Annotated in this window: 59 protein-coding genes and 2 tRNA genes (1 of these 61 only partly in view); 28 read left to right on the top strand and 33 right to left on the bottom strand. The window is 62.4% G+C overall.

The window, feature by feature from the left end; genetic code table 11:
- From VGO12_RS10130 to VGO12_RS10120, 3 genes are all read left to right on the top strand, one after another.
- A protein-coding gene (locus VGO12_RS10130; RefSeq protein WP_327512615.1) for a DUF418 domain-containing protein crosses the window boundary here: on the top strand, positions 1-517 show its 3' end. Its footprint begins 671 nt before the window's first position; the window shows 517 of its 1,188 coding nt (coding positions 672-1,188); the start codon falls outside the window, past its left edge; the stop codon is at positions 515-517.
- A 144-nt stretch (positions 518-661) separates the two neighbouring features.
- Positions 662-931 (top strand): metalloregulator ArsR/SmtB family transcription factor, encoded by a 270-nt coding sequence (locus tag VGO12_RS10125; protein ID WP_327512614.1) that lies wholly within the window; start codon positions 662-664, stop codon positions 929-931.
- Complete coding sequence (locus VGO12_RS10120) at positions 928-1,590, top strand: SdpI family protein (RefSeq protein WP_327512613.1); 663 nt, start codon at positions 928-930, stop codon at positions 1,588-1,590. The genes VGO12_RS10125 and VGO12_RS10120 overlap by 4 nt, the downstream gene beginning before the upstream one ends.
- A 21-nt stretch (positions 1,591-1,611) precedes the next feature.
- Here VGO12_RS10120 and VGO12_RS10115 read toward each other — a convergent pair whose 3' ends face one another.
- A complete protein-coding gene (locus VGO12_RS10115) occupies positions 1,612-2,397 on the bottom strand; it encodes an alpha/beta hydrolase (RefSeq protein WP_327512612.1) in 786 nt (261 codons plus the stop codon).
- A gap of 134 nt (positions 2,398-2,531) precedes the next feature.
- Here VGO12_RS10115 and VGO12_RS10110 point away from each other — a divergent pair, with 134 nt between their 5' ends.
- Both VGO12_RS10110 and VGO12_RS10105 read left to right on the top strand, forming a co-directional pair.
- Positions 2,532-3,494 carry a GlxA family transcriptional regulator gene (locus VGO12_RS10110; RefSeq protein WP_327512611.1) on the top strand — a complete coding sequence of 321 codons (963 nt, stop codon included), beginning with the start codon at positions 2,532-2,534 and terminating at the stop codon, positions 3,492-3,494.
- 79 nt (positions 3,495-3,573) lie between these two features.
- A complete protein-coding gene (locus VGO12_RS10105; RefSeq protein WP_327512610.1) occupies positions 3,574-4,335 on the top strand; it encodes a DJ-1/PfpI family protein in 762 nt (253 codons plus the stop codon).
- A 72-nt stretch (positions 4,336-4,407) separates the two neighbouring features.
- Here the strand turns inward: VGO12_RS10105 and VGO12_RS10100 are convergent, their stop codons facing one another.
- The 6 genes from VGO12_RS10100 to VGO12_RS10075 form a co-directional block, all read right to left on the bottom strand.
- Positions 4,408-6,045 (bottom strand): CTP synthase, encoded by a 1,638-nt coding sequence (locus VGO12_RS10100; protein WP_327512609.1) that lies wholly within the window; start codon positions 6,043-6,045, stop codon positions 4,408-4,410.
- A gap of 138 nt (positions 6,046-6,183) precedes the next feature.
- Positions 6,184-6,684 (bottom strand): preprotein translocase subunit SecG, encoded by a 501-nt coding sequence (secG, locus tag VGO12_RS10095; RefSeq protein WP_327512608.1) that lies wholly within the window; start codon positions 6,682-6,684, stop codon positions 6,184-6,186.
- Positions 6,685-6,815: 131 nt separating this feature from the next.
- Positions 6,816-7,586 (bottom strand): triose-phosphate isomerase, encoded by a 771-nt coding sequence (tpiA, locus tag VGO12_RS10090; RefSeq protein ID WP_327512607.1) that lies wholly within the window; start codon positions 7,584-7,586, stop codon positions 6,816-6,818.
- A gap of 144 nt (positions 7,587-7,730) precedes the next feature.
- A complete protein-coding gene (locus VGO12_RS10085) occupies positions 7,731-8,579 on the bottom strand; it encodes a class I SAM-dependent methyltransferase (RefSeq protein ID WP_327512606.1) in 849 nt (282 codons plus the stop codon).
- A 59-nt stretch (positions 8,580-8,638) separates the two neighbouring features.
- A complete protein-coding gene (locus VGO12_RS10080; RefSeq protein ID WP_327512605.1) occupies positions 8,639-9,124 on the bottom strand; it encodes a GNAT family N-acetyltransferase in 486 nt (161 codons plus the stop codon).
- A 196-nt stretch (positions 9,125-9,320) separates the two neighbouring features.
- Positions 9,321-9,800, bottom strand: a complete 480-nt coding sequence (locus tag VGO12_RS10075) for a hypothetical protein (RefSeq protein WP_327512604.1) — start codon at positions 9,798-9,800, stop codon at positions 9,321-9,323.
- Positions 9,801-9,992: 192 nt separating this feature from the next.
- Here VGO12_RS10075 and VGO12_RS10070 point away from each other — a divergent pair, with 192 nt between their 5' ends.
- Positions 9,993-10,613, top strand: a complete 621-nt coding sequence (locus VGO12_RS10070; protein WP_327512603.1) for a cytochrome b — start codon at positions 9,993-9,995, stop codon at positions 10,611-10,613.
- Positions 10,610-11,212, top strand: a complete 603-nt coding sequence (locus VGO12_RS10065) for a YceI family protein (protein ID WP_327512601.1) — start codon at positions 10,610-10,612, stop codon at positions 11,210-11,212. The genes VGO12_RS10070 and VGO12_RS10065 overlap by 4 nt, the downstream gene beginning before the upstream one ends.
- A 38-nt stretch (positions 11,213-11,250) precedes the next feature.
- Here the strand turns inward: VGO12_RS10065 and VGO12_RS10060 are convergent, their stop codons facing one another.
- From VGO12_RS10060 to VGO12_RS10035, 6 genes are all read right to left on the bottom strand, one after another.
- Positions 11,251-12,606, bottom strand: coding sequence for an aspartate aminotransferase family protein (locus VGO12_RS10060; RefSeq protein WP_414650704.1), 1,356 nt, complete (start codon positions 12,604-12,606; stop codon positions 11,251-11,253).
- 107 nt (positions 12,607-12,713) lie between these two features.
- Entirely contained in the window at positions 12,714-13,724 is a 1,011-nt protein-coding gene (locus VGO12_RS10055; protein ID WP_327512599.1) for an NAD(P)-dependent oxidoreductase, read from the bottom strand.
- Positions 13,721-14,161 (bottom strand): transporter, encoded by a 441-nt coding sequence (locus VGO12_RS10050; protein ID WP_327512598.1) that lies wholly within the window; start codon positions 14,159-14,161, stop codon positions 13,721-13,723. The genes VGO12_RS10055 and VGO12_RS10050 overlap by 4 nt, the downstream gene beginning before the upstream one ends.
- 93 nt (positions 14,162-14,254) lie before the next feature.
- Positions 14,255-15,577, bottom strand: a complete 1,323-nt coding sequence (locus VGO12_RS10045; protein ID WP_327512597.1) for an FAD-binding oxidoreductase — start codon at positions 15,575-15,577, stop codon at positions 14,255-14,257.
- Positions 15,574-17,016 carry a UbiA family prenyltransferase gene (locus VGO12_RS10040; protein WP_327512596.1) on the bottom strand — a complete coding sequence of 481 codons (1,443 nt, stop codon included), beginning with the start codon at positions 17,014-17,016 and terminating at the stop codon, positions 15,574-15,576. The genes VGO12_RS10045 and VGO12_RS10040 overlap by 4 nt, the downstream gene beginning before the upstream one ends.
- A gap of 127 nt (positions 17,017-17,143) precedes the next feature.
- Complete coding sequence (locus VGO12_RS10035; protein WP_327512595.1) at positions 17,144-18,010, bottom strand: alpha/beta hydrolase; 867 nt, start codon at positions 18,008-18,010, stop codon at positions 17,144-17,146.
- A 288-nt stretch (positions 18,011-18,298) separates the two neighbouring features.
- Between VGO12_RS10035 and parE the strand changes: the two genes are divergently transcribed.
- A complete protein-coding gene (gene parE / locus VGO12_RS10030; RefSeq protein ID WP_327512594.1) occupies positions 18,299-20,359 on the top strand; it encodes a DNA topoisomerase IV subunit B in 2,061 nt (686 codons plus the stop codon).
- A 118-nt stretch (positions 20,360-20,477) separates the two neighbouring features.
- On the opposite strand, the gene VGO12_RS10025 is transcribed toward parE, so the two are convergent.
- Entirely contained in the window at positions 20,478-20,948 is a 471-nt protein-coding gene (locus VGO12_RS10025; protein ID WP_327512593.1) for a GNAT family N-acetyltransferase, read from the bottom strand.
- A 229-nt stretch (positions 20,949-21,177) separates the two neighbouring features.
- Between VGO12_RS10025 and VGO12_RS10020 the strand changes: the two genes are divergently transcribed.
- Positions 21,178-21,585, top strand: coding sequence for a hypothetical protein (locus VGO12_RS10020; protein WP_327512592.1), 408 nt, complete (start codon positions 21,178-21,180; stop codon positions 21,583-21,585).
- A 4-nt stretch (positions 21,586-21,589) separates the two neighbouring features.
- Here the strand turns inward: VGO12_RS10020 and VGO12_RS10015 are convergent, their stop codons facing one another.
- Together VGO12_RS10015 and VGO12_RS10010 are read right to left on the bottom strand one after the other, a co-directional pair.
- On the bottom strand, positions 21,590-22,504 hold the full coding sequence (locus VGO12_RS10015) for an NAD-dependent epimerase/dehydratase family protein (RefSeq protein ID WP_327512591.1): 915 nt from the start codon (positions 22,502-22,504) through the stop codon (positions 21,590-21,592).
- Positions 22,505-22,721: 217 nt separating this feature from the next.
- On the bottom strand, positions 22,722-23,861 hold the full coding sequence (locus VGO12_RS10010; RefSeq protein WP_327512590.1) for a DUF2336 domain-containing protein: 1,140 nt from the start codon (positions 23,859-23,861) through the stop codon (positions 22,722-22,724).
- Between the two features lie 75 nt (positions 23,862-23,936).
- Here VGO12_RS10010 and VGO12_RS10005 point away from each other — a divergent pair, with 75 nt between their 5' ends.
- Positions 23,937-24,635 carry an aldolase gene (locus tag VGO12_RS10005; protein ID WP_327512589.1) on the top strand — a complete coding sequence of 233 codons (699 nt, stop codon included), beginning with the start codon at positions 23,937-23,939 and terminating at the stop codon, positions 24,633-24,635.
- Positions 24,636-24,654: 19 nt separating this feature from the next.
- On the opposite strand, the gene VGO12_RS10000 is transcribed toward VGO12_RS10005, so the two are convergent.
- Positions 24,655-25,257: a flavin reductase family protein gene (locus VGO12_RS10000; protein ID WP_327512588.1), complete on the bottom strand. Its 603-nt coding sequence runs from the start codon at positions 25,255-25,257 to the stop codon at positions 24,655-24,657.
- A complete protein-coding gene (locus tag VGO12_RS09995) occupies positions 25,257-25,841 on the bottom strand; it encodes a nitroreductase (RefSeq protein ID WP_327512587.1) in 585 nt (194 codons plus the stop codon). The genes VGO12_RS10000 and VGO12_RS09995 overlap by 1 nt, the downstream gene beginning before the upstream one ends.
- A 100-nt stretch (positions 25,842-25,941) precedes the next feature.
- On the opposite strand from VGO12_RS09995, the gene VGO12_RS09990 reads away from it, so the two are divergent.
- Positions 25,942-26,952: a hypothetical protein gene (locus tag VGO12_RS09990; protein WP_327512586.1), complete on the top strand. Its 1,011-nt coding sequence runs from the start codon at positions 25,942-25,944 to the stop codon at positions 26,950-26,952.
- Between the two features lie 34 nt (positions 26,953-26,986).
- Here VGO12_RS09990 and VGO12_RS09985 read toward each other — a convergent pair whose 3' ends face one another.
- The 6 genes from VGO12_RS09985 to VGO12_RS09960 form a co-directional block, all read right to left on the bottom strand.
- Positions 26,987-27,826 carry a lysophospholipid acyltransferase family protein gene (locus VGO12_RS09985; RefSeq protein ID WP_327512585.1) on the bottom strand — a complete coding sequence of 280 codons (840 nt, stop codon included), beginning with the start codon at positions 27,824-27,826 and terminating at the stop codon, positions 26,987-26,989.
- 79 nt (positions 27,827-27,905) lie between these two features.
- Entirely contained in the window at positions 27,906-29,888 is a 1,983-nt protein-coding gene (gene thrS / locus VGO12_RS09980) for a threonine--tRNA ligase (protein ID WP_327512584.1), read from the bottom strand.
- Between the two features lie 227 nt (positions 29,889-30,115).
- Positions 30,116-30,655, bottom strand: coding sequence for a DUF1697 domain-containing protein (locus tag VGO12_RS09975; RefSeq protein WP_327512583.1), 540 nt, complete (start codon positions 30,653-30,655; stop codon positions 30,116-30,118).
- Positions 30,656-30,680: 25 nt separating this feature from the next.
- Positions 30,681-31,109 carry a DUF2267 domain-containing protein gene (locus VGO12_RS09970; protein ID WP_327512629.1) on the bottom strand — a complete coding sequence of 143 codons (429 nt, stop codon included), beginning with the start codon at positions 31,107-31,109 and terminating at the stop codon, positions 30,681-30,683.
- Positions 31,106-31,492: a membrane protein insertion efficiency factor YidD gene (yidD, locus tag VGO12_RS09965; RefSeq protein WP_327512582.1), complete on the bottom strand. Its 387-nt coding sequence runs from the start codon at positions 31,490-31,492 to the stop codon at positions 31,106-31,108. The genes VGO12_RS09970 and yidD overlap by 4 nt, the downstream gene beginning before the upstream one ends.
- Before the next feature lies 1 nt (position 31,493).
- Positions 31,494-31,940: an iron-sulfur cluster assembly scaffold protein gene (locus VGO12_RS09960; protein ID WP_327512581.1), complete on the bottom strand. Its 447-nt coding sequence runs from the start codon at positions 31,938-31,940 to the stop codon at positions 31,494-31,496.
- 340 nt (positions 31,941-32,280) lie between these two features.
- Between VGO12_RS09960 and folE the strand changes: the two genes are divergently transcribed.
- From folE to VGO12_RS09945, 3 genes are all read left to right on the top strand, one after another.
- Complete coding sequence (gene folE / locus VGO12_RS09955) at positions 32,281-32,898, top strand: GTP cyclohydrolase I FolE (protein WP_327512580.1); 618 nt, start codon at positions 32,281-32,283, stop codon at positions 32,896-32,898.
- Between the two features lie 24 nt (positions 32,899-32,922).
- Entirely contained in the window at positions 32,923-33,375 is a 453-nt protein-coding gene (gene hisI / locus VGO12_RS09950) for a phosphoribosyl-AMP cyclohydrolase (RefSeq protein ID WP_327512579.1), read from the top strand.
- A gap of 397 nt (positions 33,376-33,772) precedes the next feature.
- Entirely contained in the window at positions 33,773-34,732 is a 960-nt protein-coding gene (locus VGO12_RS09945; protein WP_327512578.1) for a patatin-like phospholipase family protein, read from the top strand.
- A 249-nt stretch (positions 34,733-34,981) separates the two neighbouring features.
- On the opposite strand, the gene VGO12_RS09940 is transcribed toward VGO12_RS09945, so the two are convergent.
- Both VGO12_RS09940 and VGO12_RS09935 read right to left on the bottom strand, forming a co-directional pair.
- A complete protein-coding gene (locus VGO12_RS09940; protein ID WP_327512577.1) occupies positions 34,982-35,410 on the bottom strand; it encodes a CBS domain-containing protein in 429 nt (142 codons plus the stop codon).
- 265 nt (positions 35,411-35,675) lie between these two features.
- A complete protein-coding gene (locus tag VGO12_RS09935) occupies positions 35,676-36,407 on the bottom strand; it encodes a rhomboid family intramembrane serine protease (protein ID WP_327512576.1) in 732 nt (243 codons plus the stop codon).
- Positions 36,408-36,768: 361 nt separating this feature from the next.
- Between VGO12_RS09935 and VGO12_RS09930 the strand changes: the two genes are divergently transcribed.
- The 6 genes from VGO12_RS09930 (at position 36,769) to VGO12_RS09905 (ending at position 42,492) form a co-directional block, all read left to right on the top strand.
- Positions 36,769-37,398 carry a PAS domain-containing protein gene (locus VGO12_RS09930; protein ID WP_327512575.1) on the top strand — a complete coding sequence of 210 codons (630 nt, stop codon included), beginning with the start codon at positions 36,769-36,771 and terminating at the stop codon, positions 37,396-37,398.
- Between the two features lie 106 nt (positions 37,399-37,504).
- The gene (locus VGO12_RS09925) at positions 37,505-38,113 is read left to right on the top strand and encodes a PilZ domain-containing protein (protein ID WP_327512574.1); all 609 of its coding nucleotides are present in this window, start codon (positions 37,505-37,507) and stop codon (positions 38,111-38,113) included.
- Between the two features lie 702 nt (positions 38,114-38,815).
- Positions 38,816-39,424: a transglutaminase-like cysteine peptidase gene (locus tag VGO12_RS09920; protein ID WP_414650703.1), complete on the top strand. Its 609-nt coding sequence runs from the start codon at positions 38,816-38,818 to the stop codon at positions 39,422-39,424.
- 271 nt (positions 39,425-39,695) lie between these two features.
- Positions 39,696-40,430, top strand: a complete 735-nt coding sequence (locus VGO12_RS09915; protein WP_327512573.1) for a hypothetical protein — start codon at positions 39,696-39,698, stop codon at positions 40,428-40,430.
- A 262-nt stretch (positions 40,431-40,692) separates the two neighbouring features.
- Positions 40,693-42,144, top strand: coding sequence for a D-alanyl-D-alanine carboxypeptidase (locus VGO12_RS09910; protein WP_327512572.1), 1,452 nt, complete (start codon positions 40,693-40,695; stop codon positions 42,142-42,144).
- 78 nt (positions 42,145-42,222) lie between these two features.
- Entirely contained in the window at positions 42,223-42,492 is a 270-nt protein-coding gene (locus tag VGO12_RS09905; RefSeq protein WP_327512571.1) for a hypothetical protein, read from the top strand.
- A gap of 151 nt (positions 42,493-42,643) precedes the next feature.
- Here VGO12_RS09905 and VGO12_RS09900 read toward each other — a convergent pair whose 3' ends face one another.
- Positions 42,644-43,081: a DUF1489 family protein gene (locus VGO12_RS09900; RefSeq protein WP_327512570.1), complete on the bottom strand. Its 438-nt coding sequence runs from the start codon at positions 43,079-43,081 to the stop codon at positions 42,644-42,646.
- A 111-nt stretch (positions 43,082-43,192) separates the two neighbouring features.
- Positions 43,193-44,593 (bottom strand): L-serine ammonia-lyase, encoded by a 1,401-nt coding sequence (locus VGO12_RS09895; protein ID WP_327512569.1) that lies wholly within the window; start codon positions 44,591-44,593, stop codon positions 43,193-43,195.
- Positions 44,594-45,325: 732 nt separating this feature from the next.
- On the opposite strand from VGO12_RS09895, the gene VGO12_RS09890 reads away from it, so the two are divergent.
- The 3 genes from VGO12_RS09890 to VGO12_RS09880 all read left to right on the top strand — a co-directional run bounded on the left by VGO12_RS09890 (position 45,326) and on the right by VGO12_RS09880 (position 47,633).
- A complete protein-coding gene (locus VGO12_RS09890; RefSeq protein ID WP_327512568.1) occupies positions 45,326-46,018 on the top strand; it encodes a DUF599 domain-containing protein in 693 nt (230 codons plus the stop codon).
- A 130-nt stretch (positions 46,019-46,148) separates the two neighbouring features.
- Positions 46,149-47,156, top strand: coding sequence for a DUF1624 domain-containing protein (locus tag VGO12_RS09885; protein WP_414650702.1), 1,008 nt, complete (start codon positions 46,149-46,151; stop codon positions 47,154-47,156).
- Positions 47,157-47,159: 3 nt separating this feature from the next.
- Entirely contained in the window at positions 47,160-47,633 is a 474-nt protein-coding gene (locus tag VGO12_RS09880) for an isoprenylcysteine carboxylmethyltransferase family protein (RefSeq protein ID WP_327512567.1), read from the top strand.
- Between the two features lie 79 nt (positions 47,634-47,712).
- Here VGO12_RS09880 and VGO12_RS09875 read toward each other — a convergent pair whose 3' ends face one another.
- Positions 47,713-48,099 carry a MerR family DNA-binding transcriptional regulator gene (locus VGO12_RS09875; protein ID WP_327512566.1) on the bottom strand — a complete coding sequence of 129 codons (387 nt, stop codon included), beginning with the start codon at positions 48,097-48,099 and terminating at the stop codon, positions 47,713-47,715.
- 71 nt (positions 48,100-48,170) lie between these two features.
- The gene (gene mgtE / locus VGO12_RS09870; RefSeq protein WP_327512565.1) at positions 48,171-49,592 is read right to left on the bottom strand and encodes a magnesium transporter; all 1,422 of its coding nucleotides are present in this window, start codon (positions 49,590-49,592) and stop codon (positions 48,171-48,173) included.
- 392 nt (positions 49,593-49,984) lie between these two features.
- On the opposite strand from mgtE, the gene VGO12_RS09865 reads away from it, so the two are divergent.
- The gene (locus VGO12_RS09865; RefSeq protein ID WP_327512564.1) at positions 49,985-50,491 is read left to right on the top strand and encodes a peptide deformylase; all 507 of its coding nucleotides are present in this window, start codon (positions 49,985-49,987) and stop codon (positions 50,489-50,491) included.
- A 53-nt stretch (positions 50,492-50,544) separates the two neighbouring features.
- Complete coding sequence (locus VGO12_RS09860; RefSeq protein WP_327512563.1) at positions 50,545-50,814, top strand: hypothetical protein; 270 nt, start codon at positions 50,545-50,547, stop codon at positions 50,812-50,814.
- A 153-nt stretch (positions 50,815-50,967) separates the two neighbouring features.
- Here the strand turns inward: VGO12_RS09860 and VGO12_RS09855 are convergent.
- Together VGO12_RS09855 and VGO12_RS09850 are read right to left on the bottom strand one after the other, a co-directional pair.
- Positions 50,968-51,052, bottom strand: a tRNA-Leu gene (locus VGO12_RS09855).
- Between the two features lie 391 nt (positions 51,053-51,443).
- Positions 51,444-51,528, bottom strand: a tRNA-Leu gene (locus VGO12_RS09850).
- 194 nt (positions 51,529-51,722) lie between these two features.
- Here VGO12_RS09850 and lipB point away from each other — a divergent pair.
- Positions 51,723-52,442, top strand: coding sequence for a lipoyl(octanoyl) transferase LipB (gene lipB / locus VGO12_RS09845; protein WP_327512562.1), 720 nt, complete (start codon positions 51,723-51,725; stop codon positions 52,440-52,442).
- Between the two features lie 6 nt (positions 52,443-52,448).
- Here the strand turns inward: lipB and VGO12_RS09840 are convergent, their stop codons facing one another.
- Positions 52,449-53,387, bottom strand: a complete 939-nt coding sequence (locus VGO12_RS09840; RefSeq protein ID WP_327512561.1) for a DMT family transporter — start codon at positions 53,385-53,387, stop codon at positions 52,449-52,451.
- A 245-nt stretch (positions 53,388-53,632) separates the two neighbouring features.
- Between VGO12_RS09840 and VGO12_RS09835 the strand changes: the two genes are divergently transcribed.
- Together VGO12_RS09835 and VGO12_RS09830 are read left to right on the top strand one after the other, a co-directional pair.
- Positions 53,633-54,031 (top strand): helix-turn-helix domain-containing protein, encoded by a 399-nt coding sequence (locus VGO12_RS09835; protein WP_327512560.1) that lies wholly within the window; start codon positions 53,633-53,635, stop codon positions 54,029-54,031.
- A 68-nt stretch (positions 54,032-54,099) separates the two neighbouring features.
- Positions 54,100-54,864: alcohol dehydrogenase catalytic domain-containing protein (locus VGO12_RS09830; RefSeq protein ID WP_327512559.1), on the top strand; the 765-nt coding region annotated here is incomplete at its 3' end.

Here is a 54,864-nt window from a genome sequence, read left to right as displayed (position 1 = left end):
GCGTCAGGAGTTGCTGGCCCGTCCAGAGGAAAACCGGCAGCTGTTCAAGCGGCTCGTGCGCGCCGGCCTGTGGGTCGGCCTGCCCGGCGCCATGGTCTACGCCTCTACCAGCTTCCTATGGGCCGATTCGCCGATCGCGATACTCGGGCTTGCCGTCGGGCTGATTACCGGACCGTTCCTCACCGGCGCCTATGTCGGGGGCATGATGCTGTCCTTTGGGACAAAAGCTGGCCGGCGTCTTCGCGACCTGCTGGCACCGGCCGGCCGCATGGCGCTTTCCAACTATCTGATGCAGTCGCTGATGTCGGCGCTGATCTTCCACGGCTACGGCCTTGGCCTGATCGGGCAGGTGTCGCCGCTTTCGACCGTCGCGATCGCGCTTGCCATCCTTGCGGCTCAGCTCTCAGTCAGCCGCTGGTGGATGGCGCGCTTCGCCTATGGGCCACTCGAATGGCTGTTGCGCCTGATCACCATCTGGCGTGCGCCGCAATGGCGCAGGACGGCAGAAGCGCCCTAAGGCCCCGGTCGCCAACCCGCACGTCCCGACGGCCCGTAGCCACCGAGCCGGGTCGCTCTCGGTCTGCGCCACCCTCCCCGCATATTTCGCTTTGACTCTAATTAGATAATTTTCTAAATATGAGTTCAGCAAGGCGAACGGGCGATGCGGATCAACAGGGTTTTCGAGGCACTTTCCCATCCGGTGCGGCGGCAGATTCTGACGCTGCTGAAGGCTGGGCCGATGAGTGCCGGCGATCTCGCCAACCAGTTCGAGCTCACCAAGCCGACGCTGTCGGTGCATTTCGGCAAGTTGCGTGAAGCTGAGCTCGTCGCGGTCGAACGGCGCGGCACAAGTCTCATCTACCATCTCAACATGTCCATTCTCGAAGAGGCGCTCGGCGGCCTTCTTGGCGCAAAGGATCAAACCCCATGACATCGCTTCTGCGCTCCCCCGCCATCCTGGTTTTGACCGGCATCCTGCTGTCGGCAACGATAGCCGGCTTCCTTGCGATACCGCCGGAAACGCTGTTGCCCATCCATTGGGGACCGGACGGCACGGCCGACGCTTTCTGGCCGCGCAATCGGGCGCTTTTCTTGGCGCCGGTCGCGGTCGCACTGATCCTCACGCTCTCGGCCTTCGCCGAGCGCTTCGCGCCGAAGCCCGAAATCCGGGCCGGACGGCATGTCACGGCAGTGACCGTCTCAGGCATCCTTGCCTTGTTTGCCGCCATCCAGACGGTCATCGTGCTCATCGGGCTTGGGTTCGATCTGTCGATGTCGCGCGTGATCGCCTTCGGCATGGGGCTTCTGGCGATCGTCGTCGGCAATGTCCTGCCGAAGTCCCAACCCAACAGCCTCGCCGGGATGAGGCTGCCCTGGACGCTCAAGGATGCAAAGAACTGGAGGGCGACCCACAGGCTGACAGGCGGCCTGATGGTCGCCACCGGCGCACTACAGGTCGCCCTTTCGCTCGCCCTGCCGACCGGCATGTTGCTGGCGTTCACGACTGTTGCCGCCATGGTCGGGCCGGTGTCGATCGGGTGCCTCTACAGCTACAGCTTTTCGCGCGGCAGGAGGCCGGGCACCCCCTGAGCGCACCCGTTCACACGCAAGCTAGAGATCGAGAGCGCCAAGGAAGGTCGAGATCGCTGACGCGACCTCGCACGGCGCTTCGATCGGCGAGAAATGCCCGATCCCCTCAAGGACGACGAAGCGTGCCTGCGGCAGGCGTCCGCCGATCTCGCGGCGCAGGATCGGCTCGGGGTCGACCACGTCGTGCGTGCCGGTAATCACCAGGGTCGGCACGGAAATACGACCGACCTCGTCGCCAACGTCCTCCGCCATGCCGACGTCCACCCAGGCGCGCTTTGCCGCCGGTGCGCCCTTCAGCGTATCGAGGATCGTGCGTTGTCGGACCTGCGGCGCCACGGATCGGGTGAGCAGCGCGTCCAGCATGCCATTCACCGTTTCTGCGCTGTCGTAGCTCGCAAGTCGCATCGCCTTCTCCTGCGGTGAAAGATCGATCGGCGTCGGTGGCGCCGGCGCCACAAGAACAAGCGCCTCCAGCCCCTGGGGCCGGCGAGCGGCGAGCTTCTGCGCCACTTTTCCGCCCATGGAATTGCCGACAAGCACGTAGCGCGTCAGCCCCATGGCGGCGATCAACGCCGCGGCGTCTTCGGTCAGGATGTCGAGGCCGAAATCCTCGCCGGTCTTTGCCGAATCACCCCAGCCGCGATGATCGTAGGCAAGCGTGCGCCAGCGCCCACCGAGCGCCTCGACGACGCCTGTCCAGGTGCGGCTCGAACCGCCCCAATAGTGAAGGAAAACCAGGGCGGGATCGCCTGCACCGGTTTCCACGAGATGGAGTTCGGTGCCATTCACGGCCAGTTTGCGGGACATCGGTTCGCCTTTCCAACTGCAATGGATTGAGCCAACTGCGACACCACCTGCGGCAACGCTCGCGGTTGACGAAGCTGTTATCCAACGGCACTCATTCGTCTGAAATGACATTGTTCCCACGATTTGAGACAAACATGCATATTGGCTTCTTCGTCTTCCCGGATTTCGAATTGCTCGACCTCAGCGGTCCGCTTGCCGCCTTCGGCCTTGCCGGCAGGCTTGCCGACGACGCGTATCGTCTCTCGGTGGTTTCCGCCCATGGCGGGCTTATCCGGGACCTCAACGGAGCGACGATCGTCGCCGAAGCGCTTGAAGACCGGCGCTTTGACACGCTGCTGATCGCCGGCGGCCCGGCCGAACGCGCCTGCGGCGCAGATGAGGCGACGGTTGCCCTGTTGCGGACAGCAACGGAAGAGACGCGGCGGGTCGCCAGTATCTGCACCGGCGCTTTTCTGCTCGCCGCGACCGGGATGCTCGATAATCGCTATGCCACCACCCACTGGCGTCATGCGCCACGGCTGCAGCAGCTCTACCCGAAGGTTCGCGTCGAGGCGGACCGCATCTTCGTCAGGCACGACCATGTCTGGACATCGGCCGGGATCACCGCCGGGATAGACCTGGCACTGGCGTTGATCGAGGAAGACCTGGGCATCGAGGCGGCACGCTCGGTCGCGCGCGATCTCGTCGTCTATCACCGCCGGCACGGCGGCCAGTCGCAATATTCGACGCTGATCGAGCTCGATCCACCCTCCGACCGGATCCGCAAGACACTCGACTTTGCCCGCTCGCACCTGCATGAGCGCCTCAATGTCGAGCGGCTGGCGGAAGCGGCGCATCTCAGCCCACGGCAGTTCAGTCGCGCGTTCCAGGCCGAAACCGGCCAGACGCCGGCCAAGGCGGTCGAAAGGTTGCGGGCCGAGACCGCCCGTCCACGCGTGGAGGAGAGTGCGGAAAATCTCGCGGTCATCGCCCGTGCGGTCGGTTTTGCCGATCCGGAGCGCATGCGCCAGGCCTTCATCCGCTGCTTCGGTCAGCCGCCCCAGGCGCTGCGCCGCGCCGCGCGCGGCCACACCGATCTGGACGACGAAACGTCCTGAAACATGGGAAATACGTCATTTCAGTCATCGCATCTTTCCAGCACTTTGCGCCCGCAACAGCAACAACACTGGAAACGACATGACTGATGAACAGCGATATGGCCTTAGCACCGATTCCATGCGCGCACTCGCGGCTAACTTCGAGCCGGCCGGCGGACGCCGGCTGAAGATCGGCATCTTCGTCTGCCCGGGCTTCATTCCGATGGATATCATCGGCGCCCAATCGGTGTTCGGCATCGTCGGCGCAGAGATCCATCTCATCTGGAAGCGCATCGAACTGGTCGAGGGCTTCCCGGCCTATCCGACCATGCCGACGACGCGTTTTGAGGATTGCCCCGACGATCTCGACGCGCTGGTCGTCGGCATGATCCCGCCGGAAATGATGGCCGATCCGGACGTCATCGACTTCTTCGCCGACCAGGGCCGAAAGGCGAAGAACATCATTGCGACGTGCTCCGGAACGCTCGTGATCGGCGCTGCGGGGCTGCTGAAGGGCCGCCGCGCAACGAGCAATTCCAACGTGGTCGAATACCTCAAAGATCTCGGCGCAATCCCCGTGAAGGGCAGCGACGTGGTGGTCGATGGAAACATCTACACGTCAGGTCCAGCGACCGGTTCGTTCGATGCAAGCCTGATCCTGCTCGGCCACCTTCTCGGCGAAGAGGTCGCCAAGCTCGCCGAACTGACGCTCGAATACGATCCCCGCCCGCCGTTCAAGACCGGAACGCCGGAACTTGCCGGTCCCGAACTCGCCGAGCGGGCTCATCTCGCCATGCTCGAGATCAACACCGCCTATCACCGTGCCTCGGTGGCTGGCTATGAGCGGTTGACCTCCGCCTGACGCATCAGCTTTCGCGCAAAAGAAAACGGCCGGTCTTGCGACCGGCCGTTTTCATGTGTCTTTCTCGCGCCCTCAGACGAGGCGGGACTGTTCCAGCGCCGCCTCGATGAAGCTCGCAAACAGCGGATGCGGATCGAGCGGCCGCGACTTCAGTTCCGGATGGTACTGAACGCCGATGAACCACGGATGATCGCGATATTCGACCGTTTCCGGCAGGATGCCATCCGGCGACATGCCGGAGAACACCAGACCGCAGGCTTCCAGCCGATCCTTGTAGTCGACGTTGACCTCGTAGCGGTGGCGGTGACGCTCGAAGATCTCGGTCGAGCCGTAGATTTCGGCGATCTTGGTGTCGCCCTTCAAAGCCGCACGATAGGCGCCGAGGCGCATCGTGCCGCCGAGATCGCCCGAGGCCGAACGCTTCTCGAGCTCGTTGCCCTTGACCCATTCTGTCATCAGGCCGACGACCGGTTCCTTGGTCGGACCGAACTCGGTCGAAGACGCCTTTTCGATGCCGGCAAGATTGCGCGCCGCCTCGACGACGGCCATCTGCATGCCGAAGCAGATGCCGAAATAGGGCACCTTGCGCTCGCGGGCGAAACGCGCCGCGTTGATCTTGCCCTCGGAGCCGCGCTCGCCGAAACCGCCGGGAACGAGGATGCCGTGCACCTTTTCAAGGTAGGGTGCGGCGTCTTCCTTTTCGAAGACTTCCGACTCGATCCACTCGAGCTTGACCTTGACCCGGTTGGCAATGCCGCCGTGGTAAAGTGCTTCGATCAGCGACTTGTAGGCGTCTTTCAGGCCCGTGTACTTACCGACGATCGCGATGGTGACTTCGCCCTCCGGCGTGCGGATGCGATCGGCAACGCGTTCCCAGGCATCCATGCGCGGCTTGGGCGCCGGCTCGATGCCGAAGGCTGCCAGCACTTCGTTGTCGAGGCCTTCCTTGTGGTAGGCGATCGGAACGTCGTAGATCGAGGCAACGTCGAGCGCCTGGATGACCGCCGACTGGCGAACGTTGCAAAACAGCGAGAGCTTGCGGCGCTCGGCTTCCGGGATTTCGCGGTCGGCGCGGACAAGCAGGATGTCGGGATGGATGCCCAGCGCCTGCAGTTCCTTGACCGAATGCTGCGTCGGCTTGGTCTTCAGTTCGCCGGCAGCCGGAATGTAGGGCATCAGCGTCAGGTGGACATAGACGGCGGTGCCGCGCGGCAGGTCGTTGCCGAGCTGGCGGATCGCCTCCATGAACGGCATCGCTTCGATGTCGCCAACGGTGCCGCCGATCTCGCACAGCACGAAATCATAGTCGTCGTTGCCTTCGGTAACGAAGTTCTTGATCTCGTTGGTGACGTGCGGGATCACCTGAACGGTCGCGCCGAGATAGTCGCCGCGGCGTTCCTTGTCGATGATGTTCTTGTAGATCCGGCCGGTCGTGATGTTGTCGGTCTTCGTCGCCGAGCGCCCCGTGAAGCGCTCATAGTGGCCGAGATCGAGATCGGTCTCCGCGCCATCGTCGGTTACGAAGACCTCGCCGTGCTGGGTCGGGCTCATGGTGCCCGGATCAACGTTGAGGTAGGGGTCGAGCTTGCGCAGTCTCACCCGGTAGCCACGCGCCTGCAGCAGTGCTCCGAGAGCCGCTGCAGCGATGCCTTTTCCGAGGGAGGAAACCACGCCGCCTGTGATGAATACATATCGCGCCATGGGAGTCACCGGATACCTTTTAACAAATGATTCCGCCACCGAAAAATTCATGTTCCAGAACTTTTCGTCTTGGGATGGAAGCAGATTTCACACAAAACAAAACCGGCGGATGAAACATCCGCCGGCGGGTTCTTCAGAATTGCGACCTTATTGGCCGCTGGGAACTTGCGATCCCGTATTGCTGTTGGCGCCGGCTGCGGGCGTCTGCGTTGCTGCGCCACCGGCCGGGGCTTCGCCCGTGGTTGCAGGTGCCGTCGACGGAACGCCGTTGTCGGCCGGGGCAGCGTTGCCGGTTGCAGGCGCCGTCGCTGGCTGCTGCTGCGTCGCGCCGCCGGCCGGAGCCTGAGCGCCGCCGCCGAGCGAATTGAGGACGCCACCACCGTTCGAGCTGGTGCCCGGGATACGGTCGAGAATGTCGGTCGCCTGCGGCTGGTAGCGGGCAAGGATACCCATGCCGAGCGCCAGGACGAAAAACAGTGCGGCGAGGATCGCGGTGGTGCGGGTCAGCGCATTGGCCGTGCCGCGCGCGGACATGAAGCCCGAGCCGCCACCGATGCCCAAGCCCCCACCTTCGGACCGCTGAATGAGTACGACGCCGATCAGGGCGACGACGACCATGAGATAGATGACGAGTAGTACGGTCTGCATCAGCTTCCAGTCCTGCCCCTTGGGCACACGAATCAAACCATGCGCAAACTCGGCATGGCCGGGCGCAATTTTCGCGCCTCTTTATACCAAGCCGTACGCCATTAAAAGCCCCTGCCCGCTCGAGCGGGCGATCAGGCCGTCAATTCTTCATAAGCCCGATAGATGGCGAGGAAGTCTTCGGCTTTCAAGCTCGCCCCGCCGATCAAGGCACCGTCGACATTGGCGACGCCCATCAATTCCTTGGCGTTGGACGGCTTCACCGAGCCACCATAAAGAATGCGCATCTTCGCGCCGGCATCGCCAAAGCGGGCAACCAGTTCCTTGCGCATGAAGGCATGCGCCTGCTCGACGTCGGCGGCCGTCGGTGTCAACCCCGTGCCGATTGCCCAGACGGGCTCGTAGGCGATCACGGTGTTTTCGGCGTCCGCCGCATCCGGCAGGCTTTCTGCAAGCTGGCGCTTCAGCACGTCGAGCGTCTTGCCGGACTTGCGCTCGTCGCCGGTCTCGCCGATGCAGACGATCGCCACGAGATCCGCCGCATGCGCCGCTTCCGTCTTCGCACGCACCAAAGCGTCGCTCTCGGCGTGGTCGGTGCGGCGCTCGGAATGGCCGACGATGACGTGGGTGCCGAAGCAGTCGGCAATCATTTCGGCAGAAACGTCGCCGGTGTGGGCACCGGACTGCTTCTCGTGGCAATCCTGCGCGCCGATCAGAAGTGGGCTGTCGTCGCAAAGAGCTGTCGCCACATAAAGCAGCGTTGCCGGCGGGCAGATCAGCGTTTCGACCTTGGTGGAAAGCTCGTCCTTGACGCCTTCGGCCATCGCCTTGATCTGGTCGAGCGAGGCGCGGGTTCCGTTCATCTTCCAGTTGCCGGCAACGAGCGGGCGGATATCGGGCGTCATGCAGTTTCCTCCGGATGCTTTTCTTAGCAAGCGGCCTAGCAAATGCAGCCGGCAAATAAAAGCGCCGCTAACGATTATTCCAATGCGGCGAGGCAAGCTGCCCTGCCCCGCCGCGCGGTCGAAGAACCGCCTCCCGCGGTCAGGCTACGGCCTGATGGCGGAAATCGCGTACATCAACGGCAGGCTCGGCATCGCTTCGGGCGGCGCCATGCGCCCGCCGCCCAAGTCCCGCATGCCCTCGAAGCCGACCCAGCCATTGGCGTAGGGATACTCCTTCAGGCACTCGATCCTCAGACCGGCATCGATCAGCGCCTGGACCACATCGGCGATCCCCCAGTTGAACTCGAAGGACGGATGCGGGTTCTTGAAATCGACGACCCCCTTCTCGTAGCCGTCCACGGCAAGGCCTTCACCGGAATCGGCGACATAATCGCCGACGCCCGCCTCCTCGACCGGCTCCTTCGGCGCATAGTCGTAGTGCGGCTTCCAGCCGGGGTCGAACACCATGGCGAAGGGATGGAACTCGATGAAGGCAAAGCGGCCGCCCGGTTTCAGAACATCGGCGATACCCCGTGCCCATGTCTTGATGTCTGAGAGCCAGCAAATCGTCCCGTAGGACGCAAAGACGCGATCGAACCGGCGCCCGGCGGACCGCGCATCGTCGAACCAGCTGAACAGGTCGGCACGTTCGAAAGTGGCAGCGATGCCGCTGTCTTTCGAAAGACGTGACGCGAAGGCGATCGCCTCATCCGAAATATCGACACCGGTGACCCTGGCGCCGAGACGCGCGAGGCTCAGGCTGTCCTGACCCGAATTGCACTGCAGGTGCAGGACATCGAGCCCGGAGATGTCGCCGAGCAGATCGATCTCTTCGGGATAGAGCGTGGACGCGCCGTTCCGAAAGAAGGCGGCCTGATCGCCCTTGTGGCTGTTGTGCGCGACGGTTGCCGCATTCCAGGAGAGGCGATTGGCCTCATGCAGGTCGTTGGTCATGATACCACCCATAATCCTCATGATGCCGGCCTGGCCCCCCCCCATGCCGGCGCATCCTTTCAGAACTTCAGTACGGCTTCGTGCTCGTCGTCATAGTATTCGCCCGTCGGCTTGAACCCGAGGCCGTGATAAAAGCCTTCGGGGCTGCCGGGGCCCTGTCCGTAGCTCGTGTAGAGCTCGCGAAGGCCGCGCGCCTTCAGGTCGCGCACGACGAGCGCGATCGCCTGCCTGCCGAAACCCTTGCCCTGGAACGGACCGGCAATCATGAAGCGCCAGAGATAGACGCCCGGGCAATCGATGCCGTCGTCCCAGTCGGACCCTTGATGCAGCATGATGAAGCCGATGAGCGTCTCGTCGGCATAAACCGCACGGAACCAGGCGTTTTCGGAAAAATGCGCCTCGCCGATCGAGGTGCCGTTGTCGGCCACCATGTTGCGCTGCTCCTCGCTCAGCGTGTCGCTGAGCTCGCAAACGTCGCAGACGGTCAGGGCTGAGATGCGCCGCAGCGTAATTTCGGCATCAGGCGGCAATACGGTTTCAGTCATGGGAAACACCTAGGAAAATCAATTTGTTGAAAAAGCAATGCTGGGCCAGGACGGCCAGCGCGATCACCCGCAAAAGGGGTGAGCGTCACCTAGATTGAAATCATGGCGAGAAAACGTCCGGTTCGGGACGCGTGGGGTGCGGTCGTTCGCGCCCCTCACGGTTCCAGCCGGTCGCTCGGCAACCGGCGGCCGAATTTCACTTCGGACGCTCCGTCAGGGGCCGCGCGCCGCCATTCTCCAGGCCGGCTATCGCCGCATGCAGGTCAGCCCCGAGCGCCTCGTCGAACTGCTCGAAAAGTGCGTCTCCGATTAACCCGTAGACCTCGCGCAGAAAAGGCGCTGCCGCCGCGCCGTCGCCGAGGGCCAGATAGGCCCGAGCGATCGAAAGCGATGCCAGCGGCTGGCGCTGCGCGAGCGTCCATTCCCGCGCGAGTTCCGAGACGGCAATGCTCTTTTGATGGTGACCCGCATCGCACAGGGCCGCGCCGTAGCCGCTCTTGATCCAAAAATACATGTCCGTCAGGGCAAGATGCGCGTCGGCGATGTCGGAGGCCTGACGCCAGGCTTCGGCTGCCCCGGCATAGTCGGCTTCCGTTCCAAGCCTGATGCCGGCGCGGGCATGCTGATAGGCCTCCCGCTCGTGCGGGTTCATCGGTGTCGTCGTCTTCTTCGCCATGTACCCCAGTCCAATGCTGCCGGGAACAACCCCTCCGTGTCCCCTTCACCGGCAAATGGACCATAGCTTGCCGAGATCAACAAGATCGCACTGCAATTTTAAGGTATTCTGGGCGAATAAAAGCAGGAGCTCATGGGTCTCACCGCAGTTGCCGAAGCTGTAACGGCAAGGTGAGCGACCACGGAGTGGGAAATGCTGCGCAACGACAAGACCGGGTTCGGCTGGATCACCATCGCCCTGCATTGGGCCATCGCGGCACTCATCCTCGTCTTGCTTGCCCTCGGCTTCATCATGCGCCGCGTCCCGATCGATCCTGCAATGCAGTTTTCGCTCTACCAGTGGCACAAGTCGCTGGGGTTCACGGTGCTCGGGCTCGCGGTGATTCGGGCTCTCTGGCATGTGGTCGAAATCCGCCCCGCCCCCTCTTCGACCCTCGGTGCACTGGAACGCCGGGCGGCGAGCGCCACGCATGCCGTGCTGATCGTCCTTGCCCTCGCCGTCCCGCTTGCCGGATGGGCTGTCGCATCCACCTCGACGCTCAACATTCCCAGTTTCTATTTCAACTGGCTGATCATCCCCCATCTGCCGATGGAAAAATCGGCCGGCGCCGAAGACCTCTGGACGCTCGTCCACATGGTGCTCGCCTACGGCCTTCTGTTGGTCGTGGCGCTGCACGCATCGGCGGCTCTCTATCATCACGCCGCCCGCCGCGACGACGTCCTCATCCGTATGTTGCGTGCCCGTTCGCGCCAGCGCGCCGCCTCCCAGGCGGCTGGGGCGAACCCCTTGATTGCTGGAAGGAAAAAGCCATGAAAGTGCATTTGCATTCCCGTACGCAAGCCACCGCTCTCATCGCAGCAGCAGCGGTGTCGGTTCTCCCATCGATCGCCCTCGGAGCGACGCCCGAGCTTTCCGACGCGGCCGGCAATTATGGCATCACGTCCGCCTCCCGCATCCATTTTACGGTCGCGCAAGCGGGCGGCGGCGGGGGGATCGTCGGTGATTTCGGCAAGTTTTCCGGCAATTTCCGCATCGATCGCAATGACATCGATCGCTCAACCGTCGAGTTCACGCTCTATCCGGAAAGCGTGAAGACGGGCGAAAAGCGCATCGAGGATTTCCTGAAGTCGAGCGCCGTCTTCGATACCTCGAACTACAACACCGTGACCTTCCGCTCCACCAACGTAAAGCAGACCGGCCCGGATACGGCTGCGGTCGAAGGCACGCTGACGGCGCGCGGCACGTCGCGCAAGGAGCGCTTCTCGGTGACGCTGCTTGACTGGAACCGCGGCTCGATCGCCTTCAACATCCGCGGCAGCATTCACCGTTCTCCCTACGGCATGGATGTCGGCACACCGATCTATTCCAACGTCGTCGAGTTCGACATGAACATCAAAGGGCAGAGGCACTGAGCGCCCCTGCCCTTTTTCTCGACGACAGGTGAGCCGCTTTAGCCGATCTGGCTTGCGACGAAGTCCTTGACGATTCCGACGATGCCGCGGCCGAGCAACTCGTCGAGGGCCGAGATGAATGTGTCGACATGGGCGCGCTCGCAGATCAGCGGCGGCTCGAGCCGGATGACATTGCGATTGTATTCGGTAAAGGCAACCAGCACGTCGTGGTCACGCAGGAGCAGCGCCCCGATGAAGCCGGACAGCGAGCCCTTGAGCTTGTCGTCGAGCATCGAGACCACGGGACGCAGCACCATGGGCAGCGTCTGGCTGAAATCCTGGAACTCGAGGCCGACCATCAGGCCCTTGCCGCGCACGTCCTTGATGATCTTCGGATACTTCTCCTTCAACGCCTGCAGACGTTCGAGCAGATAGTCGCCGCTGTCGGCAGCGCGATCGATCAGGTGCTCGTCATAGAGCACGTTGATGCCTTCGATCGCGGTCACGCAGGCTTCGCCCATGCCGCCGAAGGTCGCCATCGCGTGGATCATCGCCGTCTTCGGCGTGCCATAGGCCTTCATGTAGACCTCGCGGCGGGCAATCATCGCGCCGACGGCGGCCTTGCCGGCGCCAAGCGATTTCGCAAGCGCCGTGATGTCCGGCACCACACCATAGTGCTCGAAAGCATAGAAGCGGCCGGAACGGCCATAGCCGCACTGCACCTCGTCGGCGACCCAGAGCACGCCGTACTTGTCGCAGAGCGCCCGCAGCTTCTGCCAGTACTCGGCCGGCGCCTGGATGATGCCGCCGCCGCCCTGGATGGTTTCGAGCACGATGACGCCGATTTCCGGATCGGACCTGAAGGCGTTCTCCACCGCATCGATATCGGCGAAAGGCACGCGCACAGTGTTGTCGGTCAGCTTGAAGTCGCCGCGGTAGAGCTGCCCGTCGGTGATGGCGAGCACGCCCTTGGTCTTGCCGTGGAAGGAATTCTCGGCATAGACGACCTTCGGACGCTTCGGGCCGGCAGCGCGCTCGGCGAGCTTGACGGCGGCCTCCATCGCTTCCGAACCGGACGAACCGAGGAAGACCATGTCGAGGTCGCCCGGCGAGCAGGCCGCGATGTTCTTGGCGAGTGCTGCCGCATATTGCGACATGAAGGCGATCGCGATCTCGTGGCGCTTCTCGTCCTGGAACTTCTGGCGGGCTTCCAGAATGCGCGGATGGTTGTGACCGAAGGCGAGCGAGCCGAAACCGCCAAAGAAATCCAGGATCTTGCGGCCGTTCTGGTCGGTGTAGAACATGCCTTCGGCGCTCTCGATCTTCACCTTGTGGAAGCCGAGAAGCTTCATGAAGTGCAACTGACCGGGGTTCAGGTGGTCCTTGAAGGCCGTGGTGATATCGCCGATCGACATGGCCTTGGCCTCATCGACGGTGATGAGCGCGGGTCTTGCCACGCCACCATCGAGCGAAGGGGCGGCAACGGCGATACGGTTCGGTCTGTCCAGCATGATATCTCCCCTCATTCGGCCGGCACGGCGACAGCTGCAGGAGCTGCGGCGCCCATCTTTTTGGCCCGATATTCGTCATAGGCGGCGATCAGCATGTCGCCATCATTGTATTCGGCGCGCCAGCCAAGCTCGCGCTTCAGCTTGCCCGTCTCGCGCACGCACATCTCGTCGGCGATCAGATACTGCTCCGGATCCATGATCGGCTTGTTGATCAGGTCGAAGAAAGCCAGGGTCTGCTTGACTGCGAAGGCGGGTGTCGGAAGCAGGATCGATTTCGAGCCGGCATGCTTGATCAGATTGCCGAGCAGTTCGCGCACCGAGGGCGGATTGTCGGAGCCGAGATTGTAGGCCTCGTTCGGCACGCCGCCCTTCCAGGCAAGGCGCGCGGCTTCGGCGCAATCAAACACCGAGATGAACTGGTAGGGCACCTTGCCCGAGCCGATCATCGGCACCGGCAGGTTCAGGTCGATGAGCTTGAACAGCTTTTCGAGAATGCCGAGACGACCGGGGCCGATGATCAGACGCGGGCGAAAGATCGAGATGTTCATGCCCTGCTTGCGCCATTGCACGGCCAGCTGCTCGGTCGCCCATTTCGACTTGCCGTATTCGCCAAGGGGCTTTGCCGGATGGGTCTCGGTCTGCGGCGATTGCACGGTATGGCCGTAGATCATGTCGGTGGTGAACTGCACCAGGCGCGATGCACCGGCTGCGTCCATCGCCTTCATGATGCTTTCGGCGCCGTAATAGTTGACGGGCCAGAAAAACTCCCACCGCTTGGCGCGGATCTGCAGCGGCGACAGCATCTTGGCCGCCATGTTGTAGACCATGTCGTCAGGGCCGATGCCAACCTTCAGCACGGCTTCCGGATCGGTGACGTCGCAGTGGACGAAGCGGACGCGGCCGTAATGGGGCAGATCGGATTTGACGATATCGGCGACAACGACGTCCTCGCCTTCCTTGACGAGGCGTTCCGCCAGATGACGACCGACAAAGCCGTCGCCACCAAAGATGATGTGTTTCATGACTTGCTCCCGAATTCTGCGGTGCTCACCCCGGCAGCATCGGCCGGCTTGTCGTTGGCGTCAGATGAGATGCCCGATTGGGCGATAAGAACGGTTCCAGCGCAGATCAGCGCGATGCCGGCAATGCGCCAGGCGTTGAGGTCTTCGCGAAAGACGAAGTAGGCAAAGACCGCGACGGCGACATAAGCCAGGCTCAGGAACGGATAGGCAAAGGAAAGCTCGACCTTCGACAGCACGTAGAGATGCGACGCCATCGAGATCACGAAGGTCGCAAGGCCGGCAAAGACCCAGGGGTTGAAAACGATCTGGAACAGCCGGACGATCGCCGTCTCGGCGGTCATCGAAATCGGTCCGAGTGTCATCATGCCCTGTTTCAGCATCAGCTGCGCGGCGGCGTTCGTCAGCACCGTGAAGAGAATGAATGGAATATATTTCATAGTTTTACTCCCAGTCCCGAAAATGTACTTACGGGCAAGAGACGGATTTTCCGTGAAGTTTGAATATTTATTTGAATAAAATTGTCTGCATTCTCATTCTGGCAAAGCCAGAGCCGTGCGCTTCCAGAAGTTCGAGACAAGCGCGGGGTCGCGATGCGCCTCCAGCCTTCTCCAGGAAGAGAAAGATTTTTCAAAGACTTGCGGGCTCATTCGGGCATCCTTGTATGGATTGACCGCGCCGCCGGCCGCAACAACAATGCGATCGAGGGCATCGAGCAGCTTTACTGTCCGTTCACCTTGATTTGCAAAGTCGAGAGTCAAAGTAAAACCAGGACGCGGGAACGACAGGATGCCGCGCGAGCCGATGTCGCCAAACCGCTTCAGGATCGTCAGAAACGAGGCATGGCCAGCCTGCCTGGCGGTTTCCATCAGCCTGGCCGTAATCTCGGGCGCGTTGTCCGCCGGATAGACGCTCTGGTGCTGGTAGAGCCCGCGCGGACCATAGAGCCTGTTCCAGGCGCCGATCGCGTCCAACGGGTAGAAATAGGATGTCCAGGGAACAGTGCTCACCGTCTCGCCGGGCTTCACCTTGCGGAAATAGTGCTCATTGAAGACCTTCAGCGTTGCCCGGTTCAACAGGTTGAAGGGTGGCGCAAACGGCACCGAGAGCTTCAGTCCCTTGGGGATATCGGGAAACTCGCAGGAACCGTCGGCATGGTCGCCCGCCAGAAGCACGCCCCTGCCCATGCGCGATCCGGTCGCAAGCTGGTCGATCCAGGCGACGGAATACTCGTGCTCGGCATCGATGCCGTCGACGAGGGCGAAATAGCGGTCGAGGTTTTCGAAACGGATGGCGTGCTGCTGCACATGCGGCGACGGTACCTTCATCAGTCGCAGATCCACGGTCAGGATCAGTCCGGTGAGCCCCATGCCGCCGATTGTTGCGGCGTAGAGTTCCGGATTTTCGACCGGCGAGCAGGTGAGCCTTTCCCCGGTCGAGCGCAACAGGGTGAAGCCCGCCACGTGATTGCCGAAGGTGCCACGGGCGTGATGGTTCTTGCCGTGCACGTCGTTGGCAAGCGCACCGCCGACCGTGACGAAGGCTGTGCCTGGGGTCACCGGCAGGAAGAAGCGATGTTCGATCGCCCGTTCAAGGACCGTGCGCAGCGTCGCGCCCGCCTCGCAGGTCATCATGCCGGTGCCGGGATCGAAAGCAATGATGCGGCCGTGCCTGCGGCTTTCGATCAGCCTGCCCTGATCGTTGTGGCAGCTGTCACCGTAACTGCGGCCGTTGCCGAAGGGAAGGAAGCCCCCGGCTTCCAGCTGCCCCATGCGGTCTTCGTAATCGTCAGGCAGGATCGACGGCCGCGCACGCTTGTCGAGGCGGCCCCAGCTTTCATGGTCTTCAAACGTCATTGCGGCCCGATGGCTCCAAACAGGATCAGAAGCGCGCCGACCAGCATGGTCAGCTGGCTGCGCCAGTCGCGCATGATGAAGACAACCGGGTCTTCGTGCAGCATGCCGCGACGCGCGAGCATCCAGATGCGCAGGAGCATATAGAGCACCAGAGGGCAAAGCGGCCACAGCGCCCAGGGTGTCGTGTACATTTCCTGCAGCTCCTTGCTGTGCACATAGAGCGCAAGGACCAGCGCCGAAGTGAAAGCGGAGGCGACGCCCGCCTGCCCCACCATCTCGAAATCCACGGCGAGATAACCGCGACCGGGGACATTGCCGCCGTCCTTGTCGTCGAACTCGTGCAGCTCGACATAGCGCTTCACCAGCGCGAGGCTCAGGAAGAAGAAGATCGCGAAGGACACCAGCCAGAAGGAAAGCTCCGTACCGGTGGCAGCCGCACCGGCAACGATGCGCGTGGTGTAGAGGCCGGCAAGCGTGAACACGTCCACCAGCAGCTTGCGCTTCAGAACGAAGGTGTAGGCCGTCGTCGCACAGGCGTAAAACGCCAGCACGCCGGCAAACTTCCAGGGCAGCAGCAATGTCAGAGACACCGACGCGAGGGTCAGGCAGACGGCGAGAACCAGTCCCGTCGGCACCGACATCTGTCCGCTTGCAAGCGGCCTGTGGCGCTTCTTGGCATGCTGGCGATCGTTGGCCAGATCCGAGAGGTCGTTGATCACGTAGACGGCAGAGGCGAGGAAGCTGAAGGCGAAGAAGGCGATGACGACGCTGACGATCGCGTCGACGTGCAAGACCTCGTGATTGAGGATCATCGGCACGCCGATCAGCACGTTTTTCGCCCACTGATGCACGCGGATGGATTTGAGCGGCGCCAGCCTGCTCACCTTGCCGGTGTCCAGGCGCTCGGCATCGTGATTGCGGCGCCATTTCTCCGCGGCCGCGTCCGGCGCAACCACGATCGCGCGCCGCGCCGCCTCGAAGACGGCAATGTCGTCGCGGCTGTTGCCCATGTAGTCAAAGGCGCCGTCGCCGAAACGGTCGACCAGCGCCTGGCGTTTGCGACTGCTCGTCAGATTGAGCGCGTCGGTCGAATGCATGACGCTTGAGAACAGCCCGACGTGATCGGCGACATCCCGCGCGACCGAAGGTGCCGCGCCGGTGACGAGAACAAGCTCCCGGCCCGCAGCTTTTTCCGTGCGAAGCCGCTCGACAACGGCCTGACGATAGGGCCAGTCCTCAGCCCGACGTCCTGACCGCAGGGCCACTTCGTGCTTCAGCCTCGCCTTGCCCTTGGCAAGCCAGAACAGCATGGGAAACAGCATCAGCGGGTTGCGCAGAAGAAGGATCGCAGCGCCTTCCCACAAGGTGTCGGCCGCCAGCAAGGTGCCGTCGAGGTCCACACACAGCGGTATGTGCCGTGTCTCGGTGCGCGCGTCCATGAAATCCATCCCAGCCATAGTTGCCGGGTATCATCACGACTTCAACTTTCCAGAGTGGAAACGCGGCCACGCGCTCTGCCCGGAAATTGCCGGGCTGGTTAACAAATGACGAGCGACAGAAGGGATCTTAGCGCCGGCCGATCCAGTTCAGGGCGTCGCGCCAGTCGGTCATGCGAACAGGCGTCCCATGCGCGCCGGTCTCAAACAGCACGAAGCGAGCCGGATACCCCTTGGACTTGAGCGCCGTGTAGAGTGCCTTCTGGCTGTCGGCGGGATAGACGCTGTCGCGGCTGCCATGGCTGAAGAACATCGGCAGCTTCGCCTTGTAGGCAGCGCTCTTGGTGAAATCAGGGTCGCTGACGCCGCCCATCACCATCATGCCGCCGAGCGCTGCGACTGCCGTTGCGTCGCGCGAGACGCCCCAGCAGATGAAGCTGCCCATCGAAGCGCACGCAAGCACCACCGGACGGCCGCCCGAGCGTTCGGAAGCGTAGTTGACCAGGCCGGAGATATCGCCCGCGCCCGCCGTATCGAAGGACCGCACACTTGGGGCGTAATAGACGCCGCCATTGGCGACGGCGAGGTTCTTCAGTCGGTTGAAATTGCCGCCGAAGGAAAAATCGTTGGCGCCGAGCCGCCGGTCGCCGCCGCGGCCGTGGATGAAGATGACCGTGAAGGCGGCGCCCCGATCCGGACCGACCCGGGTAACGTCGAGCCGTCGCCCGCCGATATCGAGCGTCTCGTTGACCTGCTCGCTCTTGACGCCAAGCGACACATAGGCCCGATTGACGCGGCGCTCGGGAATTTCGTCCCGCTCGTTGATATCGCGCAATTCCTGGTAATCGACGGTTAGATCGTCGCCACCGTCCGCCTGGCCGAGCACCTTGCCATAGGAAAAAAGCTCGTCCTTGTAGGGCTTCAGCATCTCTGCCTGCGCGGGCAAGGCGACAAACGCCTGCCCGGGCAAGGCGACGAAGACCAGGGCGAGCGCCATCAAAGACCGGCGAAATGGAAAAACAACTGTGGACACGGCCAAGGACGGGCTCCCTCTTTCGCCGCAAGCCTTGCCATCGCCCGGACAGCAAAGCAACACTCGGCCAACACCAAAGCGGCGGAGCCGGTATTTCACCTGTTGTCGCCGACGGAATTCTCCTTTTGTTCGCGCTTTCGGCAAGACTCTGGCAGAATTCAGGTGATTCGACCGCCGAGGGATGGCGGCAAAGCCGAGGTCTTGCTATGGCCTTCGGCATTCCCGGATGACAGGAACGACCCGAACGGCCCCATGGACGACAACAGCGACCTCTTCTCAATGCCCGAGCAACCAAAGCCCGTACAGCCGAGCGCCAAGCCGGCCGTGCCAGCGGCGCCTGTCGCGCGCGAAGAGCCGCGCCCTGCCCCCAAAGGCAGCGACGGCAGCGACTATGATGCTTCGGCGATCGAGGTGCTTGAAGGCCTGGAGCCTGTCCGACGTCGTCCAGGCATGTATATCGGCGGCACCGACGAAAAGGCGCTGCATCACCTGTTTGCCGAAGTCATCGACAACTCGATGGACGAGGCCGTGGCCGGCCACGCAAACTTCATCGAGGTCAACCTCGATGCCGAAGGCTTCCTGACGGTCACCGACAACGGCCGCGGCATCCCGGTCGAGAACCATCCGAAATTCCCCGGCAAGTCTTCGCTCGAAGTGGTCATGACCGTGCTGCACGCCGGCGGCAAGTTCGACGGCAAGGCCTATGAGACCTCAGGCGGTCTGCACGGCGTGGGTGTCTCTGTCGTCAACGCGCTTTCGGACTCGCTCGAAGTCGAGGTCGCCCGCAACCGTAAACTCTACCGGCAGCGCTTCTCGCGCGGCATCCCCCAGGGTGGCCTTGAAGAACTCGGCGACGTGCACAACCGTCGCGGCACCCGCGTCCGTTTCCATCCGGACCCGGATATCTTCGGGCCGCATGCGCGTTTCGAGCCCGGCCGTCTGTTCCGCATGGCGCGCTCGAAGGCCTATCTCTTCGGCGGCGTCGAGATCCGTTGGTCCTGCGATCCGTCGCTGCTGGCTGAAGGCTCGGAAATCCCTGACAGGGCGGTCTTCCACTTCCCCGGCGGCCTCAAGGACTATCTCGCGGCAACGCTCGGCAAGGAATTCACCGTCACCCGCGAGATCTTCGCCGGCAAGTCCGAGAAGTCGAATGGCCACGGCTCGCTCGAATGGGCGGTCACCTGGTACGGCGGCGACCAGCAGGTCCACTCCTATTGCAACACCATCCCGACCCCTGAAGGCGGCACGCACGAGGCGGGTTTCCGCATCGCGCTGACCAAGGGCCTGAAGAACTATGCCGAGCTGAAGCAGAACAAGCGGGCGGCACTCATCACCACCGATGACGTGATGATCTCGGCCGCCGGCATGCTGTCGGTGTTCATCCGCGAACCGGAATTCGTCGGCCAGACTAAGGACAAGCTTGCGACCGTCGAGGCACAACGCATCGTCGAAAATGCGCTGCGCGACCCCTTCGACCACTACCTGACAGACAACCCGGCCGAAGCCGACAAGTTGCTCGACTGGGTGGTCGAACGCGCCGAGGAGCGGGTGCGCCGGCGCAAGGAAAAGGAAGTCAATCGCAAGACGGCCGTGCGCAAGCTGCGCCTGCCCGGCAAGCTTGCCGATTGCTCGCAGAACACCGCAGAAGGTGCTGAACTCTTCATCGTCGAAGGGGACTCGGCCGGCGGCTCGGCCAAGCAGGCGCGCAACCGCGCCAACCAGGCGATCCTGCCTTTGCGCGGCAAGATCCTCAACGTGGCGAGTGCTGGCCGAGAAAAGCTCAGCGCCAACCAGCAGATCACCGACCTCATCCAGGCGCTCGGCTGCGGCACCCGCAGCAAGTACCGCGAGGAGGATCTGCGCTACGAGCGCATCGTCGTCATGACCGACGCCGACGTCGACGGCGCGCATATCGCCTCGCTGCTGATCACCTTCTTCTACCAGGAGATGCCCGAGCTGATCCGCGGCGGCCATCTCTATCTCGCCGTGCCGCCGCTCTACCGCATCAGCCAGGGCTCAAAGACGCTCTATGCCCGTGACGACGCGCACCGCGAAGAATTGATGCGCACCGAGTTTTCCGGCCGCGGCAAGGTCGAGATCGGCCGTTTCAAGGGCCTCGGCGAGATGCTGCCGGCGCAGCTCAAGGAAACGACGATGGATCCGAAGTTCCGCACGCTGCTGAAAGTCGAGATCGACGACGTCGACTTCGAGGGCACGCGCGAAGCGGTCGACAATCTGATGGGCACGAAGGCCGACGCACGCTTCCGATTCATCCAGGAGCGCGCCGTGTTTGCTGATAATCTGGACATCTGACCGGCGCGTCCACGCAGCCTGTTCGGCGTGCCAGATTGTCGGCACATCGCAATCGAAACGGCGGCACGAAGGCCGCCGTTTTCCGTTCCGGGTGCTCTTGAGGAATGTCACCATCGGATTACGCCGATGCGCGAATGGCCTTCTCCATGAAAAGGCTGAGCGGGTCGGGCTGGTAGCTGCCGAACGGCGGCCGCTCGACATATCCGGCCCTCCTGTAGAGCCCGATCGCTTCCGGTTGATAGATGCCGGTTTCAAGGCGAACGGCCTGACACCCAAGCTGCCTTGCCCGCGCCTCCAGCGCCTCGAGCAACAGCTTTCCAACCTTCAGCCCCCTCGCCTCCGGATCGACGAACATGCGCTTGATCTCGGCGGTTCCGTCGCCCGCCTCCACCAGGGCGCAACAACCGACCACGTCGTCGTCGCGTCGCGCCACAAAGAACGACACCTCGGGCTGTTCCAGGCTCGCCAGGTCGACCATGTGGTTGCTTTCGGCCGGATAGAGCGAGGCGGCATAGGCGTCGGACAGTTCCAGCAGGCGAATGACGGCGGTTTGGCTGGGCGGTTCCAGGCTTATGGTGACGGCGGGCACTCGAATGTCCTTCTCGGTTCAGGCGTTTGCGGGCCGGAGACTATCGGTAGCGCAACGTCTGACCAATACGTCAAATGACGCAACGTTGATGCAATGCAACGCCGTCACATCGATCTTCACGATATCCGCACACGATCTTCATCGTCGTCTGCCACTTCGCCCTAATTTCGGAAGAATCACACAGGCATAGGTTGCCAGTGCCACAAGCTCGATCGCGCAGAGGATCACCATGAAAGCGGCAATGATTGTCATGACCATTCTCGGTTGCGACCACGATGTGAACCAATGCCAGTATATCTCGACCGTCAACGGCAGTTGGCCATCGATTGCGCAGTGCGACACAGCCTCGCACGGCCAACTGCCGAGATTCTCGAATGCCAACTACCCGGTCGTGGTGGCGGTCTGTGAAAGCTCCGCACCGGCGGACCTCGCCGTGACCGCACCGCCGCCGGCCGGTTCGCAGGCGATCCAGGCGCCCGAGCAGGCACCGGAGCCAGAGCCGAACCTGCCAAAGCGGACGATGGCATTCCTGTCGGGCGCAATTCCCGATCGCGAGAAGCTCAAAACCATCGTCACCGCGCCGGTGCATTACATCGAAGACGGTTATTCCTGGGTGGCACGACGGTTCACGGACTGAGGCGTCACACGAGACCGGCGGCAATCAGGCTTTCGGCGCTCGCCTTGATTGCGGCTTCCTCCGATCTGGGTACCCAGCCCAGAATGCGACGAGCCTTGGCGTTGGAGATCGCGGAATCCCGGCCAAGCTCCCGAACGATCAGACGCAGCCCGGGATCGAAACGCGCAGCGATCGCAGCGAGCCAGTTCGGCAGAATGAACCTAGGCAGTTTTCCGGCATAGGCCGGGAAGTCCCTGCGCAACACGGCCGAGATCTCGGCAAGTGACATCGCCGCTCCACCGATCAGAAATCGCTCGCCTGCCGCCTCTGCGACGGTCATGGCGCTGAGATGGGCGTCTGCGACATCGCGCACATCAGCAACGGGAATGCTGTATTTCGGCAAAGCCGGATATTTGCCGCGCAGGAGATTGCGCACCACGCCAACCGAGGTTCCGACGTCACCGCCGAGCAGCGGACCGAGAATCATGCCGGGATTGATCACGGCCAGCTCGAGCCCGCTTTCGCGTGCGAAATCCCATGCAGCGCGTTCGGCCAAGGTCTTGGAGCGGTAATAGGGCGTGGACAGTGGCGAACCCGGATCGCTCCAGTTTTCCTCGGTGAACGGTGCGATGCCGTCGCCATAGATCACGGCTGCGACCGAGGACGTCAACACGACCCGGCGAACGGCCGCGGCGCGCGCCGCCTTCAACACCCGCAGCGTCCCGTTTCGTGCCGGCTCGATGAGGTCGGCTTCCTCACGCGGCAGGCTTGCCGGAAAGGGTGATGCCGTGTGCATGACATAGGCTGCGCCGGAAAGCGCCTCTGCCCAGCCCTCGTCGCGAAGGAGATCGGCGACCGTGAATGCCAACTGGCCGGCCTCTGTTCCACCGGCTCCGCGGATCGCTTGCTCGATCTCGTGTGTGCGCACCAGCGAACGCACGGTGCCGCGCACATCCTAGCCATGTCGCAGCAGCGTGACGGCGACGTGTCGTGCGACAAAGCCGCCGATACCGGTGACGAGGACAATGTCAGGTCATTTGGACTTCATGCGTTCACGCTCTCACTCGCCGAGCTCGCTCTCTGCACCGCCGCAACGAAGCCGACTACGTCTCGCGACGTCGGCAACAACCTCGGCGGTTCCGGCTCCGGCGCGTCGACTATGCCGCCTGCCGTGCGGCCAGCTGAGCATAGTCGCGGGCCGACTGCCGCTGTTCGGCGAAGGCCAATCGCTCGAGTATTTCGGCCATGGCATTGCACGCTGGCGACGGTGTCTTCTGGTTGCGCAGGCTTGCAAGGAGCGCGGCGCAGACGGAGGCCCGGCAATCGTCCGTGCCCGACGTCCCGCCCTTGCGCCAGAGCAGGACCGCCTCGGCGAAAGCTTCGCTGACGTCGCGCCCGAGGCCGGCACTCTCGAACAGGGCGCGGATGGAATGGATGCGCCCACCCGACAGGATCGAGCGAACCCGCTTCTCGGTGACGCCGGAGAGATCGACGATGGCCGCCGAGAAAAACTCGGCTCGGCCGGTAACTAGCGAATGCAACAGGAACGCCGGCGTCAGGCGACCGGTATCGCGCAGATGGGCGACAAGGCCGGGCAACTCGTCAACGGACACCGCACCGGCCATGCCGATGGCGGCAACGTCGCAGGCTTCCCGTGTGATGCGTTCGACCCGACTTGTGCCGATCGCCCTCTGCACGAGGCCGAAGGCGGAAAGGGCTGCCCCCACCTCTTCGACAAGCGCGTGCCGCGCCTCGCTCGGCAGATCGGTACGGTCGAGCAGGAGATCGCGGACCGTTGCGGAGGAGCCGAGACGGTCGGCGATGCGCTTCAGCGACCGGCGCGACAGCTGGGCGCCGGCGTTTTCAAGCAGGATCAGGACCTCTTCCTCGCCGCCGATTTCAGCGATTGCGGCGGCGACCGCGCGCGAAACGAATGCGCGCGCGGCAATCAGCGCGCGGGTCTCGAGCGTGCCACGCGCGGCAAGGTCGACCAGGTCGTCATCGGTGAGGACAGGTGAACGCGAAATGACAAGATAGGCGATTTCCGGCTGATCGCCGGCAAGGCCGAGGATGATGGCGCGCGGGACGGACGAGCTGCCTGAGAGCGCTTCGGCGAGCGCCTGGCGCACCTTCGGCGAAGGATCGTCCAGAAGGAAGGTCATCGCCATTTCGGCGGCGCGGCGATCGAGACCGTTCATCTGGGCATCGACATAGGCGCGACCGAGCGCATTTGCAGCTCGCATGCGTTCGCCCGTTCTCGCCGTTTCCACCCAGCGAAGAAATGCTTGTATGATCACCTACGCCCCACTAGACCACGCCAATGCCCACCGATGTTCAGAGCCTAGCGGGCAAAGGTTTAAGATTGGTTCACCATGTCTGTTAACCGCCTCCAAACCAAGATGCCGATGCTGGCGATCGATGGCCCGCCTGTCGGTCTCGAGACGTTTTCTCGCGCATCCTTGGCCGGTGTGATCCTCGACATCGGCAACAGTGCCGGGACAGCGCTTGAAATCACCCCGCGGCATGACCGGGATCTTGCGCTCTTTGCGCGTGTCGAGCCGGTCAAAAAGGTCACGGAAGAGACGCTGAACCGCCTGCTTGAAACAGGAACCAGCGGCATCGTGCTGTCGTCCTGCCGGGGCCGCGCCGACATTCAAGAGTTGGACGTGATGCTGCAGGTCGCAGAGGCAGCCCACGGCCTGCCTTCCGGTTGCACCCGCATTCTGGCGGAATTTGGCGGGTCGCCGGAAGGTATTTCGGCGCCGCATCCGCTCACCGGCTCATCGACGCGGCTTGCAGGTCTGATCTTCAACGGCGAAGCGCTGGCTGAGGCAGTCGGCTGCAAAATGCCGTCCAATGCCGCGTTCCATCGCGTCGCAGCGCCTGTTCTCGCCGGCCGGGCGAGCGTCGTCCTCAAGGCGGCCGCAGCCGGTATTCCTGCCTATGAGGTCCTGACTGCCGGCAACAATGAAGCCGCAACGACCTGGGCACTGTCGACGGCCCGGGACAATGGCTTTGCCTCGGTCATCTGCCGTTCGGTCGAGCAGGCCCTTTTCGTAAGTCGTGCGTGACGTGGCGCCGTAGCCTAGCTCAGCGCGTCGGGCGGATCATCTGGAAGACATCGCCGCCGTCGCAGTAATCCATGTAGCCGAGACGGGCGAGCGGCTTGACCGTTTCCATGTCGAAGCGGCCGTCGCGGATGGCTTCCTCGCGGATATGAATTCCGACAACCTCACCGATGACGACATAATTGTCCGACGCTTCGCCGTCCAAACCCTTTGGTTGAAAAAGCTCGGTCATCCGGCATTCGAGCGCCGCAAAGGCTTCGCCGACGAAGGGCGCCTGCACCAGCGTGCCCTCGACCGGCGTCAGCCCCGCGATCGCGAACTCGCTGTCGCCATGGGGCGCGGCAATGGAGGTCTTGTTGATGGCATCCGCCAGATTGCGGCTGGCGAAGCTGGCGGTGAACGCACCGGTCGCCTCGATGTTGCGAACCGAATCCTTGTAGCCGCTCGACGAAAACATCACGAGTTTCGGACGGTCGCTGATGGCATTGAAGAAGGAATAGGGCGCAAGGTTCAGCGAGCCGTCCGAGGCGCGCGTGCCGATCCATCCGATCGGCCGCGGCGAGACGATGGCCTTGAACGGGTCATGCGGCAAGCCGTGACCATTTGAGGCCGTATCGTAAAACATCAGGCGCCCTCGCCGACCCAGGTGACGATCTCATGCAGTTCGGGCCGCGGCCGCTCCGTCGGCGGGACCATCGCGGTGCCAATGTGGATGAAGCCGGCGACCTTCTCGCCGGGATTGACGCCCAGCAGCGGATAGGCGCGCTCGTCGAAGGCATACCACTCCGTCAGCCAGTTGGAGGCATAGCCAAGCGCGTTGGCGGCCATCAGCAGGTTGAGGCAGACGGCACCGGCCGACATCACCTGCTCCCATTCCGGGATCTTGAAGTGCGGCGCAGCCGTGCTGACGACGGCAACGACAACCGGCGCACGCGACAGGCGGGTTTCCTCGACCTTGATCATTACTTCGGAAAGGTCAGGCTTCACTTCCAGCGCCATCGCCTTCAATTTGGCGCTGATGCGCACCCTCTCCTCGCCGCGATAGACGATGAAGCGCCAGGGCGCGAGCTTGCCGTGGTCGGGCACGCGCGAGGCGAGCTTCAGCATCTCCTCGACCTCCGCCTTGCCGGGACCGGGTTCTCCCATCTGGAAAGCGGGGATGGAGCGGCGGGACGTCAGGTAATCCACAAGCTTAATTTCGGTTTTCATGTCCGATGAATTCCACTAATTTGCCGCCCCACAGGCAGCCACGAAAATGCCATATCGGCGTCCCAAGTGGAGTCACTCAGTCAGGAAGTCAACTGTTCTCATGCGTCGGTGCTCTCGTATTTTCCTCAGAACCGGTCTCGCGATGCTTGTCGCCACCGTTGCTGCGGGGGGTGTGCGCGCCGAGGACGCCACCCAGGCGTTCGAGAGCTTTCCGTCGATTGCCGGTCCGCGCAAGATGCCGAAGCTGACGGGCTTCAGCCCGATGACGTCGGACCCACTCGCCGACGGCACCCTGAAGGACATCAAGCTCGAGGCTTTGCTTGTCGAAAAAGGCGGTCCTGTCGAGGCGGGCCTCACCTGGCGCGTGTTCAGCCCGATCCCGGGAAGCGACGGAAAGCTGCCGCTGCTTGCAACGTCCGAAGGCGGCTCGACCGCCTTCAACCTCGTGCCCGGCGACTATTTCGTCAACGTGTCCTTCGGACGCGCGTCGGCGACGCGCAAGATCCGCATTCCCGAAGAAGGCACGCTCGACAAGCAGGTCCTGGTCCTTGACGCCGGCGGCATCAAGCTGAATGCCGTTTCCGGTACCGATGTGCGCATTCCGCCTGCCGAGCTCAGCTTTTCGGTCTATTCGGCCGACACCAAGAGCGACGGCGAACGGGCGTTGATCATGTCGGATGTCAAACCGAACACGGTGGTCCGGCTGGGCGCAGGCACCTATCACGTGACCTCCAGCTACGGATCCACCAATGCGTCGACCGCCGCCGACATACAGGTCGAAGCCGGCAAGCTGACGGAAGCGACGATCCAGCACCGCGCCGCCAAGTTGACGCTGAAGCTTGTCTCCGAGCCCGGCGGCGAGGCCATTGCCAACACCGCCTGGACGATCCTGACGTCTGCCGGCGATACGGTGGACGAAGAAAACGGTGCCTTCCCGACACTGGTGCTGCTCGAGGGCAGCTACTCGGCCGTGGCACGTTACAAGGACAAGATCTACGAGCGCGACTTCACCGTGAAGGCCGGCGTCAACACCGATGTCGAGGTTCTTCTCAGCAGCGGCGGCAACGCCGCCAACCCGAACCCGGGCGCGATCTCCGACGCGGCCGACTAGGCGACTTTCCCAGCGGCAACCAATTGACTTAGCGTCAGCCTGCCCGCTTCAGGAACCGCCGGCGCGGCGGCGCCATGGAAAAGACGGCATCGTAGATGCGCGCCAGAAGATCCTTGCGGTCGCCACAGACGCCAAGATCTTCCGGTGTCAGAACCCGGCCGATACGGGCGGCGATCGTGGTGCCGGAGAGGCGGCGGAATTCGCGGATCAGCAGCGACAGTCTCAGCGTCAGCGAGATCTTGCTTGCCAGATGGAACATCGGACCGTTCTGCCCCTCGAAATAGATCGGGATGACGCTCGCGCGGGCTGCCTGGATCAGCTTTGCCGGAAAGATCTTCCACGGCAGATCTTGCGCCCGACCAAAACCCTTGGGCGCCGTCGCGACGCCACCGGCCGGGAAGATCACGATGGTGACGCCTTCCTTCAGTAGCCGCAGGGCCTCGTGGCGCGTCGCCATGTTGACGGCCAGCGCCTCCTTGGTCTCCTCGAACGAGACCGGCAAGGAGTAAGGCGCCATTTCCGGCACCTTCAGAAGCTCGTTGTTGATGAGGACGCGGAACGGACGGCCGAGCTGTTCGGCAAGCGCCAGCACGGCGATGCCGTCACCGATGCCGAAAGGATGATTGGCGATGATGACGATCGGCGTGTCGGGCAGCTGCCGTGGTGGCCATTCGCCCTGGGTCCGCAGCTTGACATCGATCAGTTGCAGCATCTCGCCGAAGATCCGGTCGCTCTTGCCGACGATCTCGGACCGCCAGCGCGTGTATAGCTTGGCGTAGCGGTTGCGGCCCGACAGGCCTTCGATGGAGCGAATGAACCAGCGCTTGAGGCGCCGGTCGTTTTCGTTGGCGTAGGACAGCTCTTTGAACTGCACGGAAATCTCCGATGGATGCGATCTTATCCGGATATTCCGCTAATATGACAGTTTGCTGACAAAGCAAACGCCCGGGGGATCAACCCCGGGCTTTCTTTTCCAGCTTGCGCTTCAGATCCGGCGCCATCGCCTCAAGCGCGAGCGAGGCAATCGCCTCGTCGAGCGACATCGCGGTCTGGGCCTGCGAGCCGAGACGGCGGATGTTGACCGAACGCTCTTCGGCTTCGCGCTTGCCGCAGACGACGATGACCGGCACCTTGGTCACCGAGTGCTCGCGGACCTTGTAGTTGATCTTCTCGTTGCGGAAGTCCGTCTCGACGGTCAGGCCCGCATCGCGCAGAAGTTCGGCGACCTCGCGGCCGTAGTCATCGGCCTCAGACGTGATCGTCGCGACCACGACCTGCAGCGGCGATACCCAGAGCGGCATGTGGCCGGCGAAGTTCTCGATCAGGATGCCGAGGAAGCGTTCCATCGAGCCACAGATGGCGCGGTGGATCATCACCGGCTGGCGCTTTTCCGATTCCTTGTCGATGTAGAAGGCGCCGAAGCGTTCCGGCAAGTTGAAGTCGACCTGGGTCGTGCCGCACTGCCATTCGCGACCGATCGCGTCCTTCAGCGTGTATTCGAACTTCGGACCATAGAAGGCGCCCTCGCCCGGCAGGATGCCGGTCTTTATGCGGCCTTCCGACTGCGCCTCGATCGTCTTCAGCACATCCGTCATCACGCTTTCGGCGCGATCCCAGAGCTCGTCGGAACCGACACGCTTGTCGGGACGGGTGGAAAGCTTGACCACCACTTCCTTGAAGCCGAAGTCTTCGTAGACCGACAGGATCAGGTCGTTGATGCGCAGGCACTCTTCCGCCATCTGCTCGTCGGTGCAGAAGACGTGCGCGTCGTCCTGGGTAAAGCCGCGCACGCGCATCAGGCCATGCAGGGCGCCCGACGGTTCGTAGCGATGAACGTTGCCGAATTCGGCGAGACGCACCGGCAGCTCGCGGTAGGACTTCAGGCCGTGCTTGAAGATCTGGATATGGCCCGGGCAGTTCATCGGCTTCAGCGCGAAGACGCGCTCGTCGTCGGTTTCGTCACCGGCAACCGTCACCTTGAACATGTTGTCGCGGTACCAGCCCCAGTGGCCCGAGGTTTCCCAGAGCGACTTGTCGAGCACCTGCGGCGCATTGACTTCCTGGTAGGTGTTGGCGAGCCGGCGGCGCATGTATGCGACCAGCGTCTGGAACATGCGCCAGCCCTTGCCGTGCCAGAAGACGACGCCGGGGCCCTCTTCCTGGAAATGGAACAGGTCCATTTCGCGGCCGAGGCGGCGATGGTCGCGCTTTTCGGCTTCGGCCAGCACGTGCAGGTACTGGTCAAGCTCTTCCTGGCTGTGCCAGGCGGTACCGTAGATGCGGGTCAGCATCGCGTTGTTGCTGTCGCCGCGCCAATAGGCGCCGGCCACCTTCATCAGCTTGAAGGCGGTGCCGATCTGGCCGGTGGAGGCCAGGTGCGGGCCGCGGCAGAGGTCGAACCAGTCACCCTGGTAGTAGATCTTGAGATCCTGCCCCTCGGGGATCGCATCGACGAGCTCGACCTTGTAGGCCTCGCCCTTGTCGGCAAAGACCTGGCGGGCCTTTTCGCGAGACCAGACTTCCTTGGTAAAAGGCTTGTTGCGGGCGATGATTTCCTTCATCCGCTTTTCGATCAGCGGCAGGTCATCGGGCGTGAAGGGCTCGTTCTTCGCAAAGTCGTAGTAGAAGCCATTGTCGATGACCGGGCCGATGGTCACCTGCGTTCCCGGCCACAGCTCCTGCACGGCCTCCGCCATCACGTGCGCGGCATCGTGGCGGATGAGCTCGAGCGAGCGCTTGTCGTCTCGCACGACGATCTCGATACGGCCTGACGTCACCGGATCGGAAAGATCACGCAGCTCGCCATCGAGCGCAATCGCGACAGCCTTCTTGGCAAGCGACTTCGAGATTGCCTCGGCCACGTCGCGGCCGGTCGATCCCGCGGGATAGTCGCGGACCGAGCCATCAGGAAAAGTAAGGGAAACAGGATTCGACATGTTGATCTCCTATCCAGTCCCGCCAACGAATGCGGGTGGTATGGTTGGCGGCAGAGCCGGTGAATGGAAGCTGGCCTGATAAAGGGTTTTCAAAAGCGAGTAAAGGTAAAGGCAACGCCGGCGCCAAAGCGCGTCGCGATCTTTCAGATTCGCTTCTCGCGCTTTAGGTCCCTGACGTTGCGCATGTCGTTATCGCAAAACCGCTGCACACTTTTGCGCGACGTGCATCAGCTGCGCAGCATGTCAGAGAGACCCTTGACGGTGTTCCAGTTGCGGAAGGTTCCGATACCGAGCCGCTTGGTCGTCATCGCACCGAGCAGCTTCGATTCGCTGGCCTTGCCCGGAAAATGCACCCAGAGATCGCCATCGACGATCGCGAGGCGTTCGCCGGCGACGCAGTAGCGCTGAAGCCCCACCAACGCCTCTTCGGCCAGTGGTTCGCGCATGACCCGGACATGGACCTGCGTTGCGTCCTTCTCGCCTTCGTCGTGAAACGGACTGGACGCCGCAAGCCTGAGCCAGCCAGCACCCGAGCGGACGATTATGTCGACGTGCCGGCCAAACGTCTGGGAAAATGCGGCTTCAAGCGGCATTTCGACGTCTCGGATGGACGTTTGTCCGGCATCGAACACCAGATTTCCGGTCGCAACCAGCGTTCGCGGCGAGCGGTAGCCCAGTCCCTCCGCCATCTGCTTCAGATCACGCATGACCACGCGCCGACCGGGGCCGAGGACGATGCTGTAGAGCAAGGCGACGTAGCTGTTCATCTATTTTCCGCTCATTTCCTTCGGCTCAGGCGCGCCAGAAATCCGCTGCGCCTGCGGGCAACCGGGCAAGCACCCGGTCGAGTTTCTCCTCATCGACGTTTCGCCGCAAGGCGGCGGCAACGTCCGCAATGGCGCTGTCCGGCGAAACGTTGTGATCCGGACGCAGTTCCTGAACCTCCCGGGTCATCGCGATCCGGCCCGAAAACGGGCTCCTCGGCTCCTCGAGATCCCACTCTGCGACGAAGACGGCGCGCAGCACCGGCGGCAGAACATCGGCAAACAGGATGGCGTCCTCGAGATCGAGCCTCCGCCGGAAGGTCTGCAGCACCGCCTGGACCATGGTGTAGGCTTGGTTTGTCGTCTGCAGACCGGCGGTGTCGCGCGCATCGAGCATGAAGCGGTCGAAATCCTTCGATGCCTGGCGATACTCCATCGGCATGGTCATCGGTCTCATCCAGCCTTTGGCCGCGATCGCCAGTAGCGCCACGGCGCGTACCACGCCAGGCTGTCATCAAGGCGCTCGGGCACCGGATCAAAACCGTGGGTACCGCCGGGTCCGCACCGCGCGACCCGAAACAGCGTCATCCAGCCGCCGGCCCAGAGGCCGTGGCGTGCAATCGCCTCGTAGCCGAATTCCGAACAGGTCGGCAGGTGGCGGCATGCATTGCCGATGAAACTCGAAAGCGTGAGCTGGTAGGTGCGGATAAACGCCATGCCCAGCAACCGGCCCGGCGTCTTGCGAAAGGGACCCGACCAGTTGCGGCCACGGGGCGTTGAGCGTGCCTGATCAGTGAACGCATCGCGTCGCGTGTGCCGGCAGTCCGGCTCGCCGCACATCTCAGACCGCCGCAAGCAGTCGCTTCGCCTCGATCTGCTCGATGGCGTCGACGACCGCATCGAAGGTCAGCATCGTCGAGGCGTGACGCGCCTTGTAGTCCTTCACCGGACGCAGGAAGCGCATGTCCTCGAAGCGCCCCGAAGGCCCTTCGCCGTCGGCTTTCAACATGGCCAGCATGTCTTCGCGCGCCGTGCGGATTTCCTCAGCACTCGCGCCGACGACATGGCGCGCCATGATCGAGGACGAGGCCTGACCAAGGGCGCAGGCCTTCACGTCATGGGCAAAATCGGTGACCATGTCACCGTCCATCTTCAGCCAGATACGCACCTTAGATCCGCAGAGCTTGGAATGCGCCGTTGCGTCCGCATCGGCATCGCCAAGCGTCCCGATGCGAAGAATATTGCCTGCGAATTCAAGAATTCGGTTGTTGTAAATGTCATCGATCATTTGGCGCGATCCGGCTGATTTTTCGCGGTTTTGGGTGATCGACGCATGATTTTCTCCGGTAGGCAGGAAAAAAGCACGACGCGACACACTCCGCCTCTTTCATCTCTGTGGCACCATACTATATGCTATGTCGTATTGGGGCGACAGTTCCGCAAGAGGAACAATGTCGCCTGTTGTTTGGGAAACCGTGCCGGAAGGTCCAGTGCACTGTTAAGCCAGGACCCGAAAGCCCCGGAGCCCGCCGACGGAACCCAAGCCTGCAGGGTTAGGCGAATGGCCAGTGGCGAGTTGTCCGAAAGATAAAACGTCAAGCAATCCCGTATTGCTCAAAGAGGCCATTATGGACGCCATAGTGAAGAATTTTCCCGTGCTCGACGATGCGAGCGCCCGCCCGACCCAGAAGGAAGCCGAGGAAGCCGTGCGCGTTCTCTTGCGCTGGGCCGGTGAAGACCCGGAACGCGAAGGGCTTCTCGATACGCCTTCACGCGTCGCCAAATCCTATCGTGAACTCTTCAGCGGCTACGATCTGGCGCCGGAAGACGTGCTTGGCCGCACTTTCGAAGAGGTCGCCGGCTACGACGACATGGTGCTCGTCAAGGACATCCCCTTCTACTCGCATTGCGAACACCACATGGTGCCGATCATCGGCAAGGCGCATGTCGCCTACCTGCCGAACGGCCGCGTTCTCGGTCTTTCCAAGATTGCCCGCGTGGTCGACATCTACGGTCGCCGGCTGCAGACGCAGGAATCGATGACGGCGCAGATCGCGAGAGCCATCGACGAGTCGCTCGCACCGCGTGGCGTCGCGGTCATGATCGAGGCCGAGCATATGTGCATGGCTATGCGCGGCGTGCAGAAGCAAGGCTCGACAACGCTCACCACCACATTTACGGGTACGTTCCAGACGGAGCCGACCGAGCAGGCGCGGTTCATGACGATGATCAGGGGCTTCAAGTAAGGCTCCGACAGACGGAGCCTTAAGATGACGCTCACCTTCGACGCACCCTCCGCAAACAAGGCCGAACTGGAAACCGGTCCGGCCTTCACCCCCCGCTTCGATGAAAAAGGGCTGATCACCGCCATCGTCACCGACGTGCGGGATGGCGAACTGTTGATGGTCGCCCACATGAATGCCGAGGCTCTGGCGCTGACGATCGAGACGGGCGTCGCTCACTATTACAGCCGCTCGCGCAACAGCCTCTGGAAGAAGGGCGAAAGCTCCGGCAACCTGCAGACGGTGAAGGAGATCAGGACGGACTGCGACCAGGACGCCATCTGGCTGAAGGTGTCGGTCGCCGGCCATGACGCCACCTGCCACACGGGGCGCCGCTCCTGCTTTTATCGCACGGTCGATCTCAAGGACGGCGCAGCGGTGACCACGATCACCGACGATCACAGGCACTTCGATCCCGCCGAGGTCTATGATAAAAATTAAGCATCGCGCATCTTTTTGGCGCGAGTGCATGCTATATTTATTCTTTGGAAACCAACCGGGCGCCTAATTCCTTAAGCAAGGATATGGGCGCAAACAGGGAACGGAACCGTTCCAGACAGTATTGCACACTGTATCCAATGTTTATCGGTCACGCCGCAATCGGTGGCGAGATCGATGATATACCTTAAGAATGGTGCCAGTCTTTCAGCGAAATCAGACGAGGCCGGCACCGGCGCCGGCTTGGCGGGGCCTCCCCGGGACGCGCGCGAAATTGCATTCGTCCAGGATCGAATCTGGTCCTGGGTAGTTAAGTCAATGGTGAATTGCCACAGCGACCCTCGCCCATTTTCATCGATGTGTCGTGCTGCGGAGTATTCGGCGGTGTTGGAGGTGCCGGATGTTGAACTGGACATTTACGCGTAGCAACCAGATCACAGACCTGTCCGGACCGGACGGAACTTCGATTTCGACAACGCCGCCAGAACCTGCACCACCTCCGCAAAAACCGAAGATCGCTATCGCCCTGGGCGGCGGCGCTGCGCGCGGCTGGGCTCATATCGGGGTCTTGCGAGCGCTTGACGAGGAGGGCATCGAGGTCGGCATGATCGCCGGCACCTCGATCGGCGCGCTCGTCGGCGGCTGCTATCTCGCCGGCAAGCTCGACGAACTCGAGACCTTTGCCCGCTCGCTCACCGTCCGCCGCATCGCAGGACTGCTCGATTTCGCCATTGGCGGCGGCGGTCTCTTCGGTGGCCTCAGGCTGACCAAACGCATGCAGGAGCATCTGGAGGGGCTGAGCATCGAGAGCCTCGACAGGCCGTTCATCGCTGTTGCGACCGAAGTCCACAGCGGCCACGAGGTGTGGCTCGAAAAGGGATCGCTGATCACCGCGATCCGCGCCTCTTACGCGCTGCCGGGTATTTTCGAACCGGTCAAGGCGAACGGGCGCACGCTCATCGATGGCGCCCTCGTCAATCCGGTGCCGGTATCGGTCTGCCGCGCGCACGAACAGCAGCTCGTCGTCGCCGTCAATCTCAACTACGACCTCTACGGCCGCTCCGCCGTCGTCAAGCATAGCGCTGGCGCTGAATCCGTCGACGCCCCGGCGAAGGAACCGCACCATAATTCGCGTCTCGGAATGACGAGTGTCATGGTTCAGGCTTTCAACATCATCCAGGATCGCATTTCCCGCGCGCGGCTTGCCGGCGATCCGCCGGATCTCGCTTTGCACCCGAGGCTCAACGACATCGGCCTTTCGGAATTTCATCGCGCCGGAGAAGCCATCGATCGCGGCTATCTCGAGGCAAAGGCCAGGCTCCTGGAGATCCGCCGCATGCAGGACGCACTCCTTCGCTGAGCGCCGGTTCGCTCGCCCGAGCGCGTCGGATCCACGATCCTTTGCCAGCAAGCGGGGCCGCCGGACAAAGGCGCAAGCCGGAGTGCGAGAGGCGGCACACGCAAGGGCACCGCGCTCCACTTGCGCATCACCACAAGAAGCGCGCGGCAGCATGATGTTTGAACTGTTCAAGTGTTGCCCCTCCGATCGGCGAAGATCAAAGGAACATGCAGGGAGAGCAAGTGGGCGGCGCGCCGCCGCCCCTTTCCGTCAACCGGCGATATAGGCCTTGATCTGCTCGGTTTCGTGTTCGATTGCCCGAATGTGGTGCTTGATCACGTCACCGATCGAAACGATGCCGGCAAGCTGGCCGTTTCTTTCCACCGGCAGGTGGCGAGCGCGCAGCTTGCTCATCATTTCCATCAGGGTCTGGACCGACATATCCTCGGTGCAGCAATAGACATTCTGCCACATGGCGGCTGCGACCGGACGATCGAGACAGTCCGCTCCCTGCTTGGCGATCGCCGCGACGATATCGCGCTCGGTGAGGATGCCTGCGATCTGATCGTCCGCGTCAAGGATGACGACCGCACCGATATGATTGTCACGCAAGAGGATGGCAGCCTGCTGGACTGTCATCTGCGGGCCGACCGTCACGACATTGCGGCCCTTTTCATCGAGTATGGCTTTTACTGACATGCGCACATCTCCCGTTGCGACAACACCGGGTCGGCAGGGACAGGTCCGGCCGTCTCTCGTGCGGTACGGTCGGGCGATGGAACCTGTACCCTGGCCGCTGCCTGTTGCTCCGCCGCGTGCTCCTCAGACGCGGACGAAGCTGGGCAAACCCGGCCTACACGGGCCGCCACCCACCTTTCGACGACCGGCGACCGTAACAAATGGTGCGCCAGCGCCTGAGGGAAATCAAGCGGCTACAGCCGCCGTCCGTCGAACTTTCACACCATCAGTCGCGCGGATCGAAGAGGCTGAAAAGCAGAAAGCCGAACAAGAAACCACCGATATGCGCCTCCCATGCGACGCTACCTGCGCCACCGGGAATGAACATGCCGAGACCGATGAGAAAATTGGTGAGGAACCAGATGCCGCTGAAAACCACGACCGAACGGTTGGCAAGCGCTTCGCTGACCGTCAGCCGGCGGTTGAGGTGGGCGAACTGGCGACTGATACGGCCGCTCGGCGAAAAGACGAAGCGTGCCGCTGCGCCCATGAAGCCCGAGACCACGCCGGAAGCACCGACGACAACGATCATCTCACCCCAATGAAAGGCGGTATGAAGCGCAACGGCAGCCGCCGCCGACAGGCACCAGAACACCGCCAGCCGTGCCATTCCGATCCGCCGCACGACCGGCGCACCGAAAGCCACCATCCAGAAGATGTTGAAGATCAGATGCTCCCAGCTTCCATGCAGGAACGAATAGGTGACCGGGCTCCATAGCCAGGCCAGTCCCTGCTCCGCCAGCGGATGGTCGTAGCGCGCAGGCAGAAACGCAAAGTTGAAAATGATCTCCTGATCGATGGCCGGCGGCAGAACGTAGGTGCGCAGGACGTGGATCGCAATCAACAGCAGCAGGATAACAGTCAGCCCCGCCGGCAAGTTGAAGGCGGGCTCACGCGCCGGGCTGCTGGCGACATCGCGCTCCGCTTCCGGTGGCGTTGCCGTCTGATCTCGTTCCATAGTTGCTGCTCTCTTTTATCGACGCGCCCCACAATCCCTCGCGATCAAGGCGACGCCATGGCATCGCCGGATTGGGACCAGACTGGGGCGACCAGCCATAAGCAAACAAAAAAAGACCGTCCAGCGAAAACTGAACGGTCGCCAAGCTCAGATCCGAGCTCCAGTTCAAGTGCCGAAGACAACGCTTCGTGAAGTGATGCCTTCCTCTGCCAGTCGCAGCCTCGCGTTGCAACGGAAACCGTTTGTTAACCTTAATTTCGGGCTGGCACGGTTTTCGCTCCGTTACCGGGAAGACCACACTGCATGGCCGCAGCTGTACCGATCCGGGACAAACCGGCCGAAGACATGGAATGAATCGACAATGCGCAGCGACACCACGACGGAGCTATTCCGATACTGGAACACCATTCGCGGCAAACGCGAACTCCCCCGCCGAGACGAACTCGAGCCGGGCGACATTCGCGTGCTGTTGCCGAACCTCTTCATCCTCGAGCGCGACCGCGCGGCAGGCATTTCCTTTCGCCTGGCTGGAACGCAGATCTGCGCACTTTTCGGCCAGGAACTGCGCGGGCGGCAATTCGGCATGCTCTGGCTCGGGAGCCAGGCCGCAAAGACGCAGCGCATCACGGGCCTCGTCATGGCGCACCGGGTTCCCGTCGTGCTCTCGGCCAACGCCCGGACGGCCGATCATCGGGCGGTCGAGATTGAAACGCTGCTGCTGCCGCTTGCCTCAAGCGGGGGCGAAAGCGACCGGGTGCTTGGCGCCCTCTCCCCCCTCACCCGCCCGTACTGGTTGCATTCGACCGCGGTCGAATGTCTTGACGCCACGGGCATGAAAATCCTCGACCCCGACCGCAGCGCCGTTTTCCGCGACGAGCCCGCTGTGGCGCAGGCCGATCCCATGGCAAGGCCAAGCGCCGAAGGCGGCGGCTACAGCGCGGCCCGTCAGGTGCGCCACCTGCGCGTCCTTGAGGGTGGGCGCAGTCGCTGAGGCTCCGCTGTCCCGCAATCGCACTTGGGACCAACCGGAGGACGAACCATCTATTAACTTGAAGCGACTAAGCTCCGCCAGCCAAGCTCCGTCTGACAGAGAAATCATGTTTTCGTTCCAGCACGCACAGAATGCCGCCCCGAAACCGCACCACGAGGGTGCTTTCCAGCGCGTTTCCGTGAATCTTGCTGGGCGCCTGATGCTTGCCAACTACGATGAATTCGACTGCACCGCGATCGACATGTCGCCCGGCGACGTGTTGCTTTCGTCGCCTGCCCGCCCGCGGGCCGGCGAACGCATCATTGCCTATGTCGACCACGTCGGCCGGCTTGAAGGTACCGTTTCACGCATTGCCGAGGGCGCATTCGTCATCCAGCTGAACGCAACCGAACGCAAGCGCGAAAAGCTGGCGGCGCAGCTCACATGGATCGCCAACAAGCACGAACTCGGCCTTCCCGAAGACCGCCGCCACGACCGACTGGCGCCACGCAAGACCTCGACCGAACTGACGCTCGATACCGGCGAGAAGTTCCCCTGCCGGATCATCGACCTTTCGTTGTCTGGTGCAGCCGTCGACATCGAGAACCGGCCGCCGGTCGGCACCGCCATCCTTCTCGGCAGCATGAAGGGCCGGATCGTCCGCCACTTCCAGGAAGGCTGTGCCATCGAGTTCTCGGGTATCCAGTCGCGCGAAGCGTTGACCGAGTTTCTCTGAGATCCTGACCGCCACGCACACCCTCTGCCAGCAAGGTCACCGCGCCACAGACTGAGGCGCCTCGAGATCGAGCGCATTTTCCGCGCGCCTTCGACCACCGCTCTATCAGCCCTTCACCCTCACACCGGCGTCAACCCGCCGGAACGGACGGCTTGGTGTGCGCCGGCCGCCAAGGACAGCCGCTCAGCGCCTGGCGGCTCGCGCCTCCGCGCCCGGGCGGCATGAGCGGGTACCTCCCGCAGGCGTCTGCGTCCCGTGCGAGGGCAACCGCCCTGGCTGCCTCATTTCGAAACAAGGCAAGGGCGGGCGCCAGCGCAACCGTTGCGTCGACGCAAATATTTTTTCCGAGAAGATTCAAGAACCAACGCATACTCGAAGTCTAAAATCACGATGGTCGCCAACCGTTGGCGCCGCGAGGAGGCCTCCGGTCGAGCCTAAATCTCGCGTCCCCACATCACCTCTGAGACTGAGGAGAAGACAGTTCCAGAAAAATCAGTTGTTTAAATGGTTTCTGAAATCTGAACGCAAGCCTTCGCCGCCGAATGATCGATAAAATTTGAATCAAATGCGATTTAAATACAAATAAAAATCTATTCTTATTTGATTCTTATACGACTTTCATTTGTACTTGTTTTTAGCTCGCAAGTTCGCGAGCGATAAAAATGTCTGTGCCATTGTCGAACCACAAACGGGGAGACAACAATGCTCAAGACAATCACAAAGATGATCGCGATCGCGGTCCTTTTTACCGGCAGCTTTTTCGAAACCGCGCAGGCGCTTCCGGCCAACATGGTCGTGACCGGCGCGACCAACCCGCCGATCGGCCATTACGAGTTCTGCAAGATCTATCCGTCGGAATGCCTCTCCAACGGCAAGGATCGCGGCCCGATGGTGCTGACGCGCGAAGGCTGGCAAAAGCTTCTCGAGATCAACTATGACGTCAACCAGGCAATCGCCCCGCTCACCGACATGGAAATCCATGGCGTCGAAGAGAAGTGGTCCTATCCGGACACTGTCGGCGACTGCGAAGACTACGTCCTCCTGAAGCGCCGCAAGTTGATCGAGAGCGGCTTCTCCGCTTCCGACCTCTTGATCACCGTCGTGCTGCAGCCGAACGGCGACGGCCACGCCGTCCTGACCGTGCGCACCGACCGCGGCGACTTCATCCTCGACAACATGCGCAACAAGGTGCTGCTGTGGTCGGATACCGAATACACCTACCTCAAGCGTCAATCGACCGAGAATTCCGGTCGGTGGGTCAAGCTCCAGGACGGCCGCACCGTCGCCGTCGGCAGCGTTCGCACCCAGTAAGACCACGGGAATACACCGGGGCTGCTTGCGGCCCCAGCGCAGAGAATACTCCGGTCAGTCACTATCCCCGTCCCGACCGGATCTCGGCCGGCTCCGTTGTCCCTCGGAGCCGGCCGTTTTTTATGCAGGACGTGCCGTCCTCCGATTTTACCAAAAATTAACCAACAGGGATCAGCGTCGGGCAAGCGGCGCCAGCCACAATTCGGCCTGCCGGCGAGCCAGACCGCAATAGACGACCTGGGCTCGGCGATACCGAGGAACGGCCCCAGCGATGAGCAACTCTAAAGACGGCATTGAAGACCCCGAGCTCCAGCCGCTGATCTCACCGCGCTTCGTCTACCGGGTGACCGCAATCATCGTTCTGATCGCAGGATTGACGGCCGCCATCACGTTTGCCGGTCGCTGGTTCGGAGAAAACCTGGCTCTCGCCGGCCACACGGCAAGCAAGGAGGTCTTCGACATCTTCATCGGCGAGGATCATTTGCGCCTGCCCGCCAACATGATCCGCTTCGAGGCCCAGCGGGCCACCTCGATCGTCGAACGTGTCGACCTTTATCTCACCTGGCCGGCACTCGAAGGCTACAGCGACGAAAATCGCAAACTCTTCAACGACATCGACGCACCGGAAAGCCTTATCTTCCTGCAGGTCTCGCAAAGCACGATGTCGCGCGACATGTCCGGAAGGCTTGAGCCGATCTACACGCAGGTTTTCGAGGGCGCGCCGATTTCCGGGCCAAACGGCTTGACGGAGCACGCGACGAAGGCGACGTCGAGCTATGGGGGCGAAGTCTTCTTCACTGCCGAGCGCCCCGGCGTGGCGCCCTATGTGGTGCGTTGCCTCAAATCCGATGCGCAGATGCCCTCGACCAGCGCCGATTGCCAGCGCGATATTCATGCGGGCAAAGACCTGGTGGTGCTCTATCGCTTCTCCAGCAAGTTGCTGCCGCAATGGCGGACGATCGACGAGGCAATGACCGCTTTCGTCAAAGATCGCCTCGTGCCCTGATTTTGTCCAACTGATGTGGTCCAGCCAGCGCCGCCGCGCCATTGCGCGACACCGGAAATGCTCTGGTACGAATGCGTGCTTTTCTGGAAACCAATCATTCATCATAAACCGATTGGTAACGCTATGCCGATACTGTCTCGAGAACGGTCGTTCCCGGAGGCGGCGTCCGGACAACCCCATGACATGAGAATTAAAGAGCAGCGTAGTGTCCCAATCCGGTTTTTTTGATCTCGCGAAGCGCCCGTTCGGCGCTCTTTCGAAGATGGTAGGACGGATCGTCCTGGCAGGCGCCGTTGCCTCGGTCGCCTTCGCAGCCCCCGCCTTTGCGGCCTCGAACTACGCCAGTCCCAAATATTCGGGCATTGTCGTCGACGCGAAGACAGGCAAGATTCTCTACGGCGAGGATGCCGACGAACTGCGCTATCCCGCGTCCTTGACCAAGATGATGACGCTGTATCTGACCTTCGAAGCGCTCGAAGCCGGCCGGATCACGACATCGACCCAGATTCCGTTCTCCAAGAATGCCTCGGCCGAGCCGCCCTCCAAGCTCGGCGTGCGCGCCGGTCAATCGATCACGGTGGAACAGGCGATCCTGTCGCTGGTCACCCGATCGGCCAATGATGCCTCGACCGCGCTTGGCGAATATCTCGGCGGCTCCGAGCCGCGCTTTGCCCGGATGATGACGAACAAGGCCCGTGCGCTCGGCATGACGCGCACGACCTATCGGAACGCCAATGGCCTTCCGAACCCGGAACAGCGCACGACCGCCCGCGACCAGGCCCGCCTGGGTCTGGCGCTTCGCCAGCACTTTCCGCAGTACTACGACTATTTTTCCACCCGCAGCTTTCGCTTCGGCAAGCAGACCATCGGCAACCACAACCGGCTGCTCGGCAATGTGCGCGGCGTCGACGGCATCAAGACCGGCTACACCCGCGCCTCCGGTTTCAACCTGGTGACCTCGGCTCAGCTCGAGGGCCGCAGCATCGTCGCCGTCGTCATGGGCGGCACCTCCGGTGCCAGCCGCGACGCACAGATGCGCCGACTGGTGGCAAAGTACATGCCAGCAGCCTCCCGTCGCGGCGATGGCAACCTGATTGCCCAGACGAAGCCGACGCCGGTTCCGGTGGAGGAGACCGTCGTTGCCGCTGCTGCTCCCGTCGCCGAGACGCCGGTTGTCGCAGCAGCCGCCGCTAACGACCTGCCTAACACCGGCCCCGTTCCGGACTTCCGCTACAATGGTGAAAGTGCCGGCAGCGTGCAGATGGCCTATGCCGGTAACAAGCGCGCGTCCGACAACCCGGTCCTCTCGCCGAAGATCGTTCCGAATACGCTCGACGCACAGAGCGTCAAGCTTCGCCAGCCTGCCACGGCCTCCATGGTCGACACCCAGATCACCAATTCGGTGCCGAAGAAGGCCGAAGCCGCCGCCAAGGCCGAACCGGCCGAAGTCGCAAAGGCTGAACCGATGCCGGCTCAGCCGCAGGGCTGGGTGATCCAGATCGGCGCAACGCCCGACAAGGACCAGGCCATGACGCTGCTTGGCGACGCCAAGGACAAGGGTGGCAAGGCGCTTCGCAACGCGACGCCGTTCACCGTCGCCTTCGGCCAGGTCTACCGCGCCCGTTTCGGCGGCTTCGACGACCAGAATTCAGCTGTCAACGCCTGCAAGGCATTGAAGAAGAAGGGTATCTCCTGCTGGGCCAGCCAGCAGTAAACGACGAAAATTCGGCGCCCGGATGTGTTTGTTTTCCGGTCGCCTTCCTCGGATTTGTACAGCGTAACGAGGTTAATCATGGCAATGAACGAGAACGTTCCGGGTGTCACCCCGCTGCCGGGAAGGCGTGGCAAGCCGTCGCGCATCAACCTGCACCCCCTGCACGAAGCGGCGATGCGCATCGCCGATCTCGGGCTCAACCGGTCGAAGGCGAAGACGCGCGATCTGGTTGGCATGCTGTTGACGCACGGCGCCCGTGCCTGGCGCTCGACGCAGCCGCGCGCCGGCATCCACCTGCACGTGACAGCGCCGAACAGGCGCCGTCCGTTGAAGATGCGGATCACCTGAATTCTGTTATCAACGAAGGCGGCTCATGCCGCCTTTTTGCTGGGCGCGATTTCGCCCTTGACGCTGACGAGTGATGGTGGCGCAAATGCGATGATGTCGCTCAGCGCGGAAGTCGGGGCATTGTCTGCGCGCTCCAATGAACGCACCCGCTTTAAAGCAGGCCGAGTTCGGCCAGTTCGCGCCTGAGCTCAAGCGGCATCTCGGCGCCGCCGCCTGTCAGCGACGCCAGGTCTCGCGGCGCATCCGTGGTGCTGAGATAGCGCCATCCCTGAAAGGCGCGTCGCGGCTGCAGTTCCGTCTCGATCACTTCCGGACCGAGTAAGAGATTGCAGCGACCGATGCCTTCGCCATCGGTAAACGTCTCGATGCCGATCAGCGGCTGCCGGGCCTGAACGCTCCCCTTGATCACCCAGTAGAGCGATCCGCCCTCAAGCAGTTCTTCGACCCGTTTGGGCACCATGCGCGTCGTGTGGAACGAGTGCGGCTCGAGCCCGGCGGCCATGGCCGCCATTGCCTTGCGCGAAACCCATTCGCGCAGGTCCTCGATCGATTCCGCTCCGACGCAGAGCTTTATGAGATGCAGAGACATGGTCGTTTTTGAACACCCGTCAGGCGGTGGCGGTCAAGCGGCAAGACGCCGTTCATCCACAATCACCTTAGCACAGCAATCGGGCGCGCCCCATGAGGCACGCCCGTCGCCTCAACATTCGACGACGTTGACGGCAAGGCCGCCGGTCGAGGTTTCCTTGTACTTCTCGTTCATGTCGACGCCCGTCTGGCGCATCGTCTCGATGCAGGCGTCGAGCGGCACGAAATGCTTGCCGTCACCTTTGAGCGCCAGGGAAGCGGCGGTCACCGCCTTCACCGCGCCGAGGGCGTTGCGCTCGATGCAGGGCACCTGAACCAGGCCGGCGACCGGATCGCAGGTCATGCCGAGATGATGTTCAAGCGCGATTTCGGCCGCATTCTCGATCTGCTCGGGCGTGCCGCCCATGACGGCTGCGAGGCCAGCTGCGGCCATGGCGGATGCCGAACCGACTTCACCCTGACAGCCGACTTCGGCGCCGGAAATCGAGGCGTTGTGCTTGATGATGCCGCCGATGGCGGCAGCCGTCAGCAGATAGTCGCGGATGCCTTCCTGATCGGCATCGTCATGGAAGTGCATGTAGTAGCGGATGGTCGCCGGAACTACGCCGGCGGCACCGTTTGTCGGCGAGGTCACGACCCGGCCGCCAGCGGCATTCTCTTCGTTCACCGCCATGGCGTAGACGCTCAGCCAGTCATTGGCGAGCAGCGGGTTGGCCTTGTTGGAGCGCCATTCTTCCTGCAGCTTGTCATGGATCGAGCGGGCGCGGCGGCGGACCTTCAGGCCGCCCGGCATGATGCCCTCCTGGCTCAAGCCCCGGTCGATGCAATTGCTCATAGCGCCCCAGATGCGGTCAAGCCCGGCATTCAGTTCGTCCGGCGACATCGTCGCTTCCTCGTTCGCCCGCTTCATCTGGGCGATCGTCAGCCCGGAACGGGCGGACATGTCGAGCATTTGCTGCGCGGATGAAAACGGGAAAGGCACCTTGACGCCGGTGGCCTTGTTCTTCGAGGCGCGCATGGCCTCAAGCTCGGTGTCGGTGACAACGAAACCACCGCCGATCGAATAGTAGATCCGCTTCACGAGCAGCCGACCGTCCCGATCGAAGGCCGAGAACGACATGCCATTGGCGTGGCCGGGCAGCGGCACCTTCTTGTCGAAGACGAGATCCGTCTTCGGCTGAAATTCATAAGGTGGATGGCCGGGCGGGGTGATCCGTCCCGTGCGCTCGACTTCGCCGATCAGTGCATCCATGCGGTCCGGGTCGACCAGATCCGGGCGCTCGCCGACGAGCCCCAGGATCACCGCCCTGCCCGTTCCATGGCCGATGCCGGTATGGGCGAGCGAACCGTGCAGGCTGACCTTGATCGCCGCGACCGCAGCGTGGGACGGGCGCGGCCAGTCATCGGAAAGGATGAGATCGAGAAAGCGGTTGGCGGCCGACATCGGCCCCATCGTATGCGAGCTCGAAGGCCCGATACCGATCTTGAACACGTCGAAGACGGAAAGAAACATAAGCTGCCTGCCCCGGAGACTGATCCGCGACGCCGACAGCGCCGCAATTGCGATTGCCTCGATATCACGCTTCGAAGTCGATGCGAACCGGCGTGATACCCTCTTATTTGCTGGTGGATTTTACACCTTGATCGACGCCGATTTAAGGAAATCCGCAAGCAGATATAGGAACGAAGCCTATGCGATCCCATAGCGGGCGGTCAGGCGGTCGACCGACATTCGATCCCGTTGCTGCGACATCGTCGATAAGCCCGCCAGACGATATCGATGCGGGGGCTCCGGAATCAAAACAGCGCGGCTCTTTCGAAGCCGCGCTGGCAATCAGTGGACTTTTCTAGATACTAGATATCAAAGGCCGCCGAAAAGATAAGCAAGAACAAGAACGCCAGCGAAACCAGCCACGGCGCGTGCAGTTACGCCCCAGCAAGACTTCTGAATTGTATTGTCCATGATGTCTCCGAAAACACTCTCAACGGCCGCGGGCAGCACAGTGGGCGCCCGCGTCTGGGGCCATGCATATTGAAGAAAGCGTAAATGCGCAATGGGGGAATGTGGCGGAAAGGTGTCAGGCCTGTGCGACCACCCACCGTATCCTGGTGAAAACCGCACAAATGGCCGGCACGCCGGGGAAGAAATTCCGCCGCAATTTCATCACAGTAGTTGACGCGCCGCCGATTCTTGACCCTTTGCGGCCAGCTTGCATTTTCCAAAAGCCATGCCAAAAACACGTGTATGACCTTCGAAGATTACATAGCACTCGCCCTGTTTGTCCTGCTCTGGGCCGGTTTCAGCTGGGCCACGGACGGCACGCGCGGCTTCAAACGGGTGAGTCTCACCCGGCTGATGAACGAGCATCGCGGCCGGTGGATCCGCAATTCGCTCAACCGCGACCTGAAAATGATCGACACGCAGATCATCGCCGGCCTGCAGGCAGGCACCGCCTTCTTCGCTTCCACCACGATCTTCGCGCTCGGCGGCTGTTTTGCGCTGCTCGGCGCCACCGAACAGGTGCAGATGATCTTTGCCGACATGCCCTACGTCTTCCATGGCGGGCGGACGGCCTTCGAGTTGAAGGTCGGCGGCCTGACCTGCCTCTTCGGCTATTCCTTCTTCAAGTTCGGCTGGTCCTACCGGCTGTTCAACTACTGCTCGATCCTGATGGGCGGCATTCCGATGACCGCGGACATGCAGAAGGACCCCCAGGCCGCCGAAAGGGCCGCCGAAAGGGCGGTGCGCATGAACGTGCTCGCCGCGAAACACTTCAACGCAGGCCTCAGGGCAATCTTCCTGTCGATCGGCTATCTCGGCTGGTTCATCAGTCCCTATGTTTTCGTCGCTCTCACCATCTTCGTGATCTTCGTGCTCACCCGGCGGCAGTTCTTCTCGGAGGCGCGCGCAGCCTTGCTGCAGGATGCCACGCCCTGACGGCACATTCCGCCTGCGCGCCGCGCACAGGCAATGCTGCCGCAACAAAACGCCAAGACACAAAACAACGCTCGCCTGGCGCAAGCCAGGCCTGTCAGTCTTTCTCACGCCAACAGGATGGCGAACGCCCATGTCCGATATCAACGTGACCTCCCCGGCAACTGAGACCCCGCCCGCCAAGTCGCAGGCAAGGCTCGCCTTCATCGATGTCGCCCGCGGCGTCGCTCTCCTGGCGATGGCGCTCTATCACTTCGTCTGGGATCTCGAATTCTTCGGCTATGTCGCAGCAGGAACCGCCGGCACCGGCGGCTGGAAGATCTTTGCCCGACTGATCGCCAGCAGCTTCCTGTTTCTCGCCGGCTACAGCCTCGTGCTTGGGCAATGGCCCAGGCTCCGGATCGCCTGCTTCCTGCGCCGTTTCGCCAAGATTGCCGGCGCGGCAGCGCTGATCACCTTCGCGACCTATTTCGCCTTCCCGGACACCTTCATCTTTTTCGGTATCCTGCATGCGATCGCCGCGGCAAGCGTGATCGGCCTCGTTTTCCTTCGGCTGCCGGCACTCGTTTCCTTTGTCGCAGCCGCTGCCGCGATCGCCGCACCGTTCTATCTGCGCTCCCCGATCTTCGATGCGCCGTGGTTCTGGTGGGTCGGGCTGTCCGAAACGCTGCCGCGCTCGAACGACTATGTGCCGCTTCTGCCGTGGATCGGACCATTCCTCATCGGCCTTGGCACAGCAAAGCTCTTCCATGCGCGGCTGGTATCAGCGGTGGCGACCCGGCCGGCAGAAGACGCCGGACCCAAGCTGTGGATGACGCCTTTCGTTTTTGGCGGACGTCACAGTCTGGCCATATACCTCATCCACCAGCCCGTGCTCATCGGACTGGTCTATCTCTTCTCGCTGATTTCACCGCCGACATTGCCGGACCCCAAGGAGGCCTATCGCACCAATTGCGTTGCGGCCTGCAGCCAGGGTAGCCCGGCCGTGCCGTGCGAGGCCTTCTGCGGCTGCACGCTCGATCGTCTGGTGGAACAGAACCTGTTCGACAGCTTGAACAGGGGCGAGATCAATGTCGGCACAGATGAACGCATTGCGCGAATCGCGGGACAATGCACAATGAACGCGCAATCAGGGGAATAGGACATGAATGCCTATCGTGCCAAGCCGCTGAATTTCCCATGGCCCGCCCTGGTTTACGGCATTGCCACGCTCGCGGCACTCCTCTTGGCGCGACATGCGCCGATCCCGGTCGCCCACGGCCACGGGTGGCTTGCCTGGATCAGCGGCGCAACCCTGATCATCGTCGCGGTCGGCCTCGATCTCTGGGCGCTGAAGACATTGCTCGAGCGCCATACGGCGGTCATGCCTTACCGGTCGCCAACCTGCCTCGTCACCTACGGCCCCTTCCGCTTCACCCGCAACCCAATCTATCTCGGCTACACGCTGATGATGGTCGGTTTCGGCCTGGCGACGCTCAATCCCTGGTTCTTCATTGCAGCGATTGCTGCGGTCATGGTGACGACGCTGTTTGCCATTCGCAACGAGGAGCGGCACCTTCTGTCGCGGTTCGGCTTCGAATTCGAGCGCTACTGCCGCCACACGACCCGCTGGATCTGAACCCGCAGGCAGGTAAACAGCAAAAAGGGCGGCCAATGCCACCCTTCGAAATCTTCCGTATCCAACGTGCAACGTGGTATCAGGTGCCGACGCCGATCTCGGCCAGGCGCGTCAGGCACGCCTCCTCGACATTGTCCAGTTCCGTCAGCGTGTCTTCGATGTCCTTGCGCTTCTGGCGAAGCTCTTCGCGCTTTTCCTCGACGCGCGACATCAAGAGCTGAAGCTGCCCCATCTCGCCCGGCGGGTCCTTGTAGACCTGGATGATCTCGCGGATTTCGGCAATGGTGAAGCCGATGCGGCGGCCACGCAGGATTTCCTGGATCAGCCGGCGATCGGCCGGGCGAAACAGACGCGTGCGACCACGGCGCTCGGGATGAATGAGGCCCTCGTCCTCATAGAACCGCAGCGTTCGGGTCGAGATGCCGAATTCCCGCGTCAATTCGGTAATGCTATAGTACTTATTCACGCTGCCATTCCATGATTTCCTAGGCATCACTATCGTTGACCTTGACGTAAAAGTCAAACAACGCCGACGTGTTACGTGACGTGGAACCACCAGGTGGCTATACCGAGGAAACTGAAGAATCCGGTGATGTCGGTGATCGCCGTCACGAAGACGGCGGACGACACCGCCGGGTCGGCCCCGAACCGGTCAAGGCAGAGCGGAACGAGGATACCGCCCAGGGCCGCCGCCATCATGTTGATCAGCATGGCGGTGGCGATGATGCCGCCGATGTTCGGGTCTTGAAACCAGAGGCCGGCAAGCAGGCCGATCAGCGTGCCGAAGATCATGCCGTTCAAGAGCCCGACGCCCGCTTCGCGCCGGATGATGCGGGGCGCATTGTGAATGTCGAGGCCACGCGTTGCGAGCGCGCGCACTGTCACGGTCATTGTCTGCGAACCGGCATTGCCGCCCATGCCGGCAACGATCGGCATCAGGATTGCGAGTGCGACGATCTGCTGGATGGTGGCATCGAAAAGGCCGATGACCGACGCGGACATACAGGCCGTCATCGAATTGATGAACAGCCACGGTACGCGCGAGCGCGACGCCTCGGCAACCGAGTCCGACAGTTCTTCGTCGCCGACGCCGCTCAAGCGCAGCAAGTCTTCCTCGGCCTCTTCCTGGATGACGTCGACAACGTCGTCGATGGTGAGCACGCCGACAAGCCTGCCATTGTCATCGACGACCGCTGCCGAAAGAAGATCGTATTGCTCGAAGAGCTGCGCCGCCTCTTCCTGGTCCATCTCGGCCGGAATGGCGTGGCTGGTGTCGTGCATGATCGCATCGACCTTGATCGAGCGCTTGGTTCGCAGGATGCGATCGAGGTCCATCGCGCCGAGCAGCTTGAAGGTGGGGTCGATGACGAAGATCTGCGTGAAGCTCTCAGGCAGATCCTCGTCTTCACGCATGTAGTCGATGGTCTGGCCCACGGTCCAGAACGGCGGCACCGCCACGAACTCGGTCTGCATGCGCCGGCCGGCTGTGCTCTCGGGATAATCGAGCGAACGGCGAAGGCGGACGCGCTCGGTAAACGGCAGCTTCGCCAGAATCTCGTCCTGGTCTTCCTGGTCGAGGTCTTCCAGAATGTAAACCGCGTCGTCCGAATCCATTTCCCCGATGGCTTCGGCGATCTGCTCGTTGGGCAAGTGCTCGACGATATCGAGGCGGATCGCCTCGTCGACCTCGGTCAGCGACGAAAGATCGAATTCCTTGCCGAGCAGCGATACCAGAGCGAGGCGCTGCTCTGGCTGAATCGCCTCAAGCAGGTCGCCCATTTCCGAGGAATGCAGGCCCGCCACGTGCTGGCGCAGGTAGATCGTGTCGCGATCGGCGATCGCTGCACCCACATGCATGAGAAAATCGGAGCGGATGGAACCGTCGTCGGCATAGATGTCCGAACCGTCAAAGGCCTTGACGTCTTCGGAACCGCGGTCGTCGTCCCCGATATTGCTCATGGGCGCCCTCGAAACGATTGCTGCTTGCCGGTCCTTCCGCCTTGCGGACGGACAAGAATGCGTTGCTGACGTGCGTTTGCCCGCTTCGGCTGCCATGCGCCGGAATGATGGGCTCACAGCCCTGCTAGCGCAAAGCCCCGCCGAGGTCCACAGCGCAGACGCGCGCCCGCCCATTGCGGCAACAGTTTTATTCAAGCTGCTGCAAATACATGAAAAATCGGCGACCTCTCAACCCAGTCGACATCGATCGTCCGATCGGCTAGCACTTCCACCTAATTCTTCGAGCCGGAATCGACGCCCGAAACGAAGCTGCAAGTCGACCGGCCACAGCGGCCGTAGCCCACGGGAACGGATTGCAGCGCGGTCGATCGGCCAACGCCAAGGACGATCTGATGGCCATCCGCCCCATCATCCGTTTTCCAAATCCGCTGCTGAACAGGAAGGCCGACACGGTCACCCGTTTCGACGCAGCGCTCGAGGCGCTGGCCGGTGATCTTCTGGATACGATGCGGGCGGCACCGGGCATCGGCATTACGGCACCGCATATCGGCGTGATCGAACGCGTGACCGTAATCGAACTCGACCCGAGCTCCGGCGCGAGAACCTTCGTCAATCCGGAAGTCGTCTGGCATTCGGATCAGTTGGTCAGACACGCGGAAGGCAGCGTTTCGATGCCGGGGATCTCGGAGGATGTCGAGCGACCGCACGCCATTCGAGTGCGTTATCAGACGCTTCTCGGCGAGACGGTCGAGGAGGAGGCCGAAGGATTGATGGCCATCTGCCTGCAGCACGAGATCGACCAGCTCGACGGCATCTTCTGGACCCAACGCCTGTCGCGCCTGAAGCGCGACCGGGCAATCAAGAAATTCGAGAAGTCGACAAGAGAAATACGCGGCTAGGGTCTGACCCGCCCTGCCCGCGATATCGGATCATTTTCATCAAGGATCAAACCATGAAGCCCAAGACCCTTGCCATCATCGGCCTGCTCGCGCTCGCCGGCTGCAACAGCGCCCAGCAAAATCTCGAACCCCTGCCCGAAAGCCTGACCTACGGCGAAACCGCCGCCAACCGAAAGACCCAAGCCGCCCCCGGCACCATGGTGCAGAACCGATTCATGCATGAAGGCCAGATGGTCTATGAAACCTACGAGGTTCAGCCCGACCGCACCTACAAGCTTGTCCGGCGGCGGATGGACCAGAGCGGGCCCGCAGGCAACAATTAAGGCGCTTTGACGCGTCTGATGCCGGCCGCCGGAACCAGACCATCGTTCCGGCGCCTTCCTCGGTCCGCCGTGCGGCACCCTTGAAGATCACGTCGGATTTCAAGCCAAGCGCATGATAAAAAACAAAAAACCCGGCCTTTGGCCGGGTTTTTTTGGTGCGGTCGAGAAGACTCGAACTTCCACGGGTTGCCCCACAGCGACCTCAACGCTGCGCGTCTACCAATTCCGCCACGACCGCATCGTGGTAGGCCGATTTGCGTCGGCGGGGCTGCATGTAGCAAAAGCCCCCGCAGTGCACAAGCACGGCAACGGATAATTTGATAAGCCCGGTGGAAAACCTGAAATCGACCGGATCCGAAGCGGTCGCCAGGCGCCTTGCAACGGCGATGGCATGTTTTGTGACGCTCGGAGCGTGACTTTGGAGATCGGGTCTCGGAGGTCGTTCGAAGACGAAAGCCGGCCACTTCCTTGTCGGCTTGCGCCCGGGGCGCGGCTGTCGCAACGCGAAGTCTGCCGCCCGCCGCGCCTTGCGTGTTGCGCTCATGTTCCGGCGCAGGCCGGGTCAACGGATGAGCTATCGCCAAGCAAAGGATTGAAAACAAAAAACCCGGCCAAAGGCCGGGTTTTTTTGGTGCGGTCGAGAAGACTCGAACTTCCACGGGTTGCCCCACAGCGACCTCAACGCTGCGCGTCTACCAATTCCGCCACGACCGCATCGTGGTAGGGCCGACTTGCGTCGACGGGGCTGCATTTAGCAAAAGCCCTTTGGGGGCACAAGAGCATCACGACAGAAATTTGACGGGAAGTGAAACTATTTCAACAGCCCGTTCGCGAAGCCCCGGAAACGCTGGACTCTTGCCCCGCGCCATCCCATGTACAGGCTCTGATTTGAAGGGAATGCCAAGCGAATGCAGCGTGATGATATGAACCAGGAGATGTTTGCCCCCGCGGGTTCGCCGCCGGTTCGCTGGCGGATCGCCTCTGATCTGGTCGATTATCCACAGGCAGTCGAGCAGATGGAGCAGGAAGCGGCCGCGATTGCGGCCGGCACCGCCGATGAACTCGTCTGGCTGGTCGAACATCCGCCACTCTACACCGCCGGCACGAGCGCGGATGCAGCTGATCTGGTGATGCCCGACCGCTTTCCGGTCTTTGCCACCGGCCGTGGCGGCGAATACACCTATCATGGCCCCGGCCAGCGGGTCGTCTACGTGATGCTCGACCTCAAGCGCCGAAAACAGGACGTGCGCGCCTTCGTCGCTGCGCTCGAGAGCGTCGTGATCTCGACGCTCGATTCGATGAATGTCCGGGGCGAGCGGCGCGAAGATCGGGTCGGGGTCTGGGTGCGGCGTCCGGAAAAGCCCACCCTGCCCGACGGCTCGATGTCGGAAGACAAGATTGCCGCGATCGGCATTCGCCTGCGCAAATGGGTGAGCTTCCACGGCTTTTCGCTCAACGTCGATCCGGATCTCGACCATTTCGGCGGCATCGTGCCCTGCGGCATTCGCGGCTACGGCGTCACCAGCCTGGTCGATCTCGGCCTGCCCGTGATGATGCCGGACGTCGACATTCGTCTGCGCGAAGCGTTCGAGACGGTGTTCGGCCCGACGCGGACCGACGCAGCCTGAGCCGGTTCAGTTTGCTGCCCTGCGTCCGGCCACCCGTTCCCGCCAGATGATGAACAGGCCCGAGCCGACGATGATGGCGATGCCAAGCCATTTCGAGAGCGACGGAAAATCTCCGAAGATCAGAAAGCCGAGCGCCGTCGCCGTGACGATCTCGAAGTAGTGGAACGGCGCCAGCAGCGAGACAGGTGCTGCGCGGAAGGCTTTCACCACCAGCAGGTGGCCGTAGCCGGAGAGCGCGCCGAGCACCATCACGAGCCCCCATCCGAGCGGCGTCTTCGGCAGCGACGGCGCGAAGTCGGCAACGCCCATGCCATTGCCAACGAGGATGATCAAAGCCATCGTCACCGTTCCGCCGATGCCCGCGATCGTCTGCATGGTGAGCGGAGAATCGCCGGTACCGACCGCGCGGTTGAGCAGCAGATAGCAGGCAAAGACGAAAGCGCAGGCGACCGGCAACAGGGCCGTCAGGCCGAAGGCGGCAAAACTTGGCTGGATCACGATCATCGCGCCGCCGAAGCCGACGACAATTGCGAGCCATCGCCGCCAGCCGACCTTCTCCCGAAGAAACAGCGCCGAGAGACAGGTCAGGATGAACGGTTCGACGAAGTAGATGGCAAAGGCGTCGGCGAGCGGCATGTACTTCACCGAAATGAAGAAAAACAGCGCAGCGATCGCAAGCAGGACGCCGCGCAAAAGGTTGGCCCACGGACGCTTCGGCTTGAGCGCCTGAAGTCCGCCGGCGCCAAGCAGCATCGGCAAAGTCGCCACCAGTTGGAAGAAGAAGCGGTAGAAGGTCACCTGCCCCGGCGACATGCCTTCGTATACGGCCATGTATTTGGCGATCACGTCCATGCCCGGCAGAATGACCATGGCAAACAGCATGATGGCGACGCCCTGCATCACCGTGTTGGCGGGTTCGGCGGTCGCGGTCCGGGCATCGGTCATGGGCAAGCTCCTCTGGCCGCCGCACATTAGAGCCTGCGCCCTGGTTTTCAACGGCCGAAGATGCGACGGGAAAGGAACTGTCTGCGCCTTAGCCGCAATTGACGGTGTTTTTGGCGCTTCGGGATGGTCCCTCGACGTCCAAATGCCTATAAGCTCAATACAATCTTCCGCCCCGGGTCTCGAAGTCGGCCTTCTGCCTCAGAGATCCGGGACCTTTGAACGTAACCGTGGCAAAGGAGATATCCATGCGCTTGTCCACCGAAACGATGATTGCCCGCCTGCGCGACACCAGTGACGGTGACACGCTGGGAGGCCGCATCTGGAGGGCCCGCGACGCCGCCAATCTCAGCGCCAAGGAGCTTGCCGATCAGTTGGGCGTGCGCTCAGAGACGGTCGCCGCCTGGGAGCGGGATCGTGCCGAGCCCCGCACCAGCCGGCTTTTCATGCTCGCAGGTGTGCTCGGCGTCACACCCGCCTGGCTGATTGCCGGGCTCGGTCGCGCACCGGACGAAGGCAGGAACGACGACGCCGGCGATGGCCTGCGCGAGCAGCTCGCGGTGATCAAGCGGCTGCACGAACAGACAGGCAAGGCCATCGCCGCACTTGAGATCGAGCTCAATCGGGTTCAACAGAACATTCGATAACCCATTGCGATTCCACATGGGCCGCCGTCCTGGCGGCCCGAAATCATTTCAGTCCAAGGAGACATTAGATGGATGTACGCGCCGCCGTTGCCGTTCAGGCAGGCAAGCCGCTCGAGGTCATGACCGTTCAGCTCGAAGGCCCGCGGGCCGGCGAAGTGCTGATCGAGGTCAAGGCGACCGGCATCTGCCACACCGACGACTTCACGCTCTCGGGTGCTGACCCGGAAGGCCTGTTCCCGGCGATCCTCGGCCATGAAGGCGCCGGCATCGTCGTCGACGTCGGCCCGGGCGTCACGTCGGTGAAAAAGGGCGACCACGTCATTCCGCTCTATACGCCGGAATGCCGTTCCTGCCCGTCCTGCCTGTCGCGAAAGACCAACCTGTGCACCGCCATCCGCTCGACCCAGGGCCAGGGCCTGATGCCGGACGGCACCTCGCGCTTCTCGATCGGCAAGGACAAGATCCACCACTACATGGGCTGCTCGACCTTCGCCAACTACACGGTTCTGCCTGAGATTGCCGTTGCCAAGGTCAACCCGGACGCGCCGTTCGACAAGATCTGCTACATCGGCTGTGGCGTGACGACCGGCATCGGCGCCGTCATCAACACGGCACAGGTGGAGATGGGCGCGACCGCAATCGTCTTCGGCCTCGGCGGCATCGGCCTCAACGTCATCCAGGGCCTGCGTCTCGCCGGCGCCGACATGATCATCGGCGTCGACCTCAACAACGACAAGAAGGCCTGGGGCGAGCGCTTCGGCATGACCCACTTCGTCAACCCCAAGGAGGTCGGCGACGACATCGTGCCCTACCTCGTCAACATGACCAAGCGT

This window comes from Ensifer sp. (genome assembly GCF_035999135.1).
GTDB lineage: Bacteria > Pseudomonadota > Alphaproteobacteria > Rhizobiales > Rhizobiaceae > Ensifer.
This window is presented reverse-complemented; position numbering and strand designations above follow the sequence as displayed.

What these genes read in the sequence shown, in the direction of transcription:
- VGO12_RS10125 (WP_327512614.1), top strand. Translation starts at nt 662, where the DNA reads ATGCGGATCAACAGGGTTTTCGAGGCACTTTCCCATCCGGTGCGGCGG.
- VGO12_RS10120 (WP_327512613.1), top strand. Translation starts at nt 928, where the DNA reads ATGACATCGCTTCTGCGCTCCCCCGCCATCCTGGTTTTGACCGGCATC.
- VGO12_RS10115 (WP_327512612.1), bottom strand. Translation starts at nt 2,397, where the DNA reads ATGTCCCGCAAACTGGCCGTGAATGGCACCGAACTCCATCTCGTGGAA.
- VGO12_RS10110 (WP_327512611.1), top strand. Translation starts at nt 2,532, where the DNA reads ATGCATATTGGCTTCTTCGTCTTCCCGGATTTCGAATTGCTCGACCTC.
- VGO12_RS10105 (WP_327512610.1), top strand. Translation starts at nt 3,574, where the DNA reads ATGACTGATGAACAGCGATATGGCCTTAGCACCGATTCCATGCGCGCA.
- secG (WP_327512608.1), bottom strand. Translation starts at nt 6,684, where the DNA reads ATGCAGACCGTACTACTCGTCATCTATCTCATGGTCGTCGTCGCCCTG.
- tpiA (WP_327512607.1), bottom strand. Translation starts at nt 7,586, where the DNA reads ATGACGCCCGATATCCGCCCGCTCGTTGCCGGCAACTGGAAGATGAAC.
- VGO12_RS10085 (WP_327512606.1), bottom strand. Translation starts at nt 8,579, where the DNA reads ATGACCAACGACCTGCATGAGGCCAATCGCCTCTCCTGGAATGCGGCA.
- VGO12_RS10080 (WP_327512605.1), bottom strand. Translation starts at nt 9,124, where the DNA reads ATGACTGAAACCGTATTGCCGCCTGATGCCGAAATTACGCTGCGGCGC.
- VGO12_RS10075 (WP_327512604.1), bottom strand. Translation starts at nt 9,800, where the DNA reads ATGGCGAAGAAGACGACGACACCGATGAACCCGCACGAGCGGGAGGCC.
- VGO12_RS10070 (WP_327512603.1), top strand. Translation starts at nt 9,993, where the DNA reads ATGCTGCGCAACGACAAGACCGGGTTCGGCTGGATCACCATCGCCCTG.
- VGO12_RS10065 (WP_327512601.1), top strand. Translation starts at nt 10,610, where the DNA reads ATGAAAGTGCATTTGCATTCCCGTACGCAAGCCACCGCTCTCATCGCA.
- VGO12_RS10060 (WP_414650704.1), bottom strand. Translation starts at nt 12,606, where the DNA reads ATGTCGATCGGCGATATCACCACGGCCTTCAAGGACCACCTGAACCCC.
- VGO12_RS10055 (WP_327512599.1), bottom strand. Translation starts at nt 13,724, where the DNA reads ATGAAACACATCATCTTTGGTGGCGACGGCTTTGTCGGTCGTCATCTG.
- VGO12_RS10050 (WP_327512598.1), bottom strand. Translation starts at nt 14,161, where the DNA reads ATGAAATATATTCCATTCATTCTCTTCACGGTGCTGACGAACGCCGCC.
- VGO12_RS10045 (WP_327512597.1), bottom strand. Translation starts at nt 15,577, where the DNA reads ATGACGTTTGAAGACCATGAAAGCTGGGGCCGCCTCGACAAGCGTGCG.
- VGO12_RS10040 (WP_327512596.1), bottom strand. Translation starts at nt 17,016, where the DNA reads ATGGACGCGCGCACCGAGACACGGCACATACCGCTGTGTGTGGACCTC.
- VGO12_RS10035 (WP_327512595.1), bottom strand. Translation starts at nt 18,010, where the DNA reads ATGGCGCTCGCCCTGGTCTTCGTCGCCTTGCCCGGGCAGGCGTTTGTC.
- parE (WP_327512594.1), top strand. Translation starts at nt 18,299, where the DNA reads ATGGACGACAACAGCGACCTCTTCTCAATGCCCGAGCAACCAAAGCCC.
- VGO12_RS10020 (WP_327512592.1), top strand. Translation starts at nt 21,178, where the DNA reads ATGAAAGCGGCAATGATTGTCATGACCATTCTCGGTTGCGACCACGAT.
- VGO12_RS10005 (WP_327512589.1), top strand. Translation starts at nt 23,937, where the DNA reads ATGTCTGTTAACCGCCTCCAAACCAAGATGCCGATGCTGGCGATCGAT.
- VGO12_RS10000 (WP_327512588.1), bottom strand. Translation starts at nt 25,257, where the DNA reads ATGTTTTACGATACGGCCTCAAATGGTCACGGCTTGCCGCATGACCCG.
- VGO12_RS09995 (WP_327512587.1), bottom strand. Translation starts at nt 25,841, where the DNA reads ATGAAAACCGAAATTAAGCTTGTGGATTACCTGACGTCCCGCCGCTCC.
- VGO12_RS09990 (WP_327512586.1), top strand. Translation starts at nt 25,942, where the DNA reads ATGCGTCGGTGCTCTCGTATTTTCCTCAGAACCGGTCTCGCGATGCTT.
- thrS (WP_327512584.1), bottom strand. Translation starts at nt 29,888, where the DNA reads ATGTCGAATCCTGTTTCCCTTACTTTTCCTGATGGCTCGGTCCGCGAC.
- VGO12_RS09975 (WP_327512583.1), bottom strand. Translation starts at nt 30,655, where the DNA reads ATGAACAGCTACGTCGCCTTGCTCTACAGCATCGTCCTCGGCCCCGGT.
- VGO12_RS09970 (WP_327512629.1), bottom strand. Translation starts at nt 31,109, where the DNA reads ATGAGACCGATGACCATGCCGATGGAGTATCGCCAGGCATCGAAGGAT.
- yidD (WP_327512582.1), bottom strand. Translation starts at nt 31,492, where the DNA reads ATGTGCGGCGAGCCGGACTGCCGGCACACGCGACGCGATGCGTTCACT.
- VGO12_RS09960 (WP_327512581.1), bottom strand. Translation starts at nt 31,940, where the DNA reads ATGATCGATGACATTTACAACAACCGAATTCTTGAATTCGCAGGCAAT.
- folE (WP_327512580.1), top strand. Translation starts at nt 32,281, where the DNA reads ATGGACGCCATAGTGAAGAATTTTCCCGTGCTCGACGATGCGAGCGCC.
- hisI (WP_327512579.1), top strand. Translation starts at nt 32,923, where the DNA reads ATGACGCTCACCTTCGACGCACCCTCCGCAAACAAGGCCGAACTGGAA.
- VGO12_RS09945 (WP_327512578.1), top strand. Translation starts at nt 33,773, where the DNA reads ATGTTGAACTGGACATTTACGCGTAGCAACCAGATCACAGACCTGTCC.
- VGO12_RS09940 (WP_327512577.1), bottom strand. Translation starts at nt 35,410, where the DNA reads ATGTCAGTAAAAGCCATACTCGATGAAAAGGGCCGCAATGTCGTGACG.
- VGO12_RS09935 (WP_327512576.1), bottom strand. Translation starts at nt 36,407, where the DNA reads ATGGAACGAGATCAGACGGCAACGCCACCGGAAGCGGAGCGCGATGTC.
- VGO12_RS09930 (WP_327512575.1), top strand. Translation starts at nt 36,769, where the DNA reads ATGCGCAGCGACACCACGACGGAGCTATTCCGATACTGGAACACCATT.
- VGO12_RS09925 (WP_327512574.1), top strand. Translation starts at nt 37,505, where the DNA reads ATGTTTTCGTTCCAGCACGCACAGAATGCCGCCCCGAAACCGCACCAC.
- VGO12_RS09920 (WP_414650703.1), top strand. Translation starts at nt 38,816, where the DNA reads ATGCTCAAGACAATCACAAAGATGATCGCGATCGCGGTCCTTTTTACC.
- VGO12_RS09915 (WP_327512573.1), top strand. Translation starts at nt 39,696, where the DNA reads ATGAGCAACTCTAAAGACGGCATTGAAGACCCCGAGCTCCAGCCGCTG.
- VGO12_RS09910 (WP_327512572.1), top strand. Translation starts at nt 40,693, where the DNA reads ATGGTAGGACGGATCGTCCTGGCAGGCGCCGTTGCCTCGGTCGCCTTC.
- VGO12_RS09905 (WP_327512571.1), top strand. Translation starts at nt 42,223, where the DNA reads ATGGCAATGAACGAGAACGTTCCGGGTGTCACCCCGCTGCCGGGAAGG.
- VGO12_RS09900 (WP_327512570.1), bottom strand. Translation starts at nt 43,081, where the DNA reads ATGTCTCTGCATCTCATAAAGCTCTGCGTCGGAGCGGAATCGATCGAG.
- VGO12_RS09895 (WP_327512569.1), bottom strand. Translation starts at nt 44,593, where the DNA reads ATGTTTCTTTCCGTCTTCGACGTGTTCAAGATCGGTATCGGGCCTTCG.
- VGO12_RS09890 (WP_327512568.1), top strand. Translation starts at nt 45,326, where the DNA reads ATGACCTTCGAAGATTACATAGCACTCGCCCTGTTTGTCCTGCTCTGG.
- VGO12_RS09885 (WP_414650702.1), top strand. Translation starts at nt 46,149, where the DNA reads ATGTCCGATATCAACGTGACCTCCCCGGCAACTGAGACCCCGCCCGCC.
- VGO12_RS09880 (WP_327512567.1), top strand. Translation starts at nt 47,160, where the DNA reads ATGAATGCCTATCGTGCCAAGCCGCTGAATTTCCCATGGCCCGCCCTG.
- mgtE (WP_327512565.1), bottom strand. Translation starts at nt 49,592, where the DNA reads ATGAGCAATATCGGGGACGACGACCGCGGTTCCGAAGACGTCAAGGCC.
- VGO12_RS09865 (WP_327512564.1), top strand. Translation starts at nt 49,985, where the DNA reads ATGGCCATCCGCCCCATCATCCGTTTTCCAAATCCGCTGCTGAACAGG.
- VGO12_RS09860 (WP_327512563.1), top strand. Translation starts at nt 50,545, where the DNA reads ATGAAGCCCAAGACCCTTGCCATCATCGGCCTGCTCGCGCTCGCCGGC.
- lipB (WP_327512562.1), top strand. Translation starts at nt 51,723, where the DNA reads ATGCAGCGTGATGATATGAACCAGGAGATGTTTGCCCCCGCGGGTTCG.
- VGO12_RS09840 (WP_327512561.1), bottom strand. Translation starts at nt 53,387, where the DNA reads ATGACCGATGCCCGGACCGCGACCGCCGAACCCGCCAACACGGTGATG.
- VGO12_RS09835 (WP_327512560.1), top strand. Translation starts at nt 53,633, where the DNA reads ATGCGCTTGTCCACCGAAACGATGATTGCCCGCCTGCGCGACACCAGT.